The following is a 52969-nucleotide window of genomic DNA, read 5'->3' as shown; positions in this document are numbered from 1 at the left end:
ACGATCTGCCGGTAATCGGGCGAATAGCGCGGGGTCAGCGCCGTGGTGCTGCCGCTGGTGATGAAGCGGTGGTTGGCCCCGTCGCTGTCCATGATGGCGAGCCGCTTCACGCGGTTATCCTTCGGCCCCGTTTCGGCGATATAGGCGATCTTGGAATCGAAGAACGGGCTTTCGCCGGACAGGCGCGAATAGACTAGGTCGGCGCATTTGTGCGCCGCGCGCCGCCAGTCGCCGGGCTCCACCACCCAGCCTTCGCGCACAAGTTCGTTCTGCAGCGCGACATCGTAGAGGTAGCAGCCGACCGTCAGCCGCCCGTCGCCGCCGGCGCGGACATAGCCCTGCACCAGCATTTCCGCATCGCGGCCCTGCCAGGTAGGCCAGCTCGGCGCGGTGATCTGCGGATATGTCGGACGCGGCAGGCCGGCCGGGCCGGTGGGTTCGAACAGGCCGTTGAAGCGCAGGTCGTTATAGATGACGTCGGCGATCGCATTGCCGAGCGCGGTCGTGTTCCCCGGCCCCGCGGCGGTCGAAACTTCCTGGTTGGTCGCAAAGGCCGGGATGGCGATGCCGAGGTTTTCCCAGTCGCTGGTATCGGTGACGGTGACCGACAGGCCATCGTCATCCTGCCCGGCGTCCGAAGCTTCGATCGGCGTGCTGGTGGCAGGCCCATCCTGCGCGGCAGCCGTCAGCGGCGCGGCGAGGCCGAACACGGCGGCAAAAGCGGTTGCGAACAAAACAGTCTTCATCGTCATAGCCTTCTGTCGAAATTCGACGTCACGGTCTTCCAACCGTCATAATATTGCTCGGGCAGGTTGAACGGCGCGGCGAGGCGCACGGCACGGATGGCGCGCTCGCAATGCGCATCTTTCTGGGCGCTGTTCGAGGCATTCACCCCGGTGGTGCTGATACAGCGCGGCGAACCCGACAGGCTGCCGTCGCGATTGAGGCTGAAGCGTACGCGCGTGACCAGCAGTTCGACGTCGACGCCTTGCGGCGCGCTCCAGTGCGGGCGCAGCTGCCGCGTGATTTCCGCCGCCAGCGAATTGCGCACCGCCGGTCCGATCTCGGCCGCCTGCGTGCCGGAACTGCTGCTGCTCTGGCTCGTCCCCGAACCGTTGCCGAACGCGCCGTCGAAGCCGGTTTCGCGGCGGGACGAAGGCGTGGGCGTCGGTGCGCTACGGCTGGCTCGGGAAGATGGCGTCGGCGTGGAGCGAGGCGTCGGTGTCCGGGCCGACGCGCGCGAAGTGGGGGTCGGCGTCGGCGCGGGCCGCCGCGTGGCGCGGCTGGTCGGCGCCGGAGAAGGTGTCCGTGTCGGGCGCGCTGCGGGCGTCGGGGTCGGCAACGGCGCGGGCGTGAAGCTGTCGGGCACGCTGGCCGGCGGCGTATCCGGAAGGTTCGAGCTGGAAGGCGGCGCCATCGCGGCTTCGGGCACCGGATCCGGCGCGGTCGAGGTCAGACCGACATCGGTCGACAGGGTCACCACCACCGGCTTCGGCTTGATCTCCGGCACCGGCACCGGCTGCTCGCGCGTCATCAGGACCCACGCCAGCGCGACATGGGCGACCGCCGCGACGCCGAGGCCGATCCGTTCTTCGCGCGTGATGCGGGCGAATGCCATGATCAACCGGCTATGGCTCGACCGATGAACCGACGGTGACCAGCGAAATGCTGTTGAAACCGGCGCGGTTGAGTTCGCCCATCACCGCCATCACCCGGCCATAGTCGAGCTGCTTGTCCGCCCGCAGAGTGACCTGCGGCGGGCCGCCCCCGCCTTCGCGCGGGATGCCGGCCAGCGCCACAGGGAAGCCGCCCACCGGCACCCGTTCGTCGCCGATGAAGATGTAGCCTTCGCTGTCGAGCGAGATTTCGATCTGGTTCGCTTCCTGCTGCCCCAGCGCGTTGGCGCGGCTGTCGGGCAGGTCGATCGGCACGCCGGTGGTCAGGAGCGGCGCGGTGACCATGAAGATGATCAGCAGCACCAGCATCACGTCGACCAGCGGGGTCACGTTGATCTCCGCCATCGGCGCGCGGCGTCGCCCCCTGCCCGGGCGCGAATGGGCGTGCATCCCCATCGCCATCAGCGGGTCTCGATCTCGCGGCTGAGCGTCGCGTGGAAGCGGTCGGCAAAGCGTTGCAGCCGGGCCTCGAAGGAATTCACCCGGCCGGAAAAGCGGTTGTAGGCGATGACCGCCGGGATGGCGGCAAACAGGCCGATGGCGGTGGCGAACAGCGCTTCGGCGATGCCCGGCGCGACCACGGCGAGCGAGGAGTTCTGCTGCGCACCGATCTGGAAGAAGCTGTTCATGATGCCCCAGACGGTGCCGAACAGGCCCACGAAAGGCGCGACGGAACCCAGCGTGGCGAGGAAGCCCAGCCGGTCGGCCAGCGTATCCGCCTCTGCCGCCACCCGTGCGCCCATCGCAGTCGCCATGCGTTCGCGCGCGCCGTCACGATCGACCGCGCCCTTGCCGGTGGAGCGCTTGAATTCGCTCATGCCGCTGCGGGCCACGCGGGCGCTGGCGATATCACTCTTGCCGCGCAAATCGGGGATCTGCCCCTCGGCCTCGCTTTCCCAGAAATCCCGCTCGAACCGGGTGTTGGCGCGGCCCATCCTGCCGATACGCAGGGAGAAGCCAATGATGATCGCCCAGCTGACAACGCTGGCGATCAGGAGCAGCGCCATGACCACCTGCACCACGATATCGGCCTGCAGGAAAAGTTCGACCGGATCGAGCCGGGTCGGGGCCGCCGGGGTGGCTGCGGCGAGGAAGTTGGTCACGTTCATTGCTGGCTTTCTTCGTCGAGGATCCGGGTAAAGGCTTCGCGCCATTCGGCGGGCTGGCGGCGCGGGCGGCCATTGGGCGCGACGAAGCCGATGCGCAAGCTCGCCTCCGCCAGCACCTCGCCCGCGCGCGTCGCGACCTGCGCCATGGTGACGCTGGCCGCGCCCATCGCGGTGCAACGCGTTTCGATCAGCACGTCGTCGTCCAGCTTGGCGGGCCGCTTGTAGGCAAGCTGCACGTCGGCGACGGCATAGGCCCCCTCGCCCGCCTCGATCGCGGCGCGCTGGTCGATGCCGAGCATGCGCAAGATGTCCGACCGGGCGCGTTCGAACCAGCGCAGGTAATTGGCGTGATAGACGATGCCCGAAAGATCGGTGTCCTCGTAATAGACCCGCACCGCATAAAGGTGGCGCGCGCCGTCGAAGACGCCGGAAGGGGGGTTGGGCAACACGCCCTGTCCCATAGCGGAGCGCCGAGTCGCTCGGCAAGCAGGGTTAACGTGAGGGCCGCGCTTTTAATCGAACGACAGCGTCGGTTCGTCGCCCGCACCGCCTTGCCGCAGCACTCTCAGCGGCGGGCGATCATCGGGCCCAATGGCTCCCCGGCAAAGACGTGGACGTGCAGGTGCGGCACTTCCTGCCCGCCGTGCCCGCCGACATTGGCGAGCAGGCGATAGCCGGGCTCCACGAAGCCGGCCTTGCGGGCAACCTCGCCCACGGCGCGCACGAAACCGGCGATCTCCTCCGCGCCAGCCGTGGCGGAAAAATCGTCCCAGCTGACATAGCGCCCCTTGGGGATCACCAGCCAGTGGGTTGCCGCCTGCGGGTTGATATCCTCGAAGGCATAGGCCCATTCGTCGTCGTACACCTTGGTGGACGGGATCTCGCCGCGCAGGATTTTCGCGAAGAGATTGTTGTCGTCGTAGGCTTGCGTGGCGTCGATCGGCATCAGTCGCTCCTGCTCGCTTTTTCCTCGATTCCCGAAGTCCCCTCGCGCCGTTCCAGCTCCGCCATGACGTCGGCGAGCGCGATGCCTTTGGCGTCCAGCAGCACGAGGAGGTGGAATATCACATCCGCCGCCTCGCCTGTCAGCTCCTCATCGCTGCCGGTGAGCGCTGCGACGACCGTCTCGGTCGCCTCCTCGCCCAGCTTGCGGGCGATGACGGGCAGGCCGCGCGCGTTGAGCTGGGCGACGTAGGAGCTGTCCGCAGGCGCGCTGCGACGCTGCGCGATGGTGGTCTGGAGACGGTGGAGGATGTCCATGGCCCCCGCATGGCGCGCGGGGCACGCGGAATCAAGCTAGGCGTCGTCGTCCGCACGGCGCTTGGCCGCCTGGCGGCCGACGATCACGCCCAGCACGCCGAGGCCGAAGATGGCGAGGCTGGAAGGCTCGGGCACCTCGGTACCCCCGCTCGCAGCGGCAGGCGCGGCGGACAGCAGCAGGACGATAAGGGCAAAGGTGCGCATGGCGGCACCCCAGCGCCTGATCGCTGCACTGCACAAGCGCGTCCTCGACGCCGTCCCGATTTGAGACCGCGCCGTGCGCAATCCTTAGTCAGGCCTTGTCAGGAACGGGCGGGCAGCCCTGCCGCGCGCAGGGCGGCGTGCGCCTCTGCAATCGTGTGCGTGCCGAAATGGAAGATGGACGCGGCCAGCACTGCGCTCGCATGGCCTTCGCGCACGCCTTCGACCAAGTGATCGAGCGTACCGACTCCGCCGCTCGCCACCACCGGCACCGAAACCGCGTCGGCGATCGTGCGGGTGAGTTCGAGGTCGTAGCCGGCCTTCGTCCCGTCCCCGTCCATCGAGGTCACCAGCAACTCGCCCGCGCCAAGGCCGGCCAGCTTCACCGCATGCTCGACCGCGTCGATCCCGGTGGCCTTGCGTCCGCCATGGGTAAAGATCTCCCAGCGGCCCTGGCCCCTGTCCGCTCGTGCTGAGCCTGGCGCACGCTCGCGCCCACGCCCTTCGACAGGCTCAGGACGAACGGAGGTGGGAATTCGTCTGGCATCGACACTCGCCACCACGCACTGGCTGCCGAAACGCTCGGCAATCTCCGCGACGAGTTCGGGCCGGGTGACGGCGGCGGAATTGACCGCGACCTTGTCCGCCCCCGCCAGCAGCAGCGCCCGCGCGTCCTCCACGCTACGCACGCCGCCACCCACCGTCAGCGGCATGAAGCACACCTCGGCCGTGCGCCGGACGATGTCGAGCAGGGTGCCGCGCCCTTCGTGCGTCGCGGAAATGTCGAGGAAGCACAGCTCGTCCGCCCCCGCCGCGTCGTAGGCCTGCGCCTGCTCGACCGGATCGCCCGCATCCTGCAAGTCGACGAAATTGACCCCCTTCACCACGCGCCCGTCGGCCACGTCGAGGCAGGGGATGACACGGACACGGACGGTCATAAGTCGTCGCCCAACGGTTGGCGCGTATGCTTCGACAGGCTCAGCATGAGCGGTCGTTTCGCCAAGACCCGCTCGGCCTGAGCTTGTCGAAGGCCACGCGCCGCCATCACGCCCGCGCCGCCATCGCCAGTGCCGCGCCGAGGTCCAGCCGGCCTTCGTAAAGCGCGCGGCCGGTGATGACGCCCTCGATACCCTCGTTCGCGTGGAGGGAGAGGACATGGATGTCGTCCAGCCCCTTCACCCCGCCGCTGGCGATCACCGGCAGGTCGGTTCGCCGCGCCAGGTCCAGCGTCGCGTCGATGTTGCAGCCCTTCAGCAGCCCGTCGCGGCCGATGTCGGTGAACAGCAGGCTGGCGACGCCCGCATCCTCGAACCGGCGGGCCATGTCGTGCACGGGCACGTCGGAGACTTCGGCCCAGCCCTCGGTCGCTACATGTCCGTCCTTCGCATCGACCGCCACCACGATGCCGCCTTCCCATGCGGCCGCCATGTCCTTCACGAACTGCGGGTCCTTAAGCGCGGCGGAACCGATGACCACCCGCGCCACGCCGAGATTGAACCAGCCCTCCACCGCGTCGGGTGTGCGGATCCCACCGCCCAGCTGCACGTAGCCGGGAAAGGCAGAGACGATGGCTTCCACCGCCTCGCGATTGCGGCTTTCTCCGGCAAACGCACCGTCGAGGTCGACGACGTGCAGGTGCCCTGCCCCGGCGTCGGCGAACAGCATCGCCTGCGCGGCCGGGTCGTCGCCATAGACGGTGGCGCGGCCCATGTCCCCTTCGGCCAGCCGCACGACTTCGCCGTTCTTGAGGTCGATGGCGGGGAAAACGATCATCAGGGGTTCCAGTCGAGGAAGCGAGAAAGGAGGTCGAGCCCGTAGCGCTGGCTCTTTTCGGGATGGAACTGCACGCCGAGGATATTCTCGTGCGCCACGGCGGCCACGATCCCGCCGCCATGGTCGGTCATCGCGGCAATGTCATGGCCGCGCTCGGGATGAAAAGCGTAGGAGTGCAGGAAATAGGCCTCGCCCGGTTCGACCAGCTCGGCGGCGCCCGGATGGCCCATCGGCGCCACATCGTTCCAGCCCATGTGCGGCACTTTTATCGTGTTGTCGGCCGGCTCGATCAACCGCACCTCGCCCGCGATCCAGCCGAGGCCGGGCACGTCCTCGAACTCCAGCCCGCGCGTGGCGAGCAATTGCATGCCGACGCAGATGCCGAGGAAAGGCACGCCATCGCGCCGTACCCTGTGGTCGAGCGCTTCGACCATCCCCTCGACACCGCGAAGCCCGCGCGCGCAGGCGCCGAACGCGCCGACGCCGGGCAGGACGATCCGGTCCGCTCCTGCCACCACGGCGGGATCGGCGGTGACCGCAACGTCGGCCCCCACGGCCTTCAGCGCGTTGTGGACCGAATGAAGATTGCCCGCGCCGTAATCGATCAGCGCGATGGTCATAGGTCTTGCGCACCCGCCTCCGCGGGTGCGTCCTCGCTAGACGCGCAGGCTAGCTGCGCCCGCTGCGGGCGAGCCGTCGCTCTTGCCGCCCTTCGGGCGGATCTAGTCACTCAGCGTGCCCTTGGTGCTGGGGATCGCCCCGCCCTTGCGCGGGTCGATCTCCACCGCCTGCCGCATCGCGCGGGCAAAGCCCTTGTAGAGCGCTTCGCAGATGTGGTGGTTGTTGGTGCCGTACAATAGCTCGCAGTGCAGCGTGATGCCCGCCGTCTGCGCGACCGAATGGAACCAGTGCTCGATCAGCTCGGTGTCCCATTCGCCCAGCTTTTCCTGCGTAAATTTGGCTTTCCACACCAGGTAGGGCCGCCCCGAAATGTCGAGCGACACGCGCGCCAGCGTTTCGTCCATCGGCGAATAGGCGCTGCCGTAGCGGCCGATGCCGCCCTTGTCGCCCAACGCCCTGGCCAGCACCTGGCCCAGCGCCAGCGCGCTGTCCTCGGTCGTGTGGTGCTGGTCCACGTGCAGGTCGCCGTCCACTTTCATCGTGACGTCGAACAGCGAATGGCGGCTGAACTGTTCCACCATGTGGTCGAGGAAGCCGATGCCGGTCGAGACATCGTAGCTGCCGGTCCCGTCGAGATTGACCTCGACGGCGATTTTCGTCTCCGCAGTGTCGCGGCGATAAGAGGCGGTGCGCATGGGGCAAGCCTATAAAACCTGCTGGCATGCGCGCAATGGGGGAAACGGGGGGCGATTGCCCGCAAAACCGCACGATTGCGCTTGACCGGGCAGGATGCTGGCACCATCACTCGGCGCATGAGCGAAGAGACGCCCGACAGCCTGATCCCCTATGATGAAATCGTGCAGGAGGCCCTGCGCGCCGTTGTCGGCCGGGTGCTGGGCGAAATCCAGGCCAGTGGCTCCATCTTGCCGGGCGAGCACCACTTCTACATCACCTTCAAGACCGGCGCGCCCGGCGTCTCCATTCCCAAGCACCTGACGGAACGTTTCCCCGACGAAATGACCATCGTGCTGCAGAACAAGTTCTGGGACCTGGAGGTGGACGAGCAAGGCTTCCAGGTCGGCCTCTCCTTCAACCAGATCCCGGCCAAGCTGCAGATTCCCTATTCCGCGATCACCGCTTTCGTCGACCCGGCGGTCGATTTCGGACTGCAGTTCCAGGCCAACATGCCGGACATTTCGCCCGAACCGCACGACGATGCGGAAAACGACGCGCCGGAACAGGGCGCAAGCCCGCTCGTTACCGAAAGCGAAGACGGCTCCAATGTCGTCACGGTCGATTTCGGCCGCAAGAAATAACGCGGGCGGCCCGAGGCCCGCCATGACCGGGGGCCAATATGGCAAGACGATCGAAGCACATCACGGACCGCGGCGCACGCAAGCTGCGCAACATCGGCGACGATATCGGCAGCGATGGCCCCAAGGTCGCGGGCCCCAGCCCGAATGCCGCCACGAACCTGCTGATCCATGACCTGGTCCTGCGCAGCGTGGGCCGCATCGCGCGCCAGACGGTTGAGAAAGGCCTGCTCCAACGGCGCTATGGCCGCAATTTCGCGAAAGACGCGGTGGAAAACCGCTCGCTGGTCCACACGCTGGCAGCCTATGGCGCGACGAAGGTGGCGACGCGTTCGCTTCCCGGTGCGGCATTGGTCGGCGGCGGATTGCTGGCGAAGACCCTGTGGGATCGTGCTCGCGGTCGCCGAAGTGCCCGCCGCGCCGGCGAGAAGCAGCTGAACAAACAGGCCGAGGAATAAGGCCGCCAACACTGCGCGCAGGGTTGATTTCCCCCTGCCCCATGCGGCAAGCGCGGGCATGGCTGAACACAAAGCGCTCTCGCACACCGATCTCGCCCGCCGCGGGCTGATGTTCATCCTCTCCTCACCCTCCGGCGCGGGGAAGACCACGATCTCGCGCAAGCTGTTGGAGACGGACGAGGCGATCAAACTGTCGGTCTCTGTCACCACCCGCCCGATGCGGCCGGGCGAGAAGGACGGGGTGCATTATTATTTCGCCGACGATGCGGAGTTCGACCGGATGGTCGAGGAAGACGATTTCTACGAATGGGCGCATGTCTTCGGCCACCGCTACGGCACCCCCAAGGGGCGCATCCGCGACGCGCTGAAGCACGGGCAGGATTTCCTGTTCGACATCGACTGGCAGGGTACGCAGCAGCTGTACCAGAAGGACCAGCAGGACACGGTCAGCGTGTTCATCCTGCCCCCCAGCATTGCCGAATTGCGCCGCCGGCTGGAAGGCCGCGCACAGGACAGCGCCGAAGTGATCGACGCCCGCATGGAACGCGCCCGCGCGGAAATCAGCCACTGGGCGGAATACGACTACGTCGTGATTAACGACGATCTGGACGAATGCTACGCCAAGGTCCGCGAGATCTTGCATGCGGAACGCATGAAGCGCACGCGGCAGACCGGGCTGATCCCGTTCGTGCGCGAATTGATGGGGTGAGGACGGGTCCGGCCAGACCCCACCCCCGCTCAGCCTGAGCTTGTCGAAGGCCATGCGCCGATCTGGCCTCACGAGCTTTGCCTACTCGGGGCAAGAGGCGGGATTCGGCTCCAGTGTCCGGCTGATAATGCCCCCTTGTTTGCCCCCCGGCCTTCGATTTGCCGCGCGGCTGCGGAGCCTTCGTCCCGCGTCGGCAATTTATCCGCCGTTTACGTTTGACCGGCAAGGTAGTTCCCGTCGTTGCAGCGGCGTAAGCAGGTGCAAGACTCCATGGCGGGTGGCTAGTCATGGTGCGGGACCTTCGACAGGCTCAGGCTGAGCGGGGGTAATGAGAGTCGGTGTCGGCGCGATGCCGCGTTCCATCCCACATTGGCCAAATCATTTTCCTACACGCACACAGCTGCGATACACCCTTCGCGCTCCTTGAAATCGTAGCTCAAGCACCATGCAAAAAGCCCCGCCTCGCAGCGGGGCTTTTGCGTTTCCGGCGGGCTATGGATCTATTTCCGAAAAGCCGAAACCGAATGAGTTTTGTCAACTTGCATCGAATGCAACAGACGTGAACGTCGCGCCTCAAACCGGTTCGGCGAAATGGCTCGGCAGGTGGGCGTTGACGATGCCGCCGTCCACGGTGAGCGTTTCGCCCACGGTGTAATCGCCCGCACGGCTGGCGAGGTATACGGCGGTGCCGCCCATGTCGAACTTGTCGCCCACGCGCTTGTTCGGGATGCCCTGCGCGCTCGCTTCCGCATGGTCGCGGGCGACCTTGTTCATGTTCGACGGGAAAGCGCCCGGCGCCAGGCTGGTCACGTAGATGTGGTCCTTCACCAGCCGCGCAGCTATGCGGCGGGTCAGGTGGATCAGCGCGGCCTTGGACGCCTGATAGCTGTAGGTTTCCCACGGGTTGACGCGCTGCCCGTCGATGCTGGTGATGTTGATGACCTTCGCCGGGCGGTCCTGGCTCGCCGCTGCGGTCAGCAGGCCGTGCAGCTTCTGGGTCAGGAAGAACGGCGTCTTGACGTTGAGATCCATCACCTTGTCCCACCCGGCCTCGGGGAAGTCGAGATAGTCGTTGCCCCACGCAGCGCCGGCATTGTTGACGAGGATGTCGAGCTTACTCTCGCGCCCGGAAATGTCGGCCACAAGCGCCTCGATCCCTTCCATGGAAGAGATGTCGCCCTGGATGCCGACGACCTTGTCGCCGAGCTCGTCCGCCGTGGCCTGCAGCTCCTCCGCCTTGCGCGCCGTGATGTAGACCCGGTCGATCCCGGCAGCGAGGAAGCCCTCCACGATCATGCGGCCGATACCCCGGCTGCCACCGGTGACGAGCGCAGTGCGCCCCTTCAGGCTGAAAAGGTCTTCGAGGTTCATGTCATTCTCTCCTGGAAATCCCCTCCCGTGAGGGAGGGGCAGCGAGACTTGGCGACGTGTCGCCTAGTCGCAGCGGGGTGGGTTTGCGGATGTGGTGGCCATTGCCGACGCCGAACCCCCACCCCCGGCCCCTCCCCAAGGGGAGGGGAGTTTATCTCAATAGCCGCTGAGTTCCGCCACGCGGTTGGCGTGGTAGTAGGCGTCGCCGAGGAACTCCTGCAGCGCACGATCGCGCTTCATGTAGAGGCCGATGTCGTATTCGTCGGTCATGCCGATGCCGCCGTGCATCTGCACGCCTTCCTTGACCGCAAGGCCCGCAGCCTTGGCGACCTTTGCCTTGGCGACGCTGGCCATCAGGTCCGCGGTCGAACTGCCGCCGTCTAGCATTTGCGCGGCCTTGTAGGCTACGGCGCGGGCGATCTCGACTTCGGAATACAGGTGCGCGGCGCGGTGCTGCAGCGCCTGGAACTCGCCGATCAGCTTGCCGAACTGCTTGCGTTCCTTGAGGTAGTTGACCGTCATGTCCATCGCGCCCGCGGCAACGCCGACGCCTTCGGCTGCCGCGCCGATCCGGCCTGCGGTCAGCATGGCGTTGAGCACTTCGCGCCCGCCGTCGACTTCGCCGATCACCGCATCGCCATCCAGCTCGACACCGTCGAACTTCGTGTGCGTCGCCATCGAACTGTCGACCAGCCGCACCGCATCGTGGCTCATGCCCGCAGCATCCTTCGGCACGGCGAACATCGTGATGCCGTCCTCGTCATCGTCGCTGCCCGACGTGCGGGCGGAGACGACGAGCATGTCCGCGCTCGCGCCATGGACCACGAAATCCTTCTGGCCCGACAGCTTGAAGCCGTTGCCCGACTTTTCGGCCTTCACGGCGACACGCTCCGGCCGGTGCTTGGCGCCTTCGTCGATCGCGACGGCAAACACGCTCTTGCCTTCGACCATCCCCGGCAGCCAGCGGCCGCGAACATCGTCGCTGCCGTGCTTAAGTGCCGTAGCGGCAAGGACCGAGCTGGTGAGAAACGGCGAGGGGGTAAGGTTGCGGCCGATTTCCTCCAGCACGATGCCGGCTTCGTACTGGCCCATCCCCAGGCCGCCATCGTCCTCGGACACGAGGATGCCGGTGAAACCCATCTCGCCGAACTGTTCCCACAGGCCGTGGCCGAAGCCGTCCTTGCAATCCCGGTCGCGCCAGTGGCGCAGCTGTTTTTCGATGCTGCCCTGTTCGGCCATGAACTGGCTGGCAGTGTCGGCGAGCATCGCCTGGTCGTCGTCGTGGTAAAGTGGCATGGTTATAAATGTCCCTGTCTCGTCATCCCGGACTTGATCCGGGATCCACCTTTTCTTCCAGTCCGCCTTGCAAGAAGCGGGACCCCTGCTCGCGGGCCGGGGTGACGGTTGAAATTACGCCCCCGGCAATTCGAGGATACGTTTTGCGACGACGTTGAGCATCACCTCGCTGGTGCCGCCCTCGATCGAATTGGCCTTGGTCCGCAGCCAGTTTCGCGCACCCTTGCCGCCGTTCGTTTCCTCGCTCTCCCATTCGAGAGCGCGGCTGCCGCCGGCCGACATCATCAGTTCGTGGCGGCGCTTGTTGAGCTCCGTACCGACGTATTTCATCATGTTCGGCTGCGCGGGATGGCCCTTGCCGGCCTTCATCTCGTCGAGGAACTTCTCGCCCATCGCGCCGTAGGCCAGCGCCTCGACATCGAACATGGCTAGCTCGGCGCGCAGCACCGGGTCCAATTCGCCCGCATTGCGCTTCATCGCCGCACCGATGGCGCTGGTGCGGTCGCCGCCGCCCGCGCCCGAAATCATCTCGCGCTCGTGGCCAAGGAGGTATTTCGCCACGTCCCAGCCGCGGTTGATCTCGCCGACATAAGCCGGACAATCCTCGCCATAGGATTTGGGCACCTTCACATCGTCCATGAAGGTTTCGCAGAAGGGGCTGTTGCCGGAAATCAGCTTGATCGGCTTGGTCGAGACGCCTTCGCCCGCCATGTCGAACAGCATGAAGGTGATGCCTTGGTACTTGTTTTCCTTGTCCGTGCGGACGAGGCAAAAAATCCAGTCGGCTTCGTCGGCATAGGAGGTCCAGATCTTCTGGCCGTTGACCACCCAATGGTCCCCCTTGTCCTCGCCATAAGTCTGCATGGACACGAGGTCCGATCCACTGCCCGGCTCACTATAGCCCTGGCACCAGCGGATTTCGCCGGCCGCGATTTCGTTGAGGAAGCGCTGCTTCTGGCCTTCGGTGCCGAATTTGAGCAGCGCCGGGCCGAGCATCCAGATCCCGAAGGAGCTGAGTGGCGGGCGCGCTCCGATGCGGCCCATTTCCTGCCGCAGGATCTTGGCTTCGGCAGGCGAAAGGCCCGCGCCGCCGTACTCCTTCGGCCAGTCCGGCACGGTGTAGCCCTTGTCGCGGCAGGCTTCGAACCACTGCTTTTGCGCATCGTTCTTGAAGCTTGCGTTGCGGCCGCCCCAATAGACGTCTTCTTCGTCGCGCACGGGCTTGCGCATTTCCTCCGGGCAGTTTTCCTCCAGCCAGGCGCGCGTCTCGGCGCGGAAATCTTCGAGTTGGTCGGCCATGCGATGCTCTCCTGAAAAGGGCCGCCGGAGGCTCTCCGGGCAGCGCGAGGGGAATCCGATTGCCATCGGTTTAATCGTCCGGTTAAAGTGCTTTTCGCAGAGTCGCAAGACCGCTTGAGACGGCCCGCCGCCCTGTTGCAGCAGCCGAGGGGCGATTGACCCGGCGCAGCGTGTCGCTAGGCTGCATGCCAAGACACTGGGTGGGAGAGACCCGATACGATTTTCCGGCAAGACCGTGGTGATTACCGGCGCAGCGTCGGGTATCGGCAAGGAATCTGTCCGTCTGTTCGCCGGCGAAGGGGCGCAGGTGTACGCTGCCGATATCGACGAGGAAGGCGGCGCGGCGCTCTCCGGCGAGATCGACGGCGATGTCCGCTTCGTGCACTGTGATGTCAGTGCGACGGGCGACATCAAGGAATTGATGGACCGCGCCGCTGCCAAGTCCGGCGGGATCGACACCGTGTTCAACAACGCCGGCGCGGGCGGCGCGCGGCCCGGCATCCACGAAATCGAGCCGGGCGAGTGGGACCGCACGATGGACCTGCTGCTGCGCTCGGTCGCATTCGGCATTCGCTACGCCGTTCCGCACATGCGCGGGCGCAGTGGCGCAAGCTTCGTCAACACGTCCAGCGTGGCCGCGGTCGGACCCGGTTATGCGCCTACCGCCTATTCGGTCGCCAAGGCCGGTGTACTCCACCTGACGAAGGTCGCTGCCACCGACCTTGCCCAGTTCGGCATCCGCGTGAATGCGGTGCAGCCGGGCTTCATCAACACCAGCATCTTTACCAGCGCGCTGGAGATCGAGGGCGAAATGGAGCGCGTGGCCAAGGACATGATCGCCCAGATGAGCGCCAATGCCCAGCCCGTGCGCCGCGGCGGGCAGCCGCGCGACATCGCCGAAGCGGTTGCCTACCTCGCCAGCGATGCGGCCAGCTTCGTCACCGGCCAGTCGATCATCGTCGACGGCGGCATCACGCTCGGCCCGCGGCACAGCTGGGACCCTGAAGAGGCGGGCCTGTTTTCCGCCCTCGAAGCCATGAAGGAGCGATGGGCTTGACCGAAGTCGCGACGACGAAGGCAGCCGCCAAGGTTCCCTCCCCCCTGCCCCTCAAGCTCAAGCTGATCCACGGTTTTGGCGCGGTCGCTTTCGGGGTTAAGGACGGCGGCTTTTCGTTCTTCCTCCTGATTTTCTACAACCAGGTGCTGGGAATGGACGCCGCGTTGGTCAGCCTGGCGTTGCTGATCGCCCTGCTCGCCGATGCGTTAATCGACCCCATCCTCGGCAATCTTTCCGACCGCACCTATACCCGCTGGGGGCGCCGCCTGCCGTGGCTCTATGCCGCGCCGATCCCGCTCGGCATCGTCTGGGTGCTGTTGTGGCACCCGCCGGGAGGCAGCACCCCGTCTTTCGGCGAGCTGCTGGCCGTAGCGATCACCGTGCGGATCCTGCTGTCCGCCTGCGAGGTGCCCTCGGTCAGCCTCGTGCCGGAATTGACGCAGGATTACGACGAGCGGACCACGCTGTTCCGCTTCCGATTCCTGTTCGGTTGGACCGGCGGCCTGCTGATGATGGTCATGGCCTATGCGGTCTTCATGCCGGGCTCCGAAGGCATCCTGCAGGCGGACGGCTACCTGTCCTACGGCATCTTCGGCGCCGCGCTGATGGCGCTGTCGGTGATGGGATCGGCGGCGGGCCAGCATCACCTGATCGCCCATTACCCCGAAGTAAAGCCGCCGCCTTTCTCCATCAAAACGGCCTTTTCCGAAATCCGCGAGGCGTTTTCCGAAAAGGCTTTCCTGTTCTTCGCCGCAGGCGGCCTTGCCGCCTACGTCAGCCAGGGCATGACCTTCTCGATCTCCAACTACCTCAACCTGTTCGTGTGGCGGTTCGAGCAAACCGAGCTGCTGATCTATCCCGCCGTCCTCTTCCTGTCGGTCGTCCTCATGTTCCTTATCGTGGGCCCGATGCACCGCCGCTGGGGCAAGCCGAAAAGCGCGGCAATCTCCTCCATCGGCAGTTTCACCATCGGCCTGACGCCGTATTTCCTGCTGGTCGCGGGTTTGTGGCCCGAGCCGGGGAGCACGGCGTCCACGGCCCTGCTGTACCTGTTCCTGACCTTTGCCAACACGCTGGGCGTGGTCCTGATGATTTCCGCCACCAGCATGGTCGCCGAAATCGTCGAGGCGTTCCAGGAGCGGACGGATCGCCGGGCGGAAGGCGCGTTCTATTCGGGCAACTGGCTGGTCCAGAAATGCGCCACCGGGTTCGGCATCTTCATTACCGGACAGATCATCGCCGCGTCCGAATTGCCGACCGATTCGCAACCGGGCACCGTGGCCTTCCCCATCCTGTCGGAAATGATCCTGTTGTACTCCGGAGCCACCATCCTGATGGGGCTGATCGCGGCATACTGGCTCGGCAATTTCCCGATCAGCCGCGCCGACCACGAATCGCGCATCGCCCGCATGAGCGCGAAGCGCGCGCTTGACACGGCTGCCCGCGGCGATGTGGACGGCGGCACCATCGTGCCCTAAAGCGCGTTTAACCGCACGATTAATTTTCCTTGGCGCAGCGCGGGCCATCTGCCAGTTTTGCGACCACCAGAACCGATAGACACCAACAAGCAGGACATTCCCCATGGATTTCGAACCCACCGAACGGCAGGCCTACTGGCGCGACCGCGTGCGCGACTTCATCGAAGCGAATGTCCGCCCGCACACCGGCACTTTCGCGCAGCAGGATGCCGAGGGCGATCGCTGGAAAGTGATCCAGATCGTCGAGGACATGAAGGCCAAGGCGAAGGATGCCGGCATCTGGAACTTGTTCATGCCGCCGCGCAACGACAGCCACCACCACGTCGACGAGACCTTCGAATTCGAAGGGCCGGGCCTGACCAACCTCGAATACGCGCTGTGTGCCGAGGAAATGGGCCGCATCGGCTGGGCCAGCGAGGTCTTCAACTGCTCCGCGCCCGACACGGGCAACATGGAAGTGCTGCACCGCTACGGCACGCGGGAACAGAAGGACGAATGGCTGAGGCCGCTGATGGAAGGCGAAATCCGCAGCGCCTTCCTGATGACCGAACCGCGCGTCGCCAGTTCCGATGCGACCAATATCGAGACACGGATCGAGCGCGATGGGGACGAATACGTCATCAACGGCCGCAAGTGGTGGTCCAGCGGCGCAGGCGATCCGCGCTGCAAGGTCGCCATCGTGATGGGCAAGACCGATTTCGAAGCGAAGCGCCACGCGCAGCAATCGATGGTGCTGATGCCGCTCGATGCGCCGGGCGTGAAGGTGCTGCGCCACCTGCCCGTGTTCGGCTATGACGATGCCCCGCACGGCCACATGGAAATCGAGCTGGAGAACGTCCGCATCCCGGCATCGGCCATGCTGCTGGGGGAAGGCCGCGGTTTCGAGATCGCGCAGGGCCGCCTCGGCCCGGGCCGCATCCACCACTGCATGCGCACCATCGGCGTCGCCGAAGAAGCGATCGCCAAGATGGGCCGCCGGCTGCAGGCGCGCGAAGCCTTCGGCAAGCCGGTCTACAAGCACTCCGTGTGGGAGCACCGGATCGCCCGTGCGCGCATCGATATCGACATGACGCGCCTGCTCTGCCTCAAGGCGGCCGACATGATGGACAAGGTGGGCAACAAGGCTGCGGCGCAGGAAATCGCCATGATCAAGGTGCAAGCGCCCAACATGGCTCTGCGCATCATCGACGATGCGATCCAGGCCCATGGCGGCGGCGGCGTCTCGGACGATTACGGCCTTGCCCGCGCCTATGCCCACCAGCGCACGCTGCGCCTGGCCGACGGGCCGGACGAGGTACACGAACGCGCCATTGCCCGGATGGAATTCGCCAAGCACGTCCCCGAAGACGGCGAAGGCGATAGTTCATTCGAGAAGAAGGGCGGCGGCGGCAGGCAGGTGGCCGGAGGCGGCGCCGCAGCGAGCGCCTCTGCCGGAGCCGGCGGGGCACAGTGACGATGGCAAAGGCAGCAATACTGGAGCAGCCGGGCCAGCCGCTCGTCATCGGCGACATCGAGGTGGCAGATCCCGCACCGCACGAGGTGCTGATCGACACCAAGGCGTGCGGCCTGTGCCATTCGGACCTCCACTTCATCGACGGCCACTATCCGCACGCCTTGCCCACCGTGCCCGGGCACGAGGCGGCCGGCGTGGTCCGCGCGGTGGGTTCGGAAGTGAAGACGGTAAAACCCGGCGATCACGTCGTCTCCTGCCTCTCCGCCTTTTGCGGGCACTGCGAGTTCTGCGTGACGGGCCGCATGGCGCTCTGCCTTGGCGGGGATACGAGGCGCGGCAAGGACGCGCCGCCGCGCCTGACGCGTAACGGCGGCGAGACCGTCAACCAGATGCTCAACCTGTCCGCGTTCGGCGAACAGATGCTGATCCACGAACATGCCTGCGTTTCGATCGACAAAGACATGCCGCTCGACCGGGCCGCCCTGCTCGGCTGCGCGGTTACGACCGGTGCCGGGGCGATCTTCAACGCCTGTGCCGTGGTGCCGGGCGAAAGCGTGGTGGTGGTCGGCTGCGGCGGCGTGGGCCTTGCCGCCATCAACGCCGCGCGCATCGCCGGTGCGGGCAAGGTCATCGCCGCCGATCCGCTGCCCGAAAAGCGAGAGCTTGCCATGGCGCTGGGCGCGACCCACGCGGTCGACGCGCTGGCCGACGATGCAGCGGCACAGATCGTCTCGATCAGCGACGGCGGGGTGCATCACGCGGTCGAGGCGGTCGGCCGGCAGGCCAGCGCCGACCTGGCGGTAAGATCGCTGCGCCGCGGCGGCACGGCCACGATCCTCGGCATGATGCCGCTCGACTGCAAGGTCGGGCTCGGCGCGATGGACCTGTTGTCGGGCAAGAAGCTGCAGGGCGCGATTATGGGGATGAACCAATTCCCCGTCGATCTGCCGCGCCTCGTCGCTTTCTACCTGCGCGGCCTGCTGGATCTCGACACGATCATTGCCGAGCGGATATCGCTGGACCAGGTCAACGAAGGCTTCGACACCATGCGCACCGGGACCAGCGCCCGCAGCGTGATCGTTTTCGACTGAGGTTACCGATGACTGCCATCCAGCCCCCGATGGACGCCCAGAAGGCCTTTACCGGCACCACCGCCCCCGAAGGCGATGACATCCTCGACACGGACAAGCTTGCCGCGTGGATGGCGGACAATGTGCCAGGTTTCGAAGGCCCGCTGGAACAGGCGAAATTCAAGGGCGGGCAGTCCAACCCGACCTACAAGCTGTCCGGCCCGTCGGGCGACTATGTCCTGCGGCGCAAGCCCTTCGGCAAGCTCCTGCCGAGCGCCCATGCGGTCGACCGCGAATTCCGCGTGCAGTCGGGGCTCGAAAAGGTCGGCTTCCCGGTCGCACCCCAATACGGACTTTGCACCGACGACGATGTGGTCGGTGCCATGTTCTACGTCATGGGCATGGTCGATGGCCGGTCGATCTGGGACGGGTCGATGCCGGGCAGCACGCCGGAAGAACGGCGCGCGGTGTATCACGAAATGACCGACGTCCTCGCCCGGCTGCATCAGGTCGATCTCGCCGAGGCGGGGCTGGAGGATTACGGAAAGCCCGGCAATTATTTCGAACGCCAGATCGGCCGCTGGACCAAGCAATACAAGCTGTCGGAAACTGGTCACATGGAGCCGATGGAGCGCTTGATCGAGTACCTGCCCGCCAGCGTGCCGGAGCAGGAGCGCACCAGCATCGTCCACGGCGACTACCGGATCGACAACATGATCTTCGCCAAGGACCGCGCAGAAGTTCTCGCGGTCCTCGACTGGGAATTGTCGACGCTGGGCGATCCGCTCGCCGATTTCACATATTTCTGCCTCGCCTGGGTGACCGACAACGGCGGCCGCTCGGGCGTCGCCGACATCGACCGCAAGGCCTTGGGGATTCCGGAGCTGGAGGAAGTGGTGGAGCGCTATTGCGAAGCCACGGGGCGCAGCGGCGTGCCGGACATGAACTGGTACTTCGCCTACAATTTCTTCCGCCTCGCAGGCATCATGCAGGGCATCAAGAAGCGCGTCATCGACGGCACCGCATCCTCCGCTCACGCGAAGGCGATGAGCGAGCGGGTGGAGCCGCTGGCCGAGGTCGCCTGGGAATTCGCGCAAAAGGCGCAGACCGCGGGATGATCTCGGGCTAAAAGTCCTTCGACCAGCGGACGGCCACGCCCCGGTCGTCCGCATGCCCGGCGAAATGGCCCGGCTCCCGCCGATAGAACAGCGCCGCGCCGCCATTGCCGCCGAAGATTGCGCCATGCCAGCCGAGCTCGGCCATGATCTCCTGCCCCGTCGGGGTCAATGACAAGGCGCGCTCGCCATACGTCACCACCTCGACATCGTAATCGTACCCCACCGGCAATTCGAGCGTCAGACCGCCCGAGCGCACGCGCAGTGGTTGCGCAATGCGGAAGCCCACCCGGTCGCCGCTCGCAAGCACACCTTCGCGCGCCACGTCGAACGACCAGCCGTCGCTCACGATGTCGGAGCCGAGCACCAGCCCGCCCGCCTCCGCTGCGGTCCAGCCGCGCCGGTAGGATCCGCCCAGCCGCCAGCCGGGCGCGAAGTCCCAACCCGCATCGGCATCCACAAAGGTGCTGCGTGCGCCGCCCTGCGACAGCGCGTCATGCAGCCGCGCGCCGAGTACGGTGCGGTCCTCGTCCGTCACGCTGGCCCCGATGGACAGGTCGAACACGCCGAAATCGCGATCCGCCGCGATGGCGAAGGAGCGGCTGCCTTCGCGCTGGCGGTCGCCGCTGAGGTCGGTGCGCAATTGCTGGATATCGCCTGCGTACATGGTGCCGCTCTCCGCGCTTGCGGTGATGCCCCAGTCGCCCATGCGCTGGCGGAAAGCGAAGGCGATGTCGGACTGGCGTAGCGTGCCGGCATCGCCCGCGCCGCCGTTTGCAATCATGAACGCGGGCCGATCGCGGCTCTGCAAGCCCGCCGCCAGTCCCTCGCCCGTCTGGTTGAAGCCGATGGCCAGCTGTCGGTCGGGATCGAGCCGCATGGCGACACGCCCGGCAAGGACGCGCGCCTTTTCGGCATCCTCCGCATCGAGGCGGAGCGGCTGCGGCACGGCGAGGCCGCCCGCGCGCCCGTTGTCGGCGATCGAGAAGGCGAGCGACATCCGCTCCCCGCCGAGCGAGACATTGCGATGGGTCGCTCCTACCGCGCCCTGCAGCCGCTGCTGCTGCGCGCCGGAGCGAAGGCCACTGGCGAGATCGTAGCGATAGGCGCGGCGATACCCGTCGAGCAGCACGGCATCCAGCGCCCCCTGCCCGGCCGACAGCGCATCCCCCATCGCCGGCGAACCGACCGCGATCACGTCGCCCAGTGGCAGGGCGGCGGTGCTACCGGCCAGCCCGGTGCGGCCCTGCGGCGCGAAGGCCTGCGCCACGTCGAGGATGCCGCGCCCGTAAACCGGGTCGGTCCCCGCCGCACCGGCATCACGCGCGCTGTCGAGAAGGATGTTGACGATGTCCTGCCCGGTCAGGTTCGGGAAGGCCTGTTTCAGCAGCGCCGCCGCCCCCGCCACCTGCGGCGCGGCGAAACTGGTGCCGGAAAACAGGTAGAGAAAGCCCTCATCGTCGATGTAGATCTGGCTGCCCAGATAGACGCAGCAAATGACCTCTCCCCGCGCGGCGATAAAGCCGTCCTCGTAATCGAGCGCACGGTTGGAGAAGGTCGACAAGGTGCCGTTCTCGTCCACCGAACCCACGATGATCACGGCATCGCCGCCTGCATCGCGCAGCGATTGGGCGAACGGGTCGGGCCGGTCGGGGTCGATCCCGCGGCCGGTGGAATCGCCGTCGTTCCCGGCGGCCACCACCACGACTATCCCGGCAGCGGCAGCGCGGGCCACGGCGTCGATCACGTCCTGGCTGCCCCTGCTGCCGCCGAGCGAGAGATTGATGACCTGCGCGCCGTTGTCCACGGCATAATTAATCGCAGCGGCGATAGTCGGGTCGGTAAAGGCGCAGCCGAGCGATGGGTCTTCCGGCGTGTCGGTGCCGCAGGTCCCGGGGCTGTCGATGCGCAGCCCCATGACCGTCGCCTCGTATGCCATGCCGAGGATGCCACTGCCGTCGCGCGCGGCGGCTGCGACCAGCGCGACATTGGTGCCGTGATCGTCTTCCGGGACAACCGAGCGGTTGCCCGCGATATCGGTCGAGGCCGGATGGACGCGGCCGGCGAACTCGGCATTGGCCGTATCGAGTCCGGAATCAGCCACGGCGATAACGACGTTCCGCCCTGTCGCTCCCTGCTGCCAGGCGGTGACGGCGGAGTGGAATCCCGGGCCGTCGGACGTGCGGAATTCGGTCGTGTTGAAGTTCGTCGGGACAGGCGTAGGACTGGGTGACGGCGAAGGACTGGGGCTCGGCGACGGGCTGGGGCTTGGCGAGGGACTGGGGCTCGGCTGGGGACGCGGTGTGGAGATCGTGTCGCTCCGCCCGCCGCACGCGCTCAGGCTCACCATCGCCATGCAGGCCACGCTGCAGGCAAGCAGGCGCATCGTGCGGCGCGTTTCGACCATCGACATTCTCCCAGGCGTGGACGACTTCAGTAGCGCCGAAGCCTAAAGCCTTGCTGAACCATACGCCTCAAAGCGCAACCTTCCCGCCGGCTCCCCGCCGAGCCTTGCGGTCGGGCCGCGTACAAGCTAGCCGCCAAGCGCAAACCAGACACAAACACGGATCATCCCAATATGCACGACCAACTGGCCCAGGCGATCGACGCGGCATGGGAAAAGCGCAGCGAAGTTTCGCCCGGCGACAGCGAAACCGCGCGCATCGTCGAAGAAGCGATCGAACTGATCGACAGCGGCCAGCGCCGCGTGGCGGAGCCTGACGGAAACGGTGGGTGGACCGTCAACCAGTGGCTCAAGAAAGCCGTCCTCCTTAGCTTCCGCCTGCGCGACAACGGCGTGATGGAAGGCGGCAGCGCCGGCCACCCGGCCTATGACAAGGTTCCCTCCAAGTTCGCCGGCTGGGACGAGGACCGTTTTGCCGATGCGGGCTTCCGCGTGGTGCCAGGCGCCATCGCCCGCCGGGGCAGCTATATCGCGCCCGGCGTGGTCTTGATGCCCAGCTTCGTGAACATCGGCGCCTATGTGGGCGCGGGGACGATGATCGACACCTGGGCCAGTGTCGGATCATGCGCGCAGGTGGGCGAGAATTGCCACATCTCCGCCGGCGCCGGCATCGGCGGCGTGCTGGAACCGATGCAGGCGAACCCAACGATTATCGGTGATAATAGCTTCATCGGCGCCCGCAGCGAGATCGTGGAAGGCGTAATCGTGGGCGAAGGCACGGTCGTGGCGATGGGCGTCTTCATTACCCAGTCCACCAAGATCGTGAACCGCACCACGGGCGAGATCACGCGCGGGAAAATCCCGCCTTATTCGGTGGTTGTGCCGGGCACCCTGCCCGATCCCGATGGCGGGCCGTCGCTCGCCTGCGCGGTAATCGTCAAAACGGTAGACGCACAGACGCGGGAGAAGACCGGGATCAACGAACTTCTGCGGGCCTGAATGGCGGAATTGCGGGGAACGCGCCGCGCACATGGCGGTTGAGTGACAAACAGCAAATGCGCCGGACTACGGCGAAGCGAGGGCAAAACCATGCATACCGAAGGTGAAGAAATCCACGTCGAAGCCGATGACGTACGGGGCGGCGAAAGCCGCGGCGTCATGCGCTGGGTGCTCGGCATCGGCACAGTGATCGCGGCCGCCGCGATGACGATCGCCTGGCTCAGCGGCGCATTCAGCCAGGATGCCATCGAAAGCGAAACCACCGCAACCGGCAAGGCCGATGCTTTGGACGAAGGAGATAGCACCGACAGCGTGGTTGGCGTTCCCGATGATTTTTCGGATACCGAGACGCTCAACCCGGCGGATACCACGCGCATGGGCGAAGGCGCGCCCGATCCCGAAAGCGTGCCCGAGGTCATGACCGACGACAACTGATCCGGCGGCGCCGGAACCGCAAACGGTCCGGCGCCGTTAGTCTCCCGAGCGAAATTCGCAAAGGAAAACAGTGCAATGGCCGACCAATCCAAGGGCTTCCAGAGCGGGCAATACGTCAAATGGAACTGGGGCGACGGCGAAGGCCACGGCCAGGTGAAGGAGCGTTTCGAGCGCGAGGTCACCCGCACGCTCCAAGGGTCCGAAATCACGAAGGATGGCGACGAGAACAACCCCGCCTACCTGATCAAGCAGGAAGACGGCGACGAGGTCCTGAAGCGCGGCAGCGAACTGTCGGCATGGGACAAGGACTGATGGCCAAGGCGAAGTCGAAGGCGCAGCAGCAGGCCGCTGGCGCAGCGCTCGCCGCAAAGCGCGGCGAACAGGACAAGTCCGACCTGCAAGGCGCGTCGAAGCAGATGTACGACAGCATGTCCGAAAGCGAGCTGAAGGATATGGCCTCCACCGATCGCGAGGACTTGCCCGACACCGTCGACGGGGATTGAGCGCGATGGACGACGACAAGAAGGACGAGACCTACGACGAGTTCTAAGACTGCGTGAACATGCAGCCGAAAGAGTTGGAAGACTGGCTCGATACCGAAGAATCGAAGTCGGTCGGCGATAGCGACGGCGGCGAGAGCACCGGCCACAAATCGGGCCGGCGTATCGTCGAGATCAAGAATACGAAAAAGGCCGACCTGACGGACAGCCAGTACGACCACATGAACAAGGTGGTCGGCTACATCCATCGCCACCTGGCCCAACGGCCCGATGGCGATGTCGAGGAAACCGACTGGCGCTACAGCCTCATGAACTGAGGCCACGATCCGCTGAAAGACTAATCCTCCCGGGCAGCGGGATATTCGTAGGGCGGCACGCCGGATTGGCTCGCTGCATAGGCTTCCGCTTGCCGCATCGCGCGCATGATATTGCCGTTGGCGATCTTTTCGAGATCGGCCTGCGAGTAGCCGCGCCGGGCTAGCTCGATGAATAGCGCAGGGTAGCCCGTGACATCTTCCATGCCGACGGGGCCGGTGGTCATGCCGTCGTAATCGCCGCCGATCCCGATCGCATCGATGCCGGCAACCATCCGGATGTGGTCGATATGGTCCGCCATATCGGAAATCGTCGCGAGCGGCATCTCATTGGCCTCGTCCCATGCAGCAAGAGCGGCTCTCTGCGCGTCGGGCTGGCCCTGCCATAGCGCCTCCAGCCGGGCGATCTCGGCCTGGCGGTCCGCGTACCACTGCCGCTGCGCCTCGCTCAGGAAGCCCGGCAGCGCCACGACCATCACGACGCCGCCGTTGTCCACCAGCCGCGCCAGCACGCTGTCGGGCACGTTGCGCGCATGGCCGTTGATGGCCCGTGCGCCCGAATGGCTGAAGATGACCGGCGCACCGGCGATATCCAGCGTGTCGAGCATCACCTTTTCGCTGACATGGCTGAGATCGACGAGCATGCCGATGCGCTGCATTTCGCGCACCAGGTCCTTGCCGAAATCGGTGAGCCCGTCATGCGCGGGGGTATCGGTGGCGCTGTCCGCCCACGGCGTGTTCTTCGAATGGGTCAGCGTCATGTAGCGCGCGCCGAGATCGTAGGTCTGGCGCAGCACGGCGAGGCTCGAGCCGATCGAGTGCCCGCCCTCCATGCCAAGCAGCGAGGCGATCTTACCGGCAGCCATCGCCGCCGCGACATCGTCTGCCGTCAACGCCAGCGCGAGCTCGTCCGGATAGCGCGCGATCAGGCGCTTGGTCACGTCGATCTGCTCGATGGTGGCCTGAACTGCTTCCGGTTCGTCGAGCGAGGCCGGGACATAGACCGACCAGAATTGCGCCCCCACGCCACCTTCGCGCAGCCGGCCGAGATCTGTGTGCATCACCCGCCCGGCCGGATGGGTCTCCCCCGTATCCGACGTATCGGCGAAATCGAATTCGTTGATCACGTTGCCGAAGCGGCCGCGCAGCTGGATCGGCACGTCGTTGTGCCCGTCGAACACGGGCGCGGCCTCCAGCGCGGCAGCCGCAATCTCTTCCGGCGTGCGAGTCTCCTGCGCCGCTGCGGGAGCGGCCAGCAGGGCGAGCGAAGCAGTGGTAGCGAGCGCGAAGGTGCGGATCATTCGAAGGTCTCCATGGGCAATCGACAGGGAGTTCCCTATCGCAAGAAACGCAATTGGCAAAAGCCTGAGGACGGGAATAGCGGACCGCGTGGAAAAGACTGATCCGAAGCGCCGCGCGAAAATAGTCACGAGACTCGTCATCGCCCTGCTCTATGCAGTCGCTGGCGTGCTGCATCTGGCCAGCCCGCAGCCCTTTTTGTCGATCACGCCGGGCTGGGTGCCATATCGTGAAGCGGTCGTCGCGCTGACGGGCATTGCCGAATTGCTGGGCGCCGTCGCGCTTGCGCAACCGTTCTCGCCAAGATTGGCGCGCTGGGGCGCATGGGGCCTTGCGGCCTATGCGGTGTGCGTATTTCCCGCCAACATCAATCACTTCGCGATGGATATGGCGCGGGAGGACGGGGGTGCTGGCCTTGCCTATCACCTCCCCCGGATGGTGGCGCAACCGCTGCTGGTCGCGCTGACCCTGTGGGCCGGGAACGTTTGGATAAGGCGGGGCCGGCGAGAAGACCCGCCGACCCCGTAGATAATCAGCTGAGGTGCTTGGAAACCGCAGCGGTCATCTTGAACATCGAGATCTGGTCCTTGCCGATGACGGCACCCAGCTTGTCGTCCGGATTGATCATCCGCTTGTCCTGGCTGTCCTGCAGGTTGTTCGCCTTGATGTGGTCCCACACCTTCGACGTAACCTGTGCGCGGGTCATCGGACCCTTGCCGACGACATTCTCGAGCTCCGGCGACAGGGTCACCGGCTTCTGAAGTGCGTTGTTCTTGCCTGCCATTGTAGAAAATCCCTTCCTCAAAATCAGAGGACTCGGACGCTTTACGAAAGCCGCCGCGCCGTCAATCCATCCGTAAAACCTATCCTCAGTCCAATTCTTCGTCGTCCCACGCCTCATCTTCGCCATCGTGGGCGAAGGTTGCGGTCAACGCGGTGGCCGCCATCACGTGGCCGCGGCAGGAATCCAGCAGCTCGTCCAGCGTAGCGCCTGGCATCAGCGTGATCGGCAGATCGAGCGCGAAAAGCTGGAAGACATAGCGGCGCGGCGCGGCTCCGGCGGGCGGGTTGGGCAGCATCCATTCGGAATTGCCGGCGGAATTCTTGCCGACGCGGGGCGGTGCCTCCCCTTCCAGCAGCTGGCCCTTCTGGCCCGGAAGGCCCCAGACGATCCAGTGCGTCACCGGGGCGCCTTCACCGTCGGGCGACTGGACGACGAGGACCAGTTCCTGCGTCCCCGGCGGCGGACCTGCCCATTCCAGTGGCGGCGCGACCGCATCCTCTTCCGTGGCGGTAAAGCTCGGGTCCAGTTCCCCGCCATTGGCAAATGCGGCGGATTTAAGAGACAGGCCGCGGCCCATCGCCCGTTCGTCGGCCAAGCCGGCCATGGCTAGCGCGCCAAGGCCGTCGGCAGGTCCGGGGATGGCGGCGTTGAGCCACGCGGGGGCGGGGTTCGGCATGAATTAATCCTCGATTGCGATAGATGTTTCGCGCCTCACCTATCGGGCTGCCCGCGCCGCGTCGAGGGGGCGGGCCGCGGGTTCGGCAGAGATTTGCAAATCGGGGTGGTGCAAGGCATAACCTCAAGTGGAGAGCCGCCCCGGCGGTTTGGGTCATTCTTGGAGTATCGGCTTATGCGTCCCGGACGTTTCGTTAGCGCCATCACCATGGCGGCATTCCTTGCATCGTGCGGCGGCGGGGGCAGCTCCGGCGGCGGCCTGACCGGTGGCGGCAGTACGGGCGGCGGCGGAGGCGGCGCAACGCCCACGCCGACGGCGGATTGCAGCCTGGCCGCGCGGCAGGATTGGACGAAGCAGCAACTCGACACCTATTATCTCTTCCCCAACCTGCTGGCTTCCGGCGTGAACCCTGCGTCCTTCAGCACGGTTCAAGCCTATATCGATGCGCTGGTGGAACCGGCCCGCAACGCAAATAGGGATCGCGGCTTCACTTACATCACTTCGATCACCGAAGAGGAGAAAGCCGCAACGGGTTCGACAGCGGGATTGGGTGTGAGGTTCTCGGTTTATTACGATGAATCTCTTCAGTTTGGCCGCCTGTACGTACTCGAAGCGTTCGAAGGAGCGCCAGCATTGGCAGCTGGCATTGATAGAGGCTTCTACATCAGCGCGATTGAGCTTGCCGACGGGACTTACGCCTCGATTGGTCAGCTGATCTCGGAAGGCGGAACGGCATTGGTTAGTCAGGCGCTCGGACCGCCGGAAAAAGGGGTCGAGGTCAATGTTAGAGTGTCGGGACCGGGTGTGACAAACGAGTGGATTCGCCTTACAAAAGCAAACTATAAAGTCGACCCGGTGAGTGATCGTTACGGAGCAAAAATTCTGGACGATAACGGCAAGAAGGTCGGCTATATCAATGTCAGAACCTTCTTTAACAATGAAACTTTGGAGGACGATTTACGCAGCGCTTTCTCAAATTTTCAAAAGTCGGGCGTAAATGAAATCATCGTCGACGTGAGGTATAATGGAGGTGGCTACGTTTACACTGCGCAAACTTTGATGAACTTGATGGCAGCCGATCTGGTTGGCCAGCCGCAGTTTTATCTCAACCAAAGTCCCAATCGTGCGAACGCTACGCAAAGAGCAGATTTCGAAGAGGAAGCTGGCAGCATCGCCAGCACTAAAATTGCGTACATCGGTTTCAGCGGCACTGCCTCTGCCAGTGAGCTGATCATGTCCGCCTTCATTCCCTATCGCGGCGATAATCTCGCGCTAATCGGGGAAAACACGCTCGGCAAACCGGCTGGGCAAGAAGCTGTTGACCGGACTGCTTGCGACGACCGCCTCCGCGTATTGGCCTTCGAACTCACGAACGCCGACAACAACGGCAGTTACTACGACGGCATTGCGCCGCTGATGCCTAACACGTGCCGGGCGACCGACGATATCTCGGCCCAGATGGGCGACCCGAACGAGGCATCGACCCGTGCGGCACTCGACTGGCTGGCCGGGCGCGGAACCTGCACCCCGGTTGCCGGTGCGCCGGGCGTTCAGGGTGGACTTGCCCGGGCAAACCGGCAGGAGCTGCTGCGCCCCGCGATCGAGGAGCGCAGTGCCATCCAGCACCGTATCCCGGGCATCTACTGAGGATCGACCAACCGAAAAGGGGCGGGCCGTTTCACAACGGCCCGCCCCTTTTCGTTGCTCTGCAGATTGTCGGTGCGGTCAGTCGGCATCGCCGGCAAGGCCGGCAAGCGCTTTCGCCACAACCGAGGCCGCGCTGGCCGGCTTGGCCACGCGTTCGCCGGTCAGGTCATCCATGTCCGCGCTGTAGTGTTCGAGCTCTCCCGAGTGCAGCACGTAGGGAATCCGCCTTCGCTCCAGCTCGCGCGCGACGGGCAGGCAATTCTCCCCGTTTTTGAGCGTGATATCGAGCACGGCAGCGGCAATCGCCGCGTCTTTTTCAAGAAATTCCATGGCCTTGCGGAAGCCGCTGGCCGTACGCGGCTGCCAGCAGCGATCCGTGACCGCGAACTCCAGGTCCATCAAGATCAAAGGCTCGTCCTCGACTAGCAGCACAGATCGCGCCCTCATCCCATCGCTCCCTTGCGAACAGATGTAGACCATTTGCCGGACTTAACCAGCCTGATGCAATCCTATGCATCATTTATCGAAAGCTGCGGTCAGGGAGCTTCCGGGCCGGAGAAGGGCGATGCATCCGTATAGGCGCAGCCGGTAAGAGACCTGTCGCCCAATCGCACGGCCGCGTTGAAGGGATATTCGCGGTCGCTCATCCCGTCGCTGCATGGGCCGGGGCCGACCGCGATATCGATTCGCTCGCCGGCAAGCTCGCCCGACCAGCCGAGCCCACCATTACCGGCAAAGCGGCGAAGCTCGGCCTGCGTGCCATCGAGGTCTTCGGGAGTGGTCCACGTCAGGACGCCTCCTTCGATCACGCCATTCCAGAAGGGCTCGGTGCCGACAAGCGTGACAGTTTCCTGCGGCGCGATGGCGTCGAACACCGGCTCTGTCCGGCGCTCGGTCGCGCCGCTGCAGGCGGATACGATCAGGGCCGTGAGGGGCGCAGTGATGCGCAGGCTAAGCTTGGTCATGGCCCTCCCCTACACCAGCCGGTGCCCTAAGCGGAAGGGCGGACCTCCCTGTCGGGAAGCCCGCCCTTGCACTGCATGTCGTGGTAGCGCGCGTTTCGCATTCAAGCGATTACTGGGGCATCAGCACAGTGTCGATGACGTGGACGACGCCGTTCGATGCTTCGACATCGGTCGCAGTCACGGTGGCGGTGCCGCCGGTCGCGTCGGTCAGCACGACGTTGCTGCCGTCCATCATCGCGGTCAGCGTGCCGCCTCCCACGGTGTTTATGGTGTAGCCGTCTTCACCGGCATTCTGGATTGCCTTGGTCAGCGTGGCGGCATCGACGTTACCTTCGACGACGTGGTACTGCAGGATCGTGCCCAGCGTGTCCGTATCGTTGGTCGTCAGTTCGGTCAGCGTCGCTTCCGGAATCTTGGCGAATGCATCGTTGGTCGGTGCAAATACGGTGAACGGACCTTCGCCCGACAGCGCTTCGCCGAGGCCGGCTGCGGTCACAGCGCTCACGAGGGTGGAAAACGTCTCATCGCCCTGCGCGACTTCGACGATCGTGCCCGGACCTTCGACATTGTCGTTCACAGCCTGGTCGGCAGCGACATTATCGCCTTCGACGGTGCTTTCCTCGACGGGATCGCCACAGGCGGCAAGCGCGAGAGTGGCAGCGGAGGCGAGGGCTAGAGTAAGCTTTTTCATGGAGTCAGGCCTTTCGGTCTTTGTGTAGATCGTAAAAGATTGGGCGCTTGTTCCGCGCCTTCAGCCTAACTACGGCCCCACTACGCGATCGTTCCGATTGCGGCGAAATTGTGGCTTCTCGCGTAAATTCAGGCCTTGGCGGCCTCGGCGTCACGCTCCGCAGCCTTCTCGCGCAGCACCTTCGTGCGCATTTCCGCGACCGCCTTCGCCCGCGCAGCAAGGCCACGCCACGAACGTTCCGCGCGCAGGAGACGACGACGCACATTGGCGAGCTTCGCCTTCTTCGCATCGGCAGCGGCTTCGTTGGCGCGTTCGTTGTAGAATTCGAAAGTCTGGCTCATCGGCGCTCTCCTTGTCGGCGTTCTGCCGGTTCTCGTTAACGGCGCCCGGATCTGCATGGCGGCGGGGCGTGGGGAGCGCCGGGGGAGCGCACGATGGCGCTGGCCGCGATGGAGCAGATGGAACACCCTCCGGCTAGAAGAATGCACGAAGCATCGATTTGTGCCAGAATTGCGCGCTTTTCGCAGGCAGGGCGCTTCGGCGCGGCGATGCACGCAGGCGCGAGGACGCCATGCTTTCGGCTAGTCAGCGGAAGGAACGCCTGCCGCAGGCACCTGCACTTCGGCAGCGCGCGCAGCGGCCTTTTCGCTTTCGAGCCGCTCGCGGCGGCGCTTCACGGCATGTGCCTGGTCGGCCAGCATCTGCCAGGTGGCCTGAGCCCGCAGCGCCCGGTCGCGCACATTGTCCAGCGTGGCCTTGCCCGCCTCTGCCTTAGCTTCTGCCGCACGTTCGGCGTAGAATTCTTGGCTCTGGTTCATGGCTGGGAGGTTCCGGCTGGTTTGCGAAAAAGCGGTGCCTCTCCTGGGAAAGGAAGTCGTCGTCCAATTTACACTGCTGCCGAATACCGCGTGCAGCGGTCGTCAAATCTCGAAGTTCGTCGCAAATTCCGACCTCAGCGGCGGCGCATTAGCACGCGATGCCGGATCACCTAATTGTTTGCCAAAAGAGGATTTTTCGCCTCTCCCCTTCCCTCCGGCGGAACCCGAACCGCCCCCCGCGCGCTGACGCCGGGGATGGAGCACGAAGGAGAAGACGTTATGGTCGACAAGACCGCGAAAGAGCACCTTGCCCATATTGCCGAAGCGATGAAGGACATCGACTTCGTGATGCTGAACACCCACACCAGGGCCGGCCAGATCGGCGCGCGCCCGATGAGCAACAACCGCCAGGTCGATTACGATGGGGACAGCTACTACTTCACCTGGGCCGACAGCCTCATGGCGAAGGACATCGAGAAGAACCCCAAGGTCGGCCTGTCCTTGCAGGGCGCCCCGAAGGAGAGCGGCGCGCCGGGCATTTTCATCGCGCTGGAAGGCGATGCAGAGATCGTGCGCGACAAGGCCGAGTTCGAGAAGCACTGGGTGAAGGACCTCGAGCGCTGGTTCGAGGACGGCACCGACACCGAAGGCCTGGTGATGCTGCACGTCCACGCCACCCGCTGTGCATACTGGGACGGCGAGGACGAAGGCGACTTCGTCATCTAGCCCGCAAGCCCGCCGCGCGCGGTGGAGCACGTGGAACACCCTCCAGACGCAAAAGCGTGCGAAGCGTAACCCTGCGCCGCGAATGCGTGACCTTTCGCGTGAAAGCGTCACCCCGCGGCGCACATCCGGCACCGTGCAAGTCAAAACCGTGACCTTGCGCGCGGGGCCGCGTCACCTTGCGCGAGGCCAGGCGTAACCCCCACCTGCCCCGATCCGTCACTGGCGAAGGGCCCCGTTTCCGACAGCGGGCGCTTGTCCGGCAGCATCCGCGTGTCGAGCAGCGGGGCGGACGCGCTTGCGCCGCCGCGCCGCCCTCGCCCGCAGCCGCGCCGCCTGGCCCAGCCGCATCGCCTCTTCCCACAGAAGCGCGAATTGCGGCGCCCGGGCGCGCAAACGATAGGCCGCCTGCCGGCTCATCCCGACAGAGCGCGCCGCCGCGGCGACCGTGCCGTGCTGCGCCAGCGCGCACAGGAACACCCCCGTTCAGCCCTCCCCCGGTCAGCAAAGCCGAAAGTTGAACTTCCTGCAGGCGCTGGACCGGTTCCTGGCGGTAACGCGGCGTAATTCGCCGCTTTTGGCCGCGGCCAGTTCGGAATGAGATGCCGCCGCCTGCGCGGCGAGCGTGGTCCGGCGGTCTATCTTCCCCCTTGCGAGGTGGGACGCAAATCGCAGCTTCAATAAGTGAACCGTGGAACTTATCTACCTGCTGTGTGCTGAGTGGCCACACCGATTGAAAATACGAGAAAGGTCAAAACCATGCGCGCACTTGTCTGGAACGGAAAGAACGATATCCGCTGCGAAACGGTCGACGACCCTCGTATCGAGGATCCCCGGGACTGCATTCTCAAGGTCAGTTCGACGGCGATCTGCGGCTCCGACCTGCATCTGATGGATGGTGTCGTTCCCAAGATGCAACAGGGCGATATCCTGGGCCACGAATTCATGGGCGAAGTCGTCGAGGTCGGAGCTGATGTCAAACGCCTGAAGGTCGGCGACCGGGTGGTGGTACCCTTCACCATATCCTGCGGCGAATGCTGGTTCTGCCAGCGCGAAATGTATTCCCTGTGCGATACGACCAATCGCACGGCGGAAAACGCGCGCGAAGCGATGGGCCACGCTCCCGCCGGACTTTTCGGCTATTCCCATCTGACCGGTGGTTATTCCGGCGGGCAGGCAGAATATGTCAGGGTGCCGCACGCCGATGTCGGTCCGATCAAGCTGGAAAACGACCTGCCGGACGAAAAGGTGCTGTTCCTGTCCGACATCTTCCCGACTGGCTGGATGGCGGCGGAAAACGCCATCGGCGATGAAAAGGGCAAGACCGTTGCGGTGTGGGGCGCAGGGCCGGTCGGCCAGTTCACAGTGCGCAGCGCGTGGATGATGGGAGCGGAACGGGTCATCGTGATCGACCGGGTGCCTGAACGGCTTGAACTCGCCGCGAGCTACGGCAAGGCCGAAACCATCGATTACAGCCAGACCGACGTCAAGGAGGCGCTCGACGAGATGACTGGTGGCCGGGGGCCGGATGCTTGCATCGACGCGGTCGGCGCCGAAGCTCACGGACACGGCGTGCTCGGCGATATCAAGGACAAGGTCGAGCTGCACACCACCGGCATGTCAGACCAGCCGTTTGCGCTGCAGGAAATGGTCATGTCGGTGCGCAAGGGCGGGACCCTGTCCGTCCCCGGCGTCTATGCCGATAAGGTGACGTTCCCGATCGGGCCTTTCATGAACAAGGGGCTCACCATGAAATCGGGACAGACACACATGCAGCGCTACCTCGCGCCGCTGCTGAAGCGGGTGGAGGCGGGCGAGATCGACCTGTCGGGAATCATCACCCATCGCGGCGACCTGAAGGACGGGCCGGATCTCTACAAGACCTTCCGCGACAAGCATGACGGCTGTATCAAGTGCGTGATGAAGCCCGAAGAACTCTAAGGCCTGGCGGGGCCCGTACACACGCGTACGGGCCTCGTTCGTGAGTCTTTACGAGGGGAGGTCTTCGGCCTCCCCGTCGGGGGAGTAGTAGCCAGTTGGCGCGCTGGGCGAATGTGCTGTTCGCGAGGCGCGGAACCACGCGAGCGGGACCAAGATGGTGCGACCATTCATCAGGTCGACGATCGGCGCCTCTTCGGTGCAGCTTGCGTCGCTGACCCGCTCGTCAATCATGCTCCCTATCGCCCTGCCCCATGTAGAGTTCGCGGCCCGTGGCTTCGTAAACGCGGCTCATCTCGTCCATCCCTGCCTCCGCATCCTCCACCGGAGCCGTCGCCGCGAAGTAGCTGTCCGAATTCTGCTTCACCGCGAAATCCCGCACTTCCTGCGTGACCTTCATCGAGCAGAATTTCGGGCCGCACATACTGCAGAAATGCGCGGTCTTGGCGCCTTCTGCAGGCAGGGTCTGGTCGTGGTATTGCTCGGCCGTGTCGGGGTCGAGGCTGAGGTTGAACTGGTCGCGCCAGCGGAATTCGAAGCGGGCCTTGCTCAAGGCATCGTCGCGGACCTTGGCGGCCGGGTGGCGATACCTTCCTTCCCATCCGCATGCTGGAAAACGGCTCAACAGTCCCTCGGGATATTAAATGCCCGATGACCGTTTAGGTGTGATCGCATCCGCTCGGCGCGGCCAAGGTGGCCGTGAGGGGTCGGGGATGCAGGAATGGGAGACATTGGAATGGTGACAAACGATCCCAATAAGAATGTGCACGGGCACTCCTCACTGCGCGACGCGCCCGAAAAATCCCGCAACTGGCTGCCTCTGCTGCTTGGCGCGCTGGCCCTGCTCGCATTGCTGTTCTTCCTGCTCAAGGGTTGCGACAACGATGCTGACCGCCCGGTCACAGCCGATAATGTCGAGACGACCGAGACGGTGGCCGCCGTCAATCCAGTCGACACCGCCAACACCGTGCCTGCCTATTCGCGCGCCGAATTCGACCGTACTCTGGCCGGGACGACGCCGCTGCCTGCGACTTACGGCCTAGAACGGGTCACGTTCGATACGGGGTCCGCCGAACTGGGATCAGCGGCAGCTGCGGAAGTGGCTGACTTGGCGTCGGCGCTGAAGGCACGGTCGACGGCTCGCGTTTCGCTGCGTGGTTTTGCCGATCCGGCAGGTGACGCGGCTGCGAACCAGGAGCTGTCGGAACGCCGCGCAGCCGCCGTTCGCGTCGCGCTGATCGAGGGTGGCGTCGCTGCCGACCAGATCACCGCCGATGCCAGCGGAGAGACGGGCAGCGCCGCAACGCGTGACAATCGCCGCGTCGAGATCACGCTGCTTCAGCGATAAGCCACAAATGCAATTAGCCGGCCTCGCAGCTTCTCGCGCGGCTAGCCAGCAAGGATAAGTACGATGAGCCAAGTGATAACAGCCATGTTCGACAACCGCGCAGAAGCGGAGCAGGTCCAGAACGAGCTTCGCTCGCTCGGGATCGTCAAGGATGATGCCGGAACCGGGGCGGGGCGCGGAGGTCTCTACGACAAGAGCCACCCCAGCTACCGCGCCGGCGCGTACTCGAGCGCCAGCGATCGAGGGATGTGGGCGGATGCCGGATGGGACGACGATGATTACCGTCTGCCCGACGAGGACCGGCATGCCTACGAGGAAGGTGTTCATCGCGGGCACACGCTGCTCACGGTGACGGTGGACGACCAGACCGCCGCACGCGCGCGTGAAGTGATTGGTCGTTCCAACGCGTCGGACATCGATACCAAATCGTCTTCCTGGAAGTCCGAGGGTTGGCGCTCGCCCGCTGCAGGCGCGGTGGCCAGCGCTGGCACGACCGGTACCGCAGACCGGTACTATCGCCGCGATACAAGCGACAGCTCGGAACGCTATCGTAGCTACAGCCGCAATGATATTGGCAACGGCCCGGGCGAAACCAGCTACAAGGCATCGGGTTATGCCAACGAGGCAGCAGGCAACGTCAAGCAGGCCGTCGGCAACGTGACCGGCAATGAATCGCTGCGTCAGGCCGGCGAGGCGCAGGAACGCAAGGGCGAAGGCCAGCGCGCCGAAGGCGAGCGCCGCGGCGATCAAGGCAACGAACTTTGATCGATAGGCTGCGCTGAAACCAAGGGCCGGAAGCCGAAGACTTCCGGCCTTTTTTCTGCCGCCGCCTTGCTCAGTCGTGCGTGCGGCCGCCCTGCCCGATGTATAGCTCGCGCCCGCTCTCGTTATAGACGCGGCTCATCTCGTCCATCCCTGTTTCCGCATCCGGCCGCCCTTCGACAGGCTCAGGGTGAGCGGGGTTCGCCGCGAGGTAGCTATCCGAGTTTTGCCTGGCGGCAAAATCCCGCACTTCCTGCGTGATCTTCATCGAGCAGAATTTCGGGCCGCACATGGAGCAGAAGTGGGCGGTCTTGGCGCCTTCTGCGGGGAGGGTCTGGTCGTGATATTGCTCGGCCGTGTCGGGGTCGAGGCTGAGGTTGAACTGGTCGCGCCAGCGGAATTCGAAGCGGGCCTTGCTCAAGGCGTCGTCGCGGACCTTGGCGGCAGGGTGGCCCTTGGCGAGGTCGGCGGCGTGGGCAGCGAGCTTGTAGGTCACCACGCCGACTTTCACATCGTCGCGATCGGGCAGGCCGAGGTGTTCCTTGGGCGTGACGTAGCAGAGCATGGCGGTGCCGTACCAGCCGATCTGCGCCGCGCCGATGCCGCTGGTGATGTGGTCGTAACCCGGGGCGATGTCGGTGACGAGCGGGCCGAGCGTATAGAACGGCGCTTCGCCGCAAGCCTCCAGCTGCTTGTCCATGTTCTCCTTGATCTTGTGCATCGGCACGTGGCCGGGGCCTTCGATCATCACCTGCACGTCCTGCTCCCAGGCACGTTTGGTCAGCTCGCCCAGCGTGTAGAGCTCGGCGAATTGCGCTTCGTCGTTGGCGTCGGCGATGGAGCCGGGGCGCAGGCCGTCGCCCAGCGAATAGGCGATGTCATAGGCCTTCATGATCTCGGTGATCTCGTCGAAGCGTTCGTAGAGGAAGCTCTCCTTGTGATGCGCGAGGCACCATTTCGCCATGATAGAGCCGCCGCGTGAAACGATCCCGGTGACGCGTTTCGCGGTCATCGGGACATAGGGCAGGCGGACCCCTGCGTGAATGGTGAAATAGTCGACGCCCTGTTCGGCCTGTTCGATCAGCGTGTCGCGGAACACCTCCCAGGTCAGGTCCTCCGCAATGCCGCCGACCTTTTCCAGCGCCTGGTAGATCGGCACGGTGCCGATGGGGACGGGCGAATTGCGGATGATCCATTCGCGCGTGTCGTGGATGTTGCGACCGGTCGAAAGGTCCATGACGGTGTCCGCGCCCCAGCGGATCGACCAGACCATCTTGTCGACCTCGCTCGCGACGTCCGATGCCACGGCGGAGTTGCCGATATTGGCGTTGATCTTGACGAGGAAGTTGCGCCCGATCGCCATCGGTTCGCTTTCCGGGTGGTTGATGTTGCTGGGGATAATCGCGCGGCCGCGGGCGACCTCGTCGCGGACGAATTCGGGGGTGACGTATTCGGGGATCGCCGCGCCCCAGCTCTGCCCCTCGACCTCGCGGCGCACCTGCTCGCGGCCGAGGTTCTCGCGCTCGGCCACGTATTCCATCTCGGGCGTAATGATACCGCGGCGGGCATAATGCATTTGGCTGACGTTGGCGCCGGCTTTCGCGCGCAGCACGGTCTTGGCGACGTTGGGGAAACCGGGGACGCCGCCGCTGCGGTCGGGGCCCAGTTGGCCGTTGTCCTCGGGCTTCACCTCGCGCGCGGCATATTCCTCCACGTCGCCGCGGCCGGTGATCCATTCGCGGCGCAGCGCGGGGAGGCCGGCGTTGATGTCGATCCGCGCGTCGGGGTCGGTGTAGGGGCCGGAGGTGTCGTAGACGCGCACGCTCGGCTCCCCGCCTTCAAGGTCGATCTCGCGCATGGCGACGCGGATGCCGCTGCCGCTTTTTGCCGCGACATGGACCTTGCGGCTGCCGCGGATGGGCCCGGTGGTGACGCCAATTTCGACGTGGCTGTTGATGTCGGCCATGCTGCTCTCTCCGTGTAGCGGAGGAAAAGCGGCCCTTCGACAAGCTCAGGATGAGCGGGTCATGCCACTCCCTCCGCCGATGCTAATCGGTTCAGGTTCGACGGGTCGGGCGGTGCTACGCGCCCCTCTCAGCGCAAGCGCGCTCCCCGGGGATGGGAGGGGTATAGGCGTCGGACAGCGCGAAGTCCAGAAACAGAGGATGCCGAAATTACCTCGCGCCCTATCCACTGGCCCGGCGCGCGCAAAGCGGTTGATGACCATCGGCGTGTTTTCCAGCACTTCCCACGCCGCCTCCAGCAAGACGGCGAGCGCCAGCCCCCAGCGTGCAGACCCCTGCCCGCCCAGCCCGCGCTTCACGAACAGCCACCAGCCGAGCGCGTAGAAGATCATGCCGTGGATGATGTGGCTGGGCGTATACCAGTCCGCGATGTGCTGGCTGTTGCCGGCATTGTTGATCTGCCCGTGCCACAGCTTCACATAGCCGCATTCGCAGATCGGCGTTCGGCCCATCGCAAGCAACACGCCCACCGCACCACCGCGATACCGATCGAGACGAGGACGACACGGCGATCCGGTACGAACTTGCCCATGGTGCCAGTCTGCGCGCACGAAGCGCGGCTTGGCAAGCGCGGTAGGCGTTCTTGCCGGAGCTTTCCCTCGCAAGCGCCGCGCTCTAGTCACGCGTTATGACCGTGCTGTTCCGCCTCGACGCGATGGCCGCCGATGTCGCGGTGCGCTTTGCCACGCGGGCGGGGGACGATCCGTGGGCCGGCGGCCATGTCGCACCTGGCAGCTTCGCCCCGGTCGTGACGTCGGGGCGCGAGTTCGTGGCCGGCCCGCGCCCGGCAAGCGAGCCGCCGCGCCGCGTCGTCCCGCGCCTGTGGGGCGTGCCCCCGCCGCCCGGGGTGCCGCATGACGGGCGCAGCGGCGTGCTGACCGTGCGCAACCCGGACAGCCCGTTCTGGATCGGGAACTTGCGCAACAGCGAGTTCCGCTGTCTCGTACCTGCAACGTCGATCATGGCATGGGGCCGCGCCGATCCCGCAAGCGGCAGGCGGCGCCAGCACTGGCTGGGCTGCGGCGATCAGACCATCTTTGCGCTGGCCGGGGTGTGGGTGAACAGCGAGGTTCCGGCCTTCGCCCTCCTCACCTGCCCCGCCAACGCCGCATGGAAAGCAATCGGGCAGGAACGGATGCCGGTCATCCTGCCGCCGCACGAAGGCGCCGCGCATATCTGGCTGCGCGCGGAGTGGCGGCGGGCGGAGTCGCTGATCGCGCCCTACCCGTCATCGATGATCCGGGAGGCGGGCGGGCGCTAGAGCGTTTGCAGGCGCGATAAGGCGGTCAACAGCGCCGCCGCCCCGAACAGCGCGGCAAACCCCGCCCATGCGGTCGATCCCCGCCCCATCAGGCGGCGGGCGAAGTCCATGAACCGGTCGCCTGCGGCCAAAAGCAGCAGCCCCTCCGCCACGCACACCCCGCCGACGACGCTGACGGCCACCGCCAGCCGGTCCCCCGGCCGCCACGGCGTGACGAGGTAGATCGCCGCGCCGAGGCTGAGGACGAACACGCCGGTGAGGAAGCGCAGCCCCGGCCTTTGCGCGAGGTCCTCCACCATCGCCGCCCAAGTGCCGGGCATGCGAAACTCGCCCACCGCGGCGGCGAGCGAGTAGAGCCCGATGAACAGGGCGATCCAGGCAGGTATGTCTGTCGCGTCAGCCACGGTCCGCCCCGTGTGCAAGTGAGCCCGCGAAATAGCTCATTCCGCGATCCGCCCCCGCATCATGACCCAGTCGACATTTTCGAGCGCGGTCGCATCGTCCAGCGGGTTGCCTTTCACCGCCACGATGTCTGCCGAATAGCCAGGAGCGAGGCGGCCGATCTCGTTCTCCATGCCCAGCACCCCGACGGCGACCGTGGTGGCGCTGGCGAAGGCTTCGCGGCTGGTCATGCCTTGGCCGATCAGGAACCTGTCCCCGATCGCGACGATGCGCCCGCCCGAAACGGTGATCGTCGCCGGTCCGCCCGGCTCCCCGCCCGCATCGGCGATGACGCTGCCGGCATGGATGACATAGTCCTGCGCCAGCGCGGGCGTGTCGATGGCCGCGCTGCCGACAGCGGCAATGGCGACAAGACAGGCTGGCAGGAGACGGCGCAAGGTGAATTCTCCCCCTCGAAGACGGCCAGACCATGCGGCCACGGGGCCGCTACGGCAAGCCGCCATTGAACGCAGCGCCCCAATCGGTATGTAGGCGCCACGTACCAACAGGAGAGAGACCCCCATGAAATTCACCGCCCGCGCCGCCCTGCTGGCCACTGGTGCCGCCCTGGTCGTGCCCGCCGCCGCCCAGGCGCGCCCGCTGACCGCCGAAGACGTCGCCAAGCTGGAATATGTCGGCGACGTCGAAATCTCGCCCGACGGCAGCCGCGTCGCCTACACCACCGTCAGCCGCCCCGACGTGACCGAGGGCGAGAAGGACGGCGGCGCCCGCACCCAGCTCAACCTCGCCTGGGCGCCCGAAAGCGCCCGCCCCTTCCTGCCCCCCGACCAGAGCGTGCGTGGCCTGCGCTTCAGCCCCGACGGGCGGATGATCAGCTACCTGTGGCGCGAGGATGGCGGGGATACCGCCGTATGGGCCATTCCGGTCGACGGCGGCGCGCCGATGAAGGTGGCCGAAGTCGCCAAGTCCGGCGTGCGCAGCTATGCCTGGTCACCCGACGGCGGCACGGTCTACATGCTGGCGGGCGCCGAAGCCGACAAGCAGCGCGATGCGGAGCGCAAGGCCGGCTTCGATGCGATCGTCTATGAAGAGGAAGACCGTCTCAACCGCATGTTCCGCGCGTCTGCCGCCACCGGCTATGACGCGGAAGTGGATGCAGAGCCCGTCGCCATCGAGATCCCCGGCTATGTCAGCGCCTTCCAGGTGTCGAACGACGGCCGCACCGCGTTGATCGAAAGCGCGCCGACGCCGAACGTGGACGACAGCTATACCTCCAAGCGGGTCCACATCCTCGACCTCGCCAGCGGGCGGGTGACGCGCGAAGTCGAAACGCCGGGCAAGATCGGCGATGTCGAGATGTCGCCGGACGGCCGCCGCCTGTCGATGATCGCCGGCGTCGACATGAACGATCCGGCCGCGACGACGCTCTATTTCGTCGATGCCGCCAGCGGCGCGATGACCGCGCTCAACGACGGCGCGCCGGAAGCGGCCGTGGATGCGGAATTCCTGCCCGACGGCCGGCTGGTCGCGGTGATCCACAAGGGCGTGCAGAGTGCGCTGCGAACCTACAACGCCGACGGCAGCATCGCGGGCGAGATCGACGGCGGTTCGCTGATCCTCGCCAGCGTGGAGGACGCCGGCGGCACAATGGTCGTCACCGCCGACAGCCCGATGCATCCGACCGAGCTCTTCAGCGTGGCGAACGGCCAGTTCACCCGCTGGACCAGCCACAACCCGTGGCTGTCGGAGATCACTTTCGGCACGCAGCGCGCCTATACCTATACCGCGCGCGACGGGCAGCAGATCGAAGGCGTGCTGATCGAACCGGTCGGCGGTGCGCCTGCCGGCGGTGCCCCGCTGATCCTCAACGTCCACGGCGGGCCGGAAGCGCACGACAGCAACGGCTGGGTGACCGCCTATTCGGGCCCCGGACAGGTCGCAGCAGGACAGGGCTATGCCGTGTTCCTGCCCAACTACCGCGGCTCCACCGGCTACGGCACGACGTTCGCCAAGCAGCACCAGGGCAATTACACCGACCCCGAATTCACCGACATCGTCGATGCCAAGCGGGCGCTGGTGGCAGACGGGATCGCCGATCCCGACCGCACCGGCATCACCGGCGGGTCCTATGGCGGTTATGCCAGCGCATGGGCCGCAACAGCGCTGTCGGATGAATTCGCCGCCTCGGTCATGTTCGTCGGCATTTCCAACCAGATCAGCAAGTTCGGCACCACGGACATCCCGTACGAGATGTACAACGTCCACAGCCGCGCTTGGCCGTGGGACAACTGGGTGAAGATGCTGGAAGTCAGCCCCGTCTACCACGTCGACAAGGCGGAAACGCCGATCCTGATCATGCACGGCGAGGAAGACACCCGCGTCAGCCCGACGCAGAGCTACGAGCTGTACCGGTCGATCAAGGTCCGCAAGCCCGAAACGCCGGTGCGTCTGGTGCTCTATCCGGGCGAAGGCCACGGCAACCAGGGCGCCGCAGCACGTTACGACTACAACGTGCGGATGATGGAATGGTTCGACACCTACCTGAAGACCGGCGACCGCAAGGCCGAAATGCCGGCCCCGCGTCCCAACGTCGGCGTGGGCAACGAGGCGGACGAGGATTGATCGCCGCTTAAAAGAGTCGCCTTTCTGCGCTATGAGGCCGCCTTCCGACACGATCGGGGGGCGGCCTTTTGCTACCGGTAATCCTTTCCGTCATCGGCGGGGCCGCCTTGGCGCTCGCGCTCGGCTATGTTTCGCTGGACGGGGAGCCCGCTTGCCCTGCGTATCTTTGACGGCGCGAACGGGGCAATCCTGCTGCTGGCCGTCTATTCAGTCATGCGGTTCCGGATGAAGCGCCGCGCGGCCTATGCCGGGGGTCGGGAAACGCGCGGAACGGCCTGCCTGCGGCATGTTCCGGGCGAGGACGACAGCGCCGCCCACGTCATGTTCGCCAACAACCACACCGAATGGCTGATGAGCATCGAGCGCGGCAGGCTGAAAGGGCTGAAGGACAGGTTGCCGGAGGGGATCAAGGCCACCGCCTATCTGGGTGAGGACGACCGCATCTACGGCCTCGACTACGCCTTCGAAGACAAGCTGAAAGAGCGGATCGAACGCGCCGAACAACGCTTCCGGAGCGGTGCAGGGAAGCGCAGCGGATCGGCACTTTCCAAAGTGGAAAGGTTTCACTTGCCGAATCGGAAAGTGACGCGTATCTCTTTCCATATTGGAAAGTGAAGGATACCGATCATGGACAGAAATGAAGCAGCCGCCGCACTGGGAAAGGTCTCGGCAACCGACAGCAAGATGGCAGACAGGATGCACTGGCCATTCTGGCGCCATGCGATCGTGGGGGCGATGGCCGGGATCCTGCTGTTCGCGCAAACGCTCGACAATTCGCTCAATATCCTCGTCAGCGGTCTTGTCGTCGTGCTTGCGCTGGTCGTGCAGCGGGCGGACCGGAAGACGCACGGGATGACCGTGAACGGCCTGCGCAAGGGGCGCACCGGATGGATTGCCCTCGTGCTCATCGTCATCCTCGTGGCCGCTGTCATGCTGGTGCGCAGCGTCATCTCGCAGCCGCAATTGCAGCAGCCGGAATTCTGGCTTTTGACCGGGGGGACGATGATTGCGACCACCGCGCTCAGCTATGCGTGGCAGGGCGTCTACCGCGCCGAGCTGCGTTCCGGGGAAGCCCGATGAACGGTGCTGCCACAATAGACGCCGTCCTGCACCCGCCGGCCCGGTTGCAGATCGCCGCGGCCCTGTCGCGCGCCGACCAGATCGACTTCGCCACCTTGCGCGAAATCCTGGAGGTGAGCGATTCCGTGCTGTCGAAGCATCTCTCCGCATTGACGGACGCGGGCTACGTGAAGATCACCAAGGCGAAGATGGACGGGCGCCAGCGCACGTGGGCGGCCTTCACCAGGACCGGCACGTCCGCCTTCGCCGCGCACATGGCCGCCTTGCGGGAGCTGGTCGCTTCTGCGGAAACGGCGGCTGCGGACACCGCCGCTGCGCCTGCCGAATCCCGCTAGGCAGTCGTCGCGGGGGTGATATAACGCGCGGCATGAAAACCATCCTCGCCGGCCTTTCCGCACTCGCCCTCGCGCCCGTTTCTCTTGCCATCTCCCCCGCCGCGCAGGCGCAGGAGGCACAGGCCGATGTCTATGTCGGCCTTTACGACGCAATGGGCTCCTCCATCGATATGGAAGTGACCGTCGATGCGACCGTCAACGGCTTCATAGACGCGATGCGCCAGTTGCCTTTCGATGGCCGGGCAAGCGAGGCCATGTGGAAGGAACTGGCCGTCGCCGTGCGCCCGCTGTTCCTGGAATACGGCAAGCGCGGCCAGGCGGTGATCAGGCCCGAGATGATCGCCATGCTGCGCAGCGGTTTGACCGAGGACGAAGCCCTCTACCTTACCGAATTCTACCTCTCCCCGCTGGGGCAGAAGGTGCAACGCGGAATTAATGAAGGCTATGACGCGAAGTCGGTGATTGGTGACGCATTGGACAGCGCCGTGCTGGGCGATGACGGCCCGAATATCGGCAGCGCTGCGGTAGAGGCGGACATCACGCGGGCGACGATGCGCTCGCTGGCCACGCTGACGGCGGAGGAACAGGCGGAACTGGCGCGGGTCAGCTCCACCGGCACCGCTTTCCAGTCGCTAGCCGCCCTGCAGCCCAAGATGGTCGAAATCCGCACGCGCGGGGAAAACCTGCCGCTGACAGCCGACGAGGAACGGCGGATGGAAGCGGCAATGACGCGCGTTTTCGAGAAGTATCTCAAACGCTAGGGCGTTGCACCCGCACGGCGCTGCGCTAAAGCAGCGGCCATGCAGGCGGCGGACAACCAACCGGCACCGGCCGGCGGCGGCAGGTGCGATCTCGCCATCGTCGGCGGCGGACTGTCCGGCGGGCTGATCGCGCTGGCCGCCGCGCGCCGCGACCCGGGGCTCGACATCCGCCTTGTCGAAGCGGGCGAGGTACTGGGCGGCAATCACCGCTGGAGCTGGTTCGACAGCGACTTGGGCGAAGGCGGGGGCGCGCTGCTCGAACCGTTCCGAAAAACCGAGTGGGACGGCGGCTACGACGTCGCCTTCCCGGCCCATCGCCGCCTTTTGCAGGCTCGTTACAATTCGCTGGCGAGCGAGGATTTCCACGCCGCGCTGATGCGCGAACTGCCGCAGGGCACCGTGGTGCTGAACCGCGCCGTCGACACGCTCGATGCCGGCGGCGTCACCCTGTCCGATGGCGAGCGGATCGCCGCGCGCTGCGTGATCGATTGCCGCGGGATCGAGGATGCGCCGACGCTGGAGGGCGGCTGGCAGGTCTTCCTCGGCCGCCACATGCACACCGCGAAACCGCACGGCGTGGCGCGGCCCGTGATCATGGACGCGACCGTCCGGCAACACGGTGCCTACCGCTTCGTTTATGTCCTGCCGCTCGGCCTCGACGAGCTGTTTATCGAGGACACCTACTACGCCGACAGCCCGGTGCTCGATCGCCGCGCGCTCGGCAGCCGGGTCGAGGCCTATTGCCAGGCGCACGGCTGGGACGGCGAGATCCTGGGGCACGAGACCGGCGTCCTGCCGGTCATCACCGGCGGCGACTTCGCGGCGTTCCAGAATGCGGCACGGACAGAGGGTGTCGCCATGGCGGGCGCAAAGGGCGGCTTCGTCCACCCGCTGACCAGCTACACCCTGCCCTTCGCCGTCCGCATCGCGCAGCTCGTGGCGGACAACGTCGCGCTGCCCGGCGAGCAGTTGTCCGCCCTGCTGGAGGCGGAGGCGCGCCGCCACTGGGCCGCGACGAAATTCTATCGCCGGCTGGGCACGATGCTGTTCGGTGCGGCCGAGCCCGACGAACGCTACCGCATATTCGAGCGGTTTTATCGCCTCGGCCAGCCGCTGATCGAGCGGTTCTATGCTGGAAAGTCCACTTTCGCCGACCGTGTGCGGATACTCTCCGGCCGTCCGCCCGTATCTATCGGCAGAGCCGTTTCCGCGCTCTTCTCAAGCCGGCCATCCCTGAGCAGGAAGTCACCATGAGCGACATCGACACGACATCTCCCGGCAAGACCGCCTGCGTCATCGGCGCGGGGATGGGCGGTCTTGCGCTCGCCATCCGCCTGCAGTCCGCCGGCATCGCCACCACGCTCGTGGAAAAGCGCGACAAGCCCGGCGGCCGCGCCTATTTCTGGGAGAAGGACGGCTTCACCTTCGACGCGGGCCCCACCGTCATCACCGATCCCGATTGCCTGCGCGAATTGTGGGCGCTGTCGGGCCACGACATGGCAGAGGACGTGGAGCTGATGAAGGTGATGCCCTTCTACCGGCTCCACTGGCCCGACGGCACGACCTTCGATTACTCGAACGACGAGAAGGAGCTGTTCTCAGAGATCGAGAAGCTGAGCCCGGCCGACGTCGCCGGCTACAAGCAGTTCCTGCAGTATTCCGCGGAAGTCTTCGAGGAAGGCTACGTGAAGCTGGGCCATGTGCCGTTCCTCGACTTCAAGTCGATGCTGAAGGCAGCGCCCGCGCTGGCCAAGAAGCAGGCGTGGCGCAGCGTCTATTCGATGGTGTCGAGCTACATCAAGAACGAGAAGCTGCGCGAAGCCTTCAGCTTCCACACGCTGCTGGTCGGCGGCAGCCCGATGAAGACGAGCTCGATCTACGCCCTCATCCACAAGCTTGAAAAGGATGGCGGCGTCTGGTGGGCGCGCGGCGGCACCAACCGGCTGGTCGCGGGAATGGTCCGCCATTTCGAGCGGCTGGGCGGCACGGTCCGCATGGGCGATGCGGTAAAGGCGATCGACGTGCTGGGCGACCACGTGACCGAGGTGGAGACCGAAAGGGGCTGGAAGCAGCGCTTCGACGCGGTCGCCAGCAATGCGGATATCGTCCATTCCTACGGCGATCTGCTGCGCACCAGCCACCGCGGGCCGAGCTATGCCAAGTCGCTGAAGAAGAAGAGCTTCTCGCCCAGCCTGTTCGTCGTCCACTTCGGCGTGGAGGGCAATTGGCCGGGCATCCCGCACCACATGATCCTGTTCGGCCCGCGCTACAAGGGGCTGGTGGACGACATCTACATGCACGGCGTCCTGCCGGAGGATTTCAGCATCTACCTTCACCACCCCAGCGTGACCGACCCGTCGATGGCGCCCGAAGGCATGAGCACCTTCTACGCGCTCGTCCCTGTCAGCCACATGGGCAAGATGCCGATCGACTGGGACGCGGAAGGGCCCAAGCTGGCAAGGCGCGTGCTGGACGAGGTCGGCCGCCGCCTGATCCCCGACATCTACGACCGCATCGTGACGCAGTTCCATTACACGCCGAAGGATTTCGCGGGCGACCTCAACGCGCATATGGGCAGCGCCTTCAGCCTGGAACCGGTGCTGACGCAAAGCGCCTGGTTCCGCGGCCACAACCGCGACGACAAGCTGAAGAACATGTACCTCGTCGGCGCCGGCACGCACCCGGGCGCGGGCATTCCCGGCGTGGTCGGCAGCGCGAAAGCGACGGCAGGCTTGATGCTGGAGGATTTGGCAGGGTAACGCCCTTGCAAGGTCGCCGTGTGCAAGGCTGCGGCTGATCCTTCCGTGGAGATTCGCGAATGTTCCTGACCACCCTGATTTCGCTGGCGATGGTGCAAGCCGTGCCCGGCCCCGCCACCTCGCCGCTGGTGGAGGAGGGATACCAGCACGCCTGGGTGACCGAAGAGGTCGATCCGAATGTCCGCGTATTCCTCGACGAGAGCTGGTCCGACACGATCAAGGTCGGCGCTGCGGGTTACCCTGCTGTGCTCATGCGGATGGTGGTTGGCATGGGCGACGAGAAAATGGGCGAAGACGGCATGATCATGGACGTCGAACTGGTCGTCGATTGCAAGACCAGGCTGACCGGCTTCTCCCGCGTCTGGATGCAAATGGGCGGCGAACTGACGATGCCGGTCCAGACGGTCGACGAGGTCGATATCGTCGAGGAATTGCCCGCCGACGATCCGATGAGCGACCGGGTTATCGCCTACGCCTGCGGCACGGGCGCGTCCGCCGCATGAGCCGGAGCCTCGACCGTCTCGCAGTATACTGCGGCTCTGCCACGCCGGAGGACACGCGCTACATCGAGCTTGCCCGCGAAGTCGGCGCGACGCTGGCGCAGCGCGGCATCGGCGTCGTCTATGGCGGCGGCCGGCTCGGGCTGATGGGTGCCGTGGCGTCAGGCGCGCTCGAGGCGGGCGGCGAGGTGATCGGCATCATCCCCGAAGCGCTCGCCAATTCCGAAGTCGCCAACACCGATTGCACCGAACTGTACACGGTCAGCGGGATGCACGAACGCAAACAGCGTTTCACCGACCTGTCCGACGGTTTCGTCACCATCCCCGGCGGCGTCGGCACGATGGACGAATTGTGGGAGGCCGTCAGCTGGGCGCAGCTGGGCTACCACACCAAGCCCGTCGGCCTGCTCAACGCCTTCGGTTTCTACGACCACCTGATCGCCTTCAACGCCCACATGGCCAAGGTCGGGTTCGTCCGGCCCGCGCACCAGGGCATCATCGTGCATGACGAAAGCCTGCCCGGCCTGCTGGACCGCATGGCCGCATACGAGCCGCACCAGCCCATTTTCGCGATGAAAGCGGCGGACCTCTGACATGGCCAACCGGCTCCCCCGTTTCCCCTCGCTCCAGAAGAAGCGGAAAGGGCGGATGTTGGCGCCGAGCGCGATCCTGCGCCGCCCCACCAGCCGCGCGGGCGGCGGGCGCTTTCGCGAACCGCTGGTGGACAAGGCCTACGATGCCATCGCGGAAGGCTCGAAAAGCTTCGCCGCCGCCTCCATGCTGTTCGACCGCACCACCCGCGAGCGTGTGTGGCTGCTCTACGCCTGGTGCCGCCGTTGCGACGACATCGCCGACGGGCAGACGGCGGGCGGCGAACTGGGCGACCAGTCGGGGCTGGAAGGCCGCGTGCGCGCCATCCGCGCCCTCACCCGCACCGCGCTGGAAGGCCAGCCGACTGCCGACCCCGGCTTCGACGCCTTCGGCCAGGTCGCCAGCGAAACCGGACTGACGCTGGAAGATGCCGACGAGGTGATCGCAGGGTTCGAGCTCGACGCCGAAGGCTGGCGCCCGCGCACGGAAGCCGACCTGATGCGCTATTGCTACCACGTCGCGGGTGCGGTCGGCACGATGATGGCACGGGTGATGGGCGTGGACCCTGCGGACGAGGACACGCTGGACCGCGCCTGCGACCTCGGCCTTGCGTTCCAGCTGGCAAATATCGTGCGCGATTTCGACGAGGATGACGCCGCCGGACGCTGCTACATCCCGGCGGAATGGCTGGTGGAGGAGGACATCCCCCCCGGCCAGCACATGAAGCCGCCCTATCGCTTCAAGATGGCCAAGCTGTCGGCGCGCATGGTGCGGCTGATGGAAGGGCACGAGGCGGCAGCAAAGCTGGGCGCGGCGCGGCTGTCTTTCCGCCAGCGCTGGGCGGTGCTGTCCGCCGCGCGCATTTACGGCGCCATCGGGCGCAAGGTGCGCGACCGGGGCCAGCTTGCCTGGAACAGCCGGGTGCATACCGGACGCGTGGCAAAGGTGGGCCATGTCGCCGCCGCCTTCTGGGAAGCGCTGCGCAACAACCCCGACCAGCCGGACGAAATGCCCCGCTGGACCCGCCGCGAACTTGCGGCGATGGGGAAGCCGTCCTAACCGCTACGGCATGATCCAGAAGCTCCTGATCGCCAATCGCGGCGAAATTGCCTGCCGCATCATCCGCACCGCGCGCGACATGGGGATCGCCACGGTCGCGGTCTATTCCGATGCCGATGCCAAGGCGCTGCACGTGCGTTCAGCCGACGAGGCGGTGCATATCGGCCCCTCGCCTGCTGCCGAAAGCTACCTTGTCGGTGAGAAGATCATCGCTGCGGCGAAGCAGACGGGCGCGGAGGCGATCCATCCGGGCTATGGCTTCCTGTCCGAGAACGTCGGCTTCGCGCAGGCCGTGATCGATGCGGGGCTGATCTGGGTCGGGCCCAAGCCTTCCAGCATCGAGGCGATGGGGCTGAAAGACGCGGCCAAGAAGCTGATGCGCGCCGCGGGCGTGCCTGTCACGCCGGGTTACGAAGGCGATGACCAGTCGGTCAGCCGCCTCAAATCCGAAGCCGACGCCATCGGCTATCCCGTCCTCATCAAGGCGGTCGCGGGCGGCGGCGGCAAGGGGATGCGCAAGGTCGATGCTGCGGCGGATTTCGAAGCCGCATTGGAAAGCTGCCGGCGCGAGGCAAAGGCCAGCTTCTCCAATGACGAGGTCCTGCTGGAAAAATGGATCACCTCGCCCCGCCATATCGAGGTGCAGGTCTTCGGCGACAGTCACGGCAATGTCGTCCATCTGTTCGAACGCGATTGCTCGCTCCAGCGCCGCCACCAGAAGGTGATAGAGGAAGCGCCCGCCCCCGGCATGGATGAGGCCACGCGTGCGGACATCTGTGCCGCCGCCGTGCGCGCCGCCAAGGCGGTAGATTACGAGGGCGCCGGCACGATCGAATTCATCGCCGACGCCAGCGAAGGCCTGCGCGCCGACCGCATCTTCTTCATGGAAATGAACACCCGCCTGCAGGTCGAACATCCGGTGACCGAGGAGATCACCGGGGTCGATCTGGTGGAGTGGCAACTGCGCGTCGCAAGCGGCGAGCCGATCCCGCTGAAGCAGGAAGAGCTGAGCATCGACGGCCACGCGATCGAAGCGCGGCTTTATGCCGAAGACCCGGCGAAGGGGTTTTTGCCAAGCACGGGGCGGTTAGATGATCTCATACTGGACAGTAGTATCGCACGGATCGAAACGGGCGTCGAAGATGGCGATGTTGTATCGCCGTTCTACGATCCGATGATCGCCAAGATCGTGACCAGCGGACCAACCCGGGGCGATGCCATCGAGGACCTTAAGGCGGCCCTGACACATAGTGCAGTCAGCCCGATCAAGACCAACAAGGGCTTCCTGTTCGAATGCCTGGACAACGGCGATTTCGCGGCTGCCAATTTGGACACAGGGTTGATCGCGCGCGCAGGTGACGCCTTGCTACCTGCGGAAAATCCAAGCCAAGAGGTCATTGATGGGGCAGGCGCGCGGTTGAGGTTCGATTATCTCGATTGGGACGACGTCAATTCTTTCGGACCGGAAGCTGCGCTCCTGAAGGGGCTTTACGGCTTCCGCTTGAACGTAAATCCGAAAACTTCGGTCACTCTTTGGCATGCTGGACAAGCCTACAACGCACAAACAGACGGAGAAGCGCAGTACGCAAGTTTCTCGAGACCCGGCGCCCAAGTGCTCGTTACTGAACGCGGTCACGACCGGATATTTACTTCGACACCACCGCGCGGCAGCGGAGCAGCCTCCGCCGCCGACGGGGCTATCCTTGCCCCCATGCCGGGCAAGGTCATCGCGGTCGATGTGGACGAGGGCGACAAAGTAACCGCAGGCCAGCGGCTGATGGTGCTCGAGGCGATGAAGATGGAGCACGCGCTCACCGCGCCGTTCGACGGGATCGTGACGGAACTTTCCGCCAGCGAAGGCGGGCAGGTGCAGGTCGAAGCGGTACTCGCGGTGGTGGAGCCTGCGGAAGAGACCTGAGCACCTCCCCAAAGCCTGGGGAGGAACATCAGTCCGGCACCTTTTCCCCGAACAGCTCGCCCTTCTCGCTGAATAGTACGAAGGCTAGGCTCAACACGGCGGTGATCAGCAGCGCGAGGGCCAGCGGCTCCGCCGTGCCATCGTAGCTATAGCCGATATACGCGCCCAGCGCCGCTCCGCTTGTCATGCGCAGGAAGCCTTGCGCGCTCGAGGCCGCGCCGGCGATGCGGTGGAACGGCTGCAAGGCGATGCTGCCGAAGTTCGCGCCGATGAAGCCCAGCAGGCTCATGTTCGCGGCCATCAGCGGCGCGAAGGTCCACAGGCCTTCGTCCGGGCGGCTGGCGAACCAAAATTGCGCGCCCGCCACCGCGATGAAGGCGAACAGCGCCGCGTGGCTGACCCGCCGTGCGCCGAAACGTTCGACGATGCGGCTGTTCGACCAGTTGGCGATTGCCATGCAGCCTGCGCACATGGCGAAGATCAGCGGGAACTTGTCGCCCGCGCCGAAAGCCTCCCCGATCAGCTGCTGGCTGGAATTGATGAAGCCGAACAGCCCGCCGAACACCAGCGCGCTGCCGAGCGTGTAGCCGATCGTCTCACGCAGGGTGACCGCGTGGGTCATGTTGCGGGCGATGGTGGGGATGTGGATTTCCTGCCGGTTCGCCGGGTCCAGCGTTTCAGGGAGGCGGAACCAGACCCAGCCGGTCATCACGCAGCCTGCCAGCGCCATCGCGCCGAAAATCCAGCGCCAGTCGCCCGTCAGGTGCAGCACGCCCTGCCCAACGCTGGGCGCGACGGCCGGGACGAGGAGGAAGATGACGAAGATCAGGCTCATCAACCGGGCCATCTTGTCGCCGCCCACCCGGTCGCGGATGATGGCGGGCGGAAGGGCGATGATCCCGGCGGCAAAGAAGCCCTGCGCCGCACGCAGCACCACCAGCTGGGTGAAGGTTTCCACCATAGCGCAGGCGATCGACAGGACGATATAGGCGGCCAGAGCAACGAACAGCACCGGCCTTCGCCCGTAGCGGTCGGCGAAGGCGCCGGGCACCAGCGTGCCGATGCCTGCGGCCAGCAAATATGCGCCGATCACGAACTGCCGGTCGTTGCCGGCCGCGCCCAGCGATCCGGCCAGCTCGTCCAGCGCGGGCAGAATGGCATCGATGCCGAAGGCGTTGCAGGCCATCAGCAGCGCCATCATCCAGATCAGCTCGCGCTCGCCCAGCCGCCCGCCGACGGCAGGGCGCGGTGCCGGCTGCCCGGCAGGCTCGTCCGTCAGCGCAGGCTCGCCGGAGGCGGGAAGATCGTTTCGCATCTGCACAAGACGGCAGGTGGCGAACAAGGTTCCGCTTTGCAAGCGCGCGCCCTATCTATTCGCGCATGGGTGATTGCCTTCAGCGCACGGATGACGAAGATGACGCCGACGCTGAGGCGGAAGGCCTGCGCAAGATCATCCACGTGGACATGGACGCCTTCTTCGCCAGCGTCGAACAGCGCGACAACCCCGAACTGCGCGGCAAGCCGGTGGCAGTCGGCGGGTCGAGCGGGCGCGGCGTGGTGGCCGCCGCCAGCTACGAAGCGCGCAAGTTCGGCGTGAAAAGCGCGATGCCCAGCGTTACCGCCAAGCGCAAATGCCCCGACCTCATCTTCGTGAAGAGCCGCTTCGACGCCTATCGCGAAGTCAGCCAGCAAATCCGCGCGATCTTCCGCGACTACACCGATCACGTCGAACCGCTCAGCCTGGACGAAGCCTATCTCGACGTGACGGAGGACCGCAAGGGCCTGGGCAGCGCGACGGCGATCGCGCAGGACATCCGCCGCCGCATCCGCGAGGAGACGCGGCTGACAGCCAGCGCCGGGGTCAGCTACAACAAGTTCCTCGCCAAGCTGGCGAGCGACCAGAACAAACCCGACGGCATTTGCGTCATCCGCCCGGGCCAGGGTGCCGGGTTCGTCCAGTCGCTGCCAATCCGGCGCTTCCACGGCGTGGGCCCGAAGGCGGAAGAAAAGATGAAGCGCCTTGGCATCGAAACCGGCGCGGACCTGGCGGCGAAGGATCTCGCCTGGCTGACGGCGCATTTCGGCAGTTTCGGCG

General features: G+C 65.5%; 63 protein-coding genes, 2 pseudogenes and 1 riboswitch (2 of these 66 only partly in view). Of the genes and pseudogenes, 34 read left to right on the top strand and 31 right to left on the bottom strand.

Features of this window, described 5'->3' with window-relative positions; translation table 11 throughout:
* Both tolB and QQW98_RS08875 read right to left on the bottom strand, forming a co-directional pair.
* A protein-coding gene (gene tolB, locus QQW98_RS08880) for a Tol-Pal system beta propeller repeat protein TolB (RefSeq protein WP_404800792.1) crosses the window boundary here: on the bottom strand, nucleotides 1–746 show its 5' portion. Its footprint begins 652 nt before the window's first position; the window shows 746 of its 1398 coding nt (coding positions 1–746); the start codon lies at nucleotides 744–746; the stop codon falls past the left edge of the window.
* Nucleotides 747–748: 2 nt separating this feature from the next.
* Nucleotides 749–1051, bottom strand: coding sequence for a cell envelope integrity protein TolA (locus QQW98_RS08875; protein WP_290134606.1), 303 nt, complete (start codon nucleotides 1049–1051; stop codon nucleotides 749–751).
* On the opposite strand from QQW98_RS08875, the gene QQW98_RS08870 reads away from it, so the two are divergent.
* Complete coding sequence (locus QQW98_RS08870; protein WP_290134605.1) at nucleotides 1023–1646, top strand: hypothetical protein; 624 nt, start codon at nucleotides 1023–1025, stop codon at nucleotides 1644–1646. The two genes, QQW98_RS08875 and QQW98_RS08870, sit on opposite strands and share 29 nt — an antisense overlap.
* Here QQW98_RS08870 and QQW98_RS08865 read toward each other — a convergent pair.
* The 10 genes from QQW98_RS08865 to hisB form a co-directional block, all read right to left on the bottom strand.
* On the bottom strand, nucleotides 1629–2078 hold the full coding sequence (locus QQW98_RS08865) for an ExbD/TolR family protein (protein ID WP_290137054.1): 450 nt from the start codon (nucleotides 2076–2078) through the stop codon (nucleotides 1629–1631). The genes QQW98_RS08870 and QQW98_RS08865 overlap by 18 nt on opposite strands.
* A complete protein-coding gene (tolQ, locus tag QQW98_RS08860) occupies nucleotides 2078–2785 on the bottom strand; it encodes a protein TolQ (protein ID WP_290134604.1) in 708 nt (235 codons plus the stop codon). Before tolQ ends, QQW98_RS08865 begins: the two co-directional genes overlap by 1 nt.
* A complete protein-coding gene (locus QQW98_RS08855) occupies nucleotides 2782–3246 on the bottom strand; it encodes a YbgC/FadM family acyl-CoA thioesterase (protein ID WP_404800789.1) in 465 nt (154 codons plus the stop codon). Before QQW98_RS08855 ends, tolQ begins: the two co-directional genes overlap by 4 nt.
* 104 nt (nucleotides 3247–3350) lie before the next feature.
* Nucleotides 3351–3731, bottom strand: a complete 381-nt coding sequence (locus tag QQW98_RS08850) for a histidine triad nucleotide-binding protein (RefSeq protein ID WP_290134602.1) — start codon at nucleotides 3729–3731, stop codon at nucleotides 3351–3353.
* Complete coding sequence (locus tag QQW98_RS08845) at nucleotides 3731–4045, bottom strand: phosphoribosyl-ATP diphosphatase (protein ID WP_290134601.1); 315 nt, start codon at nucleotides 4043–4045, stop codon at nucleotides 3731–3733. Before QQW98_RS08845 ends, QQW98_RS08850 begins: the two co-directional genes overlap by 1 nt.
* Before the next feature lie 36 nt (nucleotides 4046–4081).
* Entirely contained in the window at nucleotides 4082–4249 is a 168-nt protein-coding gene (locus QQW98_RS08840) for a PEP-CTERM sorting domain-containing protein (protein WP_290134600.1), read from the bottom strand.
* 98 nt (nucleotides 4250–4347) lie between these two features.
* The gene (gene hisF / locus QQW98_RS08835) at nucleotides 4348–5184 is read right to left on the bottom strand and encodes an imidazole glycerol phosphate synthase subunit HisF (RefSeq protein ID WP_290134599.1); all 837 of its coding nucleotides are present in this window, start codon (nucleotides 5182–5184) and stop codon (nucleotides 4348–4350) included.
* Between the two features lie 106 nt (nucleotides 5185–5290).
* Nucleotides 5291–6019 (bottom strand): 1-(5-phosphoribosyl)-5-[(5-phosphoribosylamino)methylideneamino]imidazole-4-carboxamide isomerase, encoded by a 729-nt coding sequence (gene hisA / locus QQW98_RS08830; protein ID WP_290134598.1) that lies wholly within the window; start codon nucleotides 6017–6019, stop codon nucleotides 5291–5293.
* Nucleotides 6019–6639: an imidazole glycerol phosphate synthase subunit HisH gene (gene hisH / locus QQW98_RS08825; RefSeq protein ID WP_290134597.1), complete on the bottom strand. Its 621-nt coding sequence runs from the start codon at nucleotides 6637–6639 to the stop codon at nucleotides 6019–6021. The genes hisA and hisH overlap by 1 nt, the downstream gene beginning before the upstream one ends.
* A 102-nt stretch (nucleotides 6640–6741) precedes the next feature.
* On the bottom strand, nucleotides 6742–7335 hold the full coding sequence (gene hisB, locus QQW98_RS08820) for an imidazoleglycerol-phosphate dehydratase HisB (RefSeq protein WP_290134596.1): 594 nt from the start codon (nucleotides 7333–7335) through the stop codon (nucleotides 6742–6744).
* Nucleotides 7336–7452: 117 nt separating this feature from the next.
* Between hisB and QQW98_RS08815 the strand changes: the two genes are divergently transcribed.
* The 3 genes from QQW98_RS08815 to gmk are packed head-to-tail and all read left to right on the top strand — an operon-like array spanning nucleotide 7453 to nucleotide 9120.
* Nucleotides 7453–7956 (top strand): SspB family protein, encoded by a 504-nt coding sequence (locus QQW98_RS08815; protein ID WP_290134595.1) that lies wholly within the window; start codon nucleotides 7453–7455, stop codon nucleotides 7954–7956.
* Nucleotides 7957–7994: 38 nt separating this feature from the next.
* The gene (locus QQW98_RS08810; RefSeq protein WP_290134594.1) at nucleotides 7995–8411 is read left to right on the top strand and encodes a hypothetical protein; all 417 of its coding nucleotides are present in this window, start codon (nucleotides 7995–7997) and stop codon (nucleotides 8409–8411) included.
* 58 nt (nucleotides 8412–8469) lie between these two features.
* Nucleotides 8470–9120 carry a guanylate kinase gene (gene gmk, locus QQW98_RS08805; protein ID WP_290134593.1) on the top strand — a complete coding sequence of 217 codons (651 nt, stop codon included), beginning with the start codon at nucleotides 8470–8472 and terminating at the stop codon, nucleotides 9118–9120.
* Nucleotides 9121–9693: 573 nt separating this feature from the next.
* On the opposite strand, the gene QQW98_RS08800 is transcribed toward gmk, so the two are convergent.
* The 3 genes from QQW98_RS08800 to QQW98_RS08790 form a co-directional block, all read right to left on the bottom strand.
* Complete coding sequence (locus QQW98_RS08800) at nucleotides 9694–10491, bottom strand: SDR family oxidoreductase (RefSeq protein ID WP_290134592.1); 798 nt, start codon at nucleotides 10489–10491, stop codon at nucleotides 9694–9696.
* 156 nt (nucleotides 10492–10647) lie between these two features.
* A complete protein-coding gene (locus QQW98_RS08795) occupies nucleotides 10648–11787 on the bottom strand; it encodes an acyl-CoA dehydrogenase family protein (protein WP_290134591.1) in 1140 nt (379 codons plus the stop codon).
* 114 nt (nucleotides 11788–11901) lie between these two features.
* Nucleotides 11902–13086 carry an acyl-CoA dehydrogenase family protein gene (locus tag QQW98_RS08790; protein ID WP_290134590.1) on the bottom strand — a complete coding sequence of 395 codons (1185 nt, stop codon included), beginning with the start codon at nucleotides 13084–13086 and terminating at the stop codon, nucleotides 11902–11904.
* A gap of 214 nt (nucleotides 13087–13300) precedes the next feature.
* On the opposite strand from QQW98_RS08790, the gene QQW98_RS08785 reads away from it, so the two are divergent.
* From QQW98_RS08785 to QQW98_RS08765, 5 genes are all read left to right on the top strand, one after another.
* Nucleotides 13301–14143 carry an SDR family NAD(P)-dependent oxidoreductase gene (locus QQW98_RS08785; RefSeq protein WP_290136906.1) on the top strand — a complete coding sequence of 281 codons (843 nt, stop codon included), beginning with the start codon at nucleotides 13301–13303 and terminating at the stop codon, nucleotides 14141–14143.
* On the top strand, nucleotides 14134–15621 hold the full coding sequence (locus QQW98_RS08780; RefSeq protein WP_290137053.1) for an MFS transporter: 1488 nt from the start codon (nucleotides 14134–14136) through the stop codon (nucleotides 15619–15621). Before QQW98_RS08785 ends, QQW98_RS08780 begins: the two co-directional genes overlap by 10 nt.
* Before the next feature lie 103 nt (nucleotides 15622–15724).
* Nucleotides 15725–17074, top strand: coding sequence for an acyl-CoA dehydrogenase family protein (locus QQW98_RS08775; protein ID WP_290134588.1), 1350 nt, complete (start codon nucleotides 15725–15727; stop codon nucleotides 17072–17074).
* A 2-nt stretch (nucleotides 17075–17076) separates the two neighbouring features.
* Nucleotides 17077–18165 carry a Zn-dependent alcohol dehydrogenase gene (locus tag QQW98_RS08770; RefSeq protein WP_290134587.1) on the top strand — a complete coding sequence of 363 codons (1089 nt, stop codon included), beginning with the start codon at nucleotides 17077–17079 and terminating at the stop codon, nucleotides 18163–18165.
* 8 nt (nucleotides 18166–18173) lie between these two features.
* On the top strand, nucleotides 18174–19262 hold the full coding sequence (locus tag QQW98_RS08765; protein WP_290134586.1) for a phosphotransferase family protein: 1089 nt from the start codon (nucleotides 18174–18176) through the stop codon (nucleotides 19260–19262).
* 7 nt (nucleotides 19263–19269) lie between these two features.
* On the opposite strand, the gene QQW98_RS08760 is transcribed toward QQW98_RS08765, so the two are convergent.
* Nucleotides 19270–21570: a S8 family peptidase gene (locus tag QQW98_RS08760; RefSeq protein ID WP_290136905.1), complete on the bottom strand. Its 2301-nt coding sequence runs from the start codon at nucleotides 21568–21570 to the stop codon at nucleotides 19270–19272.
* Here QQW98_RS08760 and QQW98_RS08755 point away from each other — a divergent pair.
* From QQW98_RS08755 to QQW98_RS08730, 6 genes are all read left to right on the top strand, one after another.
* Nucleotides 21455–21712 (top strand): hypothetical protein, encoded by a 258-nt coding sequence (locus QQW98_RS08755; protein ID WP_290136957.1) that lies wholly within the window; start codon nucleotides 21455–21457, stop codon nucleotides 21710–21712. The two genes, QQW98_RS08760 and QQW98_RS08755, sit on opposite strands and share 116 nt — an antisense overlap.
* A 125-nt stretch (nucleotides 21713–21837) precedes the next feature.
* Nucleotides 21838–22662 carry a 2,3,4,5-tetrahydropyridine-2,6-dicarboxylate N-succinyltransferase gene (dapD, locus tag QQW98_RS08750; RefSeq protein ID WP_290134585.1) on the top strand — a complete coding sequence of 275 codons (825 nt, stop codon included), beginning with the start codon at nucleotides 21838–21840 and terminating at the stop codon, nucleotides 22660–22662.
* A gap of 90 nt (nucleotides 22663–22752) precedes the next feature.
* Nucleotides 22753–23097: a hypothetical protein gene (locus QQW98_RS08745; RefSeq protein WP_290134584.1), complete on the top strand. Its 345-nt coding sequence runs from the start codon at nucleotides 22753–22755 to the stop codon at nucleotides 23095–23097.
* Between the two features lie 75 nt (nucleotides 23098–23172).
* Nucleotides 23173–23409, top strand: a complete 237-nt coding sequence (locus QQW98_RS08740; RefSeq protein ID WP_290134583.1) for a hypervirulence associated TUDOR domain-containing protein — start codon at nucleotides 23173–23175, stop codon at nucleotides 23407–23409.
* Nucleotides 23409–23600 carry a DUF3008 family protein gene (locus tag QQW98_RS08735; RefSeq protein ID WP_290134582.1) on the top strand — a complete coding sequence of 64 codons (192 nt, stop codon included), beginning with the start codon at nucleotides 23409–23411 and terminating at the stop codon, nucleotides 23598–23600. Before QQW98_RS08740 ends, QQW98_RS08735 begins: the two co-directional genes overlap by 1 nt.
* Nucleotides 23601–23659: 59 nt before the next feature.
* Nucleotides 23660–23914: a DUF3140 domain-containing protein gene (locus tag QQW98_RS08730; RefSeq protein WP_290134581.1), complete on the top strand. Its 255-nt coding sequence runs from the start codon at nucleotides 23660–23662 to the stop codon at nucleotides 23912–23914.
* 20 nt (nucleotides 23915–23934) lie between these two features.
* Here QQW98_RS08730 and QQW98_RS08725 read toward each other — a convergent pair whose 3' ends face one another.
* Entirely contained in the window at nucleotides 23935–25212 is a 1278-nt protein-coding gene (locus tag QQW98_RS08725; RefSeq protein WP_290134580.1) for a dipeptidase, read from the bottom strand.
* Between the two features lie 88 nt (nucleotides 25213–25300).
* Here QQW98_RS08725 and QQW98_RS08720 point away from each other — a divergent pair, with 88 nt between their 5' ends.
* Entirely contained in the window at nucleotides 25301–25738 is a 438-nt protein-coding gene (locus QQW98_RS08720; RefSeq protein WP_290134579.1) for a DoxX family protein, read from the top strand.
* Between the two features lie 4 nt (nucleotides 25739–25742).
* On the opposite strand, the gene QQW98_RS08715 is transcribed toward QQW98_RS08720, so the two are convergent.
* Complete coding sequence (locus QQW98_RS08715; RefSeq protein WP_290134578.1) at nucleotides 25743–25994, bottom strand: SWIB/MDM2 domain-containing protein; 252 nt, start codon at nucleotides 25992–25994, stop codon at nucleotides 25743–25745.
* A gap of 85 nt (nucleotides 25995–26079) precedes the next feature.
* Nucleotides 26080–26670 (bottom strand): YbhB/YbcL family Raf kinase inhibitor-like protein, encoded by a 591-nt coding sequence (locus tag QQW98_RS08710; RefSeq protein WP_290134577.1) that lies wholly within the window; start codon nucleotides 26668–26670, stop codon nucleotides 26080–26082.
* A gap of 207 nt (nucleotides 26671–26877) precedes the next feature.
* Between QQW98_RS08710 and QQW98_RS08705 the strand changes: the two genes are divergently transcribed.
* Nucleotides 26878–28317, top strand: a complete 1440-nt coding sequence (locus QQW98_RS08705; RefSeq protein ID WP_290134576.1) for a S41 family peptidase — start codon at nucleotides 26878–26880, stop codon at nucleotides 28315–28317.
* A 78-nt stretch (nucleotides 28318–28395) separates the two neighbouring features.
* Here the strand turns inward: QQW98_RS08705 and QQW98_RS08700 are convergent, their stop codons facing one another.
* The 5 genes from QQW98_RS08700 to QQW98_RS08680 form a co-directional block, all read right to left on the bottom strand.
* Nucleotides 28396–28764, bottom strand: coding sequence for a response regulator (locus QQW98_RS08700; RefSeq protein WP_290134575.1), 369 nt, complete (start codon nucleotides 28762–28764; stop codon nucleotides 28396–28398).
* Nucleotides 28765–28853: 89 nt separating this feature from the next.
* A complete protein-coding gene (locus tag QQW98_RS08695) occupies nucleotides 28854–29282 on the bottom strand; it encodes a COG3650 family protein (RefSeq protein ID WP_290134574.1) in 429 nt (142 codons plus the stop codon).
* A gap of 109 nt (nucleotides 29283–29391) precedes the next feature.
* Nucleotides 29392–29973: a fasciclin domain-containing protein gene (locus QQW98_RS08690; RefSeq protein WP_290134573.1), complete on the bottom strand. Its 582-nt coding sequence runs from the start codon at nucleotides 29971–29973 to the stop codon at nucleotides 29392–29394.
* A gap of 128 nt (nucleotides 29974–30101) precedes the next feature.
* Nucleotides 30102–30314, bottom strand: a complete 213-nt coding sequence (locus QQW98_RS08685; protein ID WP_290134572.1) for a hypothetical protein — start codon at nucleotides 30312–30314, stop codon at nucleotides 30102–30104.
* Nucleotides 30315–30554: 240 nt separating this feature from the next.
* Nucleotides 30555–30791, bottom strand: a complete 237-nt coding sequence (locus QQW98_RS08680) for a hypothetical protein (protein ID WP_290134571.1) — start codon at nucleotides 30789–30791, stop codon at nucleotides 30555–30557.
* A 279-nt stretch (nucleotides 30792–31070) separates the two neighbouring features.
* Here QQW98_RS08680 and QQW98_RS08675 point away from each other — a divergent pair, with 279 nt between their 5' ends.
* Nucleotides 31071–31517: a pyridoxamine 5'-phosphate oxidase family protein gene (locus tag QQW98_RS08675; protein ID WP_290134570.1), complete on the top strand. Its 447-nt coding sequence runs from the start codon at nucleotides 31071–31073 to the stop codon at nucleotides 31515–31517.
* Nucleotides 31518–32273: 756 nt separating this feature from the next.
* Nucleotides 32274–33455, top strand: coding sequence for a zinc-dependent alcohol dehydrogenase (locus tag QQW98_RS08670; RefSeq protein ID WP_290134569.1), 1182 nt, complete (start codon nucleotides 32274–32276; stop codon nucleotides 33453–33455).
* A gap of 48 nt (nucleotides 33456–33503) precedes the next feature.
* On the opposite strand, the gene QQW98_RS08665 is transcribed toward QQW98_RS08670, so the two are convergent.
* The gene (locus tag QQW98_RS08665) at nucleotides 33504–33686 is read right to left on the bottom strand and encodes a hypothetical protein (protein WP_290134568.1); all 183 of its coding nucleotides are present in this window, start codon (nucleotides 33684–33686) and stop codon (nucleotides 33504–33506) included.
* Nucleotides 33679–34035 (bottom strand): annotated as a pseudogene (locus QQW98_RS08660) (phosphomethylpyrimidine synthase ThiC); the annotation flags it as partial. The gene QQW98_RS08665 and the pseudogene QQW98_RS08660, both read right to left, overlap by 8 nt.
* A 153-nt stretch (nucleotides 34036–34188) precedes the next feature.
* On the opposite strand from QQW98_RS08660, the gene QQW98_RS08655 reads away from it, so the two are divergent.
* Both QQW98_RS08655 and QQW98_RS08650 read left to right on the top strand, forming a co-directional pair.
* The gene (locus tag QQW98_RS08655; RefSeq protein WP_290134567.1) at nucleotides 34189–34800 is read left to right on the top strand and encodes an OmpA family protein; all 612 of its coding nucleotides are present in this window, start codon (nucleotides 34189–34191) and stop codon (nucleotides 34798–34800) included.
* Nucleotides 34801–34884: 84 nt separating this feature from the next.
* Nucleotides 34885–35565 carry a CsbD family protein gene (locus QQW98_RS08650; protein WP_290134566.1) on the top strand — a complete coding sequence of 227 codons (681 nt, stop codon included), beginning with the start codon at nucleotides 34885–34887 and terminating at the stop codon, nucleotides 35563–35565.
* 70 nt (nucleotides 35566–35635) lie between these two features.
* Here QQW98_RS08650 and thiC read toward each other — a convergent pair whose 3' ends face one another.
* Complete coding sequence (gene thiC / locus QQW98_RS08645) at nucleotides 35636–37528, bottom strand: phosphomethylpyrimidine synthase ThiC (protein ID WP_290134565.1); 1893 nt, start codon at nucleotides 37526–37528, stop codon at nucleotides 35636–35638.
* Between the two features lie 51 nt (nucleotides 37529–37579).
* Nucleotides 37580–37687: riboswitch (TPP riboswitch) on the bottom strand.
* Nucleotides 37688–37777: 90 nt separating this feature from the next.
* Nucleotides 37778–38038, bottom strand: a pseudogene (locus QQW98_RS08640) (DUF2585 family protein); the annotation flags it as partial.
* 176 nt (nucleotides 38039–38214) lie between these two features.
* Here QQW98_RS08640 and QQW98_RS08635 point away from each other — a divergent pair.
* Nucleotides 38215–38847: an SOS response-associated peptidase family protein gene (locus tag QQW98_RS08635; protein ID WP_290134564.1), complete on the top strand. Its 633-nt coding sequence runs from the start codon at nucleotides 38215–38217 to the stop codon at nucleotides 38845–38847.
* Here QQW98_RS08635 and QQW98_RS08630 read toward each other — a convergent pair.
* Nucleotides 38844–39251, bottom strand: a complete 408-nt coding sequence (locus QQW98_RS08630; RefSeq protein ID WP_290134563.1) for a hypothetical protein — start codon at nucleotides 39249–39251, stop codon at nucleotides 38844–38846. The two genes, QQW98_RS08635 and QQW98_RS08630, sit on opposite strands and share 4 nt — an antisense overlap.
* A 36-nt stretch (nucleotides 39252–39287) precedes the next feature.
* Nucleotides 39288–39686 (bottom strand): amidohydrolase family protein, encoded by a 399-nt coding sequence (locus QQW98_RS13910; protein WP_319023278.1) that lies wholly within the window; start codon nucleotides 39684–39686, stop codon nucleotides 39288–39290.
* A gap of 124 nt (nucleotides 39687–39810) precedes the next feature.
* Here QQW98_RS13910 and QQW98_RS08620 point away from each other — a divergent pair, with 124 nt between their 5' ends.
* The 11 genes from QQW98_RS08620 to QQW98_RS08570 all read left to right on the top strand — a co-directional run bounded on the left by QQW98_RS08620 (nucleotide 39811) and on the right by QQW98_RS08570 (nucleotide 50874).
* Entirely contained in the window at nucleotides 39811–41871 is a 2061-nt protein-coding gene (locus QQW98_RS08620) for a S9 family peptidase (RefSeq protein ID WP_290134562.1), read from the top strand.
* Nucleotides 41872–41997: 126 nt separating this feature from the next.
* Nucleotides 41998–42486 (top strand): hypothetical protein, encoded by a 489-nt coding sequence (locus tag QQW98_RS08615; RefSeq protein ID WP_290134561.1) that lies wholly within the window; start codon nucleotides 41998–42000, stop codon nucleotides 42484–42486.
* Between the two features lie 12 nt (nucleotides 42487–42498).
* Nucleotides 42499–42951 (top strand): hypothetical protein, encoded by a 453-nt coding sequence (locus QQW98_RS08610; protein ID WP_290134560.1) that lies wholly within the window; start codon nucleotides 42499–42501, stop codon nucleotides 42949–42951.
* Nucleotides 42948–43286, top strand: a complete 339-nt coding sequence (locus QQW98_RS08605; RefSeq protein ID WP_290134559.1) for a transcriptional regulator — start codon at nucleotides 42948–42950, stop codon at nucleotides 43284–43286. Before QQW98_RS08610 ends, QQW98_RS08605 begins: the two co-directional genes overlap by 4 nt.
* A gap of 32 nt (nucleotides 43287–43318) precedes the next feature.
* Nucleotides 43319–44047: a DUF2059 domain-containing protein gene (locus QQW98_RS08600; protein WP_290134558.1), complete on the top strand. Its 729-nt coding sequence runs from the start codon at nucleotides 43319–43321 to the stop codon at nucleotides 44045–44047.
* Nucleotides 44048–44086: 39 nt separating this feature from the next.
* Nucleotides 44087–45301, top strand: coding sequence for a lycopene beta-cyclase CrtY (crtY, locus tag QQW98_RS08595; RefSeq protein WP_290134557.1), 1215 nt, complete (start codon nucleotides 44087–44089; stop codon nucleotides 45299–45301).
* On the top strand, nucleotides 45298–46806 hold the full coding sequence (locus tag QQW98_RS08590) for a phytoene desaturase (protein ID WP_290134556.1): 1509 nt from the start codon (nucleotides 45298–45300) through the stop codon (nucleotides 46804–46806). The genes crtY and QQW98_RS08590 overlap by 4 nt, the downstream gene beginning before the upstream one ends.
* A 59-nt stretch (nucleotides 46807–46865) precedes the next feature.
* Nucleotides 46866–47309 carry a hypothetical protein gene (locus tag QQW98_RS08585; protein ID WP_290134555.1) on the top strand — a complete coding sequence of 148 codons (444 nt, stop codon included), beginning with the start codon at nucleotides 46866–46868 and terminating at the stop codon, nucleotides 47307–47309.
* Nucleotides 47306–47899: an LOG family protein gene (locus QQW98_RS08580; protein ID WP_290134554.1), complete on the top strand. Its 594-nt coding sequence runs from the start codon at nucleotides 47306–47308 to the stop codon at nucleotides 47897–47899. The genes QQW98_RS08585 and QQW98_RS08580 overlap by 4 nt, the downstream gene beginning before the upstream one ends.
* Nucleotides 47900–47954: 55 nt before the next feature.
* Nucleotides 47955–48956 (top strand): phytoene/squalene synthase family protein, encoded by a 1002-nt coding sequence (locus tag QQW98_RS08575; protein ID WP_290136904.1) that lies wholly within the window; start codon nucleotides 47955–47957, stop codon nucleotides 48954–48956.
* A 10-nt stretch (nucleotides 48957–48966) separates the two neighbouring features.
* Complete coding sequence (locus QQW98_RS08570; protein ID WP_290134553.1) at nucleotides 48967–50874, top strand: acetyl/propionyl/methylcrotonyl-CoA carboxylase subunit alpha; 1908 nt, start codon at nucleotides 48967–48969, stop codon at nucleotides 50872–50874.
* Between the two features lie 28 nt (nucleotides 50875–50902).
* On the opposite strand, the gene QQW98_RS08565 is transcribed toward QQW98_RS08570, so the two are convergent.
* On the bottom strand, nucleotides 50903–52189 hold the full coding sequence (locus tag QQW98_RS08565; protein WP_290137052.1) for a multidrug effflux MFS transporter: 1287 nt from the start codon (nucleotides 52187–52189) through the stop codon (nucleotides 50903–50905).
* A 65-nt stretch (nucleotides 52190–52254) separates the two neighbouring features.
* On the opposite strand from QQW98_RS08565, the gene dinB reads away from it, so the two are divergent.
* Nucleotides 52255–52969: the 5' portion of a DNA polymerase IV gene (gene dinB / locus QQW98_RS08560; protein ID WP_290134551.1), read on the top strand. Its footprint extends 419 nt past the window's final position; only the first 715 of its 1134 coding nucleotides appear in the window; it begins with the start codon at nucleotides 52255–52257; the stop codon falls past the right edge of the window.

The organism is Alteriqipengyuania flavescens (assembly GCF_030406725.1).
In the GTDB taxonomy this organism is placed as follows: Bacteria; Pseudomonadota; Alphaproteobacteria; order Sphingomonadales; family Sphingomonadaceae; genus Alteriqipengyuania_B; species Alteriqipengyuania_B flavescens.
The sequence above is the reverse complement of the archived record's forward strand: the minus strand, read 5'-3'. Positions and strand labels throughout refer to the sequence as shown.

What these genes read in the sequence shown, in the direction of transcription:
- QQW98_RS08865 (WP_290137054.1), bottom strand. Translation starts at nt 2,078, where the DNA reads ATGGCGATGGGGATGCACGCCCATTCGCGCCCGGGCAGGGGGCGACGC.
- tolQ (WP_290134604.1), bottom strand. Translation starts at nt 2,785, where the DNA reads ATGAACGTGACCAACTTCCTCGCCGCAGCCACCCCGGCGGCCCCGACC.
- QQW98_RS08855 (WP_404800789.1), bottom strand. Translation starts at nt 3,246, where the DNA reads ATGGGACAGGGCGTGTTGCCCAACCCCCCTTCCGGCGTCTTCGACGGC.
- QQW98_RS08850 (WP_290134602.1), bottom strand. Translation starts at nt 3,731, where the DNA reads ATGCCGATCGACGCCACGCAAGCCTACGACGACAACAATCTCTTCGCG.
- QQW98_RS08845 (WP_290134601.1), bottom strand. Translation starts at nt 4,045, where the DNA reads ATGGACATCCTCCACCGTCTCCAGACCACCATCGCGCAGCGTCGCAGC.
- QQW98_RS08840 (WP_290134600.1), bottom strand. Translation starts at nt 4,249, where the DNA reads ATGCGCACCTTTGCCCTTATCGTCCTGCTGCTGTCCGCCGCGCCTGCC.
- hisF (WP_290134599.1), bottom strand. Translation starts at nt 5,184, where the DNA reads ATGACCGTCCGTGTCCGTGTCATCCCCTGCCTCGACGTGGCCGACGGG.
- hisA (WP_290134598.1), bottom strand. Translation starts at nt 6,019, where the DNA reads ATGATCGTTTTCCCCGCCATCGACCTCAAGAACGGCGAAGTCGTGCGG.
- hisH (WP_290134597.1), bottom strand. Translation starts at nt 6,639, where the DNA reads ATGACCATCGCGCTGATCGATTACGGCGCGGGCAATCTTCATTCGGTC.
- hisB (WP_290134596.1), bottom strand. Translation starts at nt 7,335, where the DNA reads ATGCGCACCGCCTCTTATCGCCGCGACACTGCGGAGACGAAAATCGCC.
- QQW98_RS08815 (WP_290134595.1), top strand. Translation starts at nt 7,453, where the DNA reads ATGAGCGAAGAGACGCCCGACAGCCTGATCCCCTATGATGAAATCGTG.
- QQW98_RS08810 (WP_290134594.1), top strand. Translation starts at nt 7,995, where the DNA reads ATGGCAAGACGATCGAAGCACATCACGGACCGCGGCGCACGCAAGCTG.
- gmk (WP_290134593.1), top strand. Translation starts at nt 8,470, where the DNA reads ATGGCTGAACACAAAGCGCTCTCGCACACCGATCTCGCCCGCCGCGGG.
- QQW98_RS08800 (WP_290134592.1), bottom strand. Translation starts at nt 10,491, where the DNA reads ATGAACCTCGAAGACCTTTTCAGCCTGAAGGGGCGCACTGCGCTCGTC.
- QQW98_RS08795 (WP_290134591.1), bottom strand. Translation starts at nt 11,787, where the DNA reads ATGCCACTTTACCACGACGACGACCAGGCGATGCTCGCCGACACTGCC.
- QQW98_RS08790 (WP_290134590.1), bottom strand. Translation starts at nt 13,086, where the DNA reads ATGGCCGACCAACTCGAAGATTTCCGCGCCGAGACGCGCGCCTGGCTG.
- QQW98_RS08780 (WP_290137053.1), top strand. Translation starts at nt 14,134, where the DNA reads ATGGGCTTGACCGAAGTCGCGACGACGAAGGCAGCCGCCAAGGTTCCC.
- QQW98_RS08775 (WP_290134588.1), top strand. Translation starts at nt 15,725, where the DNA reads ATGGATTTCGAACCCACCGAACGGCAGGCCTACTGGCGCGACCGCGTG.
- QQW98_RS08770 (WP_290134587.1), top strand. Translation starts at nt 17,077, where the DNA reads ATGGCAAAGGCAGCAATACTGGAGCAGCCGGGCCAGCCGCTCGTCATC.
- QQW98_RS08765 (WP_290134586.1), top strand. Translation starts at nt 18,174, where the DNA reads ATGACTGCCATCCAGCCCCCGATGGACGCCCAGAAGGCCTTTACCGGC.
- dapD (WP_290134585.1), top strand. Translation starts at nt 21,838, where the DNA reads ATGCACGACCAACTGGCCCAGGCGATCGACGCGGCATGGGAAAAGCGC.
- QQW98_RS08745 (WP_290134584.1), top strand. Translation starts at nt 22,753, where the DNA reads ATGCATACCGAAGGTGAAGAAATCCACGTCGAAGCCGATGACGTACGG.
- QQW98_RS08740 (WP_290134583.1), top strand. Translation starts at nt 23,173, where the DNA reads ATGGCCGACCAATCCAAGGGCTTCCAGAGCGGGCAATACGTCAAATGG.
- QQW98_RS08735 (WP_290134582.1), top strand. Translation starts at nt 23,409, where the DNA reads ATGGCCAAGGCGAAGTCGAAGGCGCAGCAGCAGGCCGCTGGCGCAGCG.
- QQW98_RS08730 (WP_290134581.1), top strand. Translation starts at nt 23,660, where the DNA reads ATGCAGCCGAAAGAGTTGGAAGACTGGCTCGATACCGAAGAATCGAAG.
- QQW98_RS08725 (WP_290134580.1), bottom strand. Translation starts at nt 25,212, where the DNA reads ATGATCCGCACCTTCGCGCTCGCTACCACTGCTTCGCTCGCCCTGCTG.
- QQW98_RS08715 (WP_290134578.1), bottom strand. Translation starts at nt 25,994, where the DNA reads ATGGCAGGCAAGAACAACGCACTTCAGAAGCCGGTGACCCTGTCGCCG.
- QQW98_RS08710 (WP_290134577.1), bottom strand. Translation starts at nt 26,670, where the DNA reads ATGCCGAACCCCGCCCCCGCGTGGCTCAACGCCGCCATCCCCGGACCT.
- QQW98_RS08705 (WP_290134576.1), top strand. Translation starts at nt 26,878, where the DNA reads ATGGCGGCATTCCTTGCATCGTGCGGCGGCGGGGGCAGCTCCGGCGGC.
- QQW98_RS08700 (WP_290134575.1), bottom strand. Translation starts at nt 28,764, where the DNA reads ATGAGGGCGCGATCTGTGCTGCTAGTCGAGGACGAGCCTTTGATCTTG.
- QQW98_RS08695 (WP_290134574.1), bottom strand. Translation starts at nt 29,282, where the DNA reads ATGACCAAGCTTAGCCTGCGCATCACTGCGCCCCTCACGGCCCTGATC.
- QQW98_RS08690 (WP_290134573.1), bottom strand. Translation starts at nt 29,973, where the DNA reads ATGAAAAAGCTTACTCTAGCCCTCGCCTCCGCTGCCACTCTCGCGCTT.
- QQW98_RS08685 (WP_290134572.1), bottom strand. Translation starts at nt 30,314, where the DNA reads ATGAGCCAGACTTTCGAATTCTACAACGAACGCGCCAACGAAGCCGCT.
- QQW98_RS08680 (WP_290134571.1), bottom strand. Translation starts at nt 30,791, where the DNA reads ATGAACCAGAGCCAAGAATTCTACGCCGAACGTGCGGCAGAAGCTAAG.
- QQW98_RS08675 (WP_290134570.1), top strand. Translation starts at nt 31,071, where the DNA reads ATGGTCGACAAGACCGCGAAAGAGCACCTTGCCCATATTGCCGAAGCG.
- QQW98_RS08670 (WP_290134569.1), top strand. Translation starts at nt 32,274, where the DNA reads ATGCGCGCACTTGTCTGGAACGGAAAGAACGATATCCGCTGCGAAACG.
- QQW98_RS08665 (WP_290134568.1), bottom strand. Translation starts at nt 33,686, where the DNA reads ATGATTGACGAGCGGGTCAGCGACGCAAGCTGCACCGAAGAGGCGCCG.
- QQW98_RS08655 (WP_290134567.1), top strand. Translation starts at nt 34,189, where the DNA reads ATGGTGACAAACGATCCCAATAAGAATGTGCACGGGCACTCCTCACTG.
- QQW98_RS08650 (WP_290134566.1), top strand. Translation starts at nt 34,885, where the DNA reads ATGTTCGACAACCGCGCAGAAGCGGAGCAGGTCCAGAACGAGCTTCGC.
- thiC (WP_290134565.1), bottom strand. Translation starts at nt 37,528, where the DNA reads ATGGCCGACATCAACAGCCACGTCGAAATTGGCGTCACCACCGGGCCC.
- QQW98_RS08635 (WP_290134564.1), top strand. Translation starts at nt 38,215, where the DNA reads ATGACCGTGCTGTTCCGCCTCGACGCGATGGCCGCCGATGTCGCGGTG.
- QQW98_RS08620 (WP_290134562.1), top strand. Translation starts at nt 39,811, where the DNA reads ATGAAATTCACCGCCCGCGCCGCCCTGCTGGCCACTGGTGCCGCCCTG.
- QQW98_RS08615 (WP_290134561.1), top strand. Translation starts at nt 41,998, where the DNA reads ATGTTTCGCTGGACGGGGAGCCCGCTTGCCCTGCGTATCTTTGACGGC.
- QQW98_RS08610 (WP_290134560.1), top strand. Translation starts at nt 42,499, where the DNA reads ATGGACAGAAATGAAGCAGCCGCCGCACTGGGAAAGGTCTCGGCAACC.
- QQW98_RS08605 (WP_290134559.1), top strand. Translation starts at nt 42,948, where the DNA reads ATGAACGGTGCTGCCACAATAGACGCCGTCCTGCACCCGCCGGCCCGG.
- QQW98_RS08600 (WP_290134558.1), top strand. Translation starts at nt 43,319, where the DNA reads ATGAAAACCATCCTCGCCGGCCTTTCCGCACTCGCCCTCGCGCCCGTT.
- crtY (WP_290134557.1), top strand. Translation starts at nt 44,087, where the DNA reads ATGCAGGCGGCGGACAACCAACCGGCACCGGCCGGCGGCGGCAGGTGC.
- QQW98_RS08590 (WP_290134556.1), top strand. Translation starts at nt 45,298, where the DNA reads ATGAGCGACATCGACACGACATCTCCCGGCAAGACCGCCTGCGTCATC.
- QQW98_RS08585 (WP_290134555.1), top strand. Translation starts at nt 46,866, where the DNA reads ATGTTCCTGACCACCCTGATTTCGCTGGCGATGGTGCAAGCCGTGCCC.
- QQW98_RS08580 (WP_290134554.1), top strand. Translation starts at nt 47,306, where the DNA reads ATGAGCCGGAGCCTCGACCGTCTCGCAGTATACTGCGGCTCTGCCACG.
- QQW98_RS08575 (WP_290136904.1), top strand. Translation starts at nt 47,955, where the DNA reads ATGTTGGCGCCGAGCGCGATCCTGCGCCGCCCCACCAGCCGCGCGGGC.
- QQW98_RS08570 (WP_290134553.1), top strand. Translation starts at nt 48,967, where the DNA reads ATGATCCAGAAGCTCCTGATCGCCAATCGCGGCGAAATTGCCTGCCGC.
- QQW98_RS08565 (WP_290137052.1), bottom strand. Translation starts at nt 52,189, where the DNA reads ATGCGAAACGATCTTCCCGCCTCCGGCGAGCCTGCGCTGACGGACGAG.